This window comes from Hydrogenophaga palleronii (assembly GCF_031457455.1).
GTDB classification, from domain to species: domain Bacteria; phylum Pseudomonadota; class Gammaproteobacteria; order Burkholderiales; family Burkholderiaceae_C; genus Hydrogenophaga; species Hydrogenophaga palleronii_A.
The window spans coordinates 228,354-284,920 of sequence record NZ_JAVDWU010000008.1 but is presented as its reverse complement, the minus strand read 5'-3'; the positions used below and the strand labels follow the sequence as shown (position 1 = coordinate 284,920).

The following is a 56,567-nucleotide window of genomic DNA, read 5'->3' as shown; positions in this document are numbered from 1 at the left end:
GGCGGGGTGGGGGCAATCTTTGCCAGTCGGTCTGAGCCAATAGCCGGAAGTTCCAGGCCCTCCACCCCAACCCCTCAACCATACAAGCCGGTTCCGCGGTGCCCCTTGACTGGGCTCCTTCGCGCGTGAAGCCTCGCGGTAGCGGGGCGTGGGGCTTTTTACCCCTCCAATGGTGCAATCTTCTGATCGATCGCGCCAAAAATGCTCTGGCCGTCCTTGCCCTTCATCTCGATGCGGATGGTGTCGCCGTACTTCATGAAGGCGGTGGATGGCTTGCCGTCGAGGATGGTCTCGATCGCGCGCTTTTCGGCGATGCAGCTGTAGCCCTTGGGCCATTCCTTGCGGCCGTCCACTTCCACGGCCTTGTTGCTCACGGTGCCGCTGCCCACGATGGAGCCGGCGCGCACCCTGCGTGTCTTGCCGATGTGGGCAATGAGCTGGCCAAAGTGGAAGGTCATTTCCGGGCCGGCTTCGCACATGCCCACCTTGCGGCCGTTCCAGGTGCTTTGCAGCGTGAGGTGCACGCGACCGCCCTGCCAGGCATCACCCAACTCGTCGGGGGTGACCGCCACCGGGCTGAAGGCGCTGGCGGGCTTGCTCTGGAAGAAGCCGAAGCCCTTGGCCAGTTCGGCAGGAATCAGGTTGCGCAGCGACACATCATTGACCAGCATGAGCAGGCGGATGCCGTCGATGGCCTGCTCCGGCGAGACGCACATGGGCACATCGCCGGTGACCACCGCGATTTCGGCTTCGAAGTCGATGCCGTAGTCTTCGCTGGGCACCACCACCGGGTCGCAAGGCCCAATGAAATCATCGCTACCGCCCTGGTACATCAGCGGGTCTTCGTAGAAGCTCTGGGGCACTTCGCTGCTGCGCGCCGCACGCACCAGTTCCACGTGGTTGATGTAGGCCGAGCCGTCGGCCCACTGGTAGGCGCGTGGCAACGGTGCCATGCACATGGCCGGGTCAAAAGGAAAGGCGTGTCGGGCCTTGCCGCTGTTGAGCGTGCTGTACAGGTCTTCCAGTTGGGGCGCCAGGAAGTTCCAGTCGTCCAGCACCTGCTGCAGGCGGTCGGCGATGCCGGTCGCATAATGAGCGGTCGAGAGATCGCGCGAGACCACCACCAGTTGTCCGTCACGTGAGCCGTCTTTGTATGTGGCGAGTTTCATGCAAGTCTCCTGCTGCAGTTGGGTTAGAACGTCCTGATTTTGACCTTGTGCATCCGCAGGCCGCAGCCAGGGAGCGATGAATGGCCATAATTACGAATAGTGAAATTGATTAACCTATGCGTAAGGTCGGGATTCTAGCTGAAAGCCTGAGAATGCGTGCTTTGTGCGCCTGAAGTCCCGCGGAACCCGCTGGCACACCCCGTATCCAAGACCGTTCATCCCATCGCTTCATGCCTGCCTCACCCCTCACCGACACCCCCGCCACGCGCACCCATGCCCGCACGGCCTCCGCAGACCTGCCCGAAGACGCCGAGCAACTGCGCGCAGGCATCCAGTCGGTTGAAGTGGGCTTTGCCCTGCTGGACGCGCTGTCGCAAGCCACCGGTGCCCTCATGCTGCGCGACCTGGCCGCCGCCGCCGGCATGAGCGCGGCCAAGGCACACCGGTACCTGGTGAGCTTCCAGCGCATGGGCCTGGTGCTGCAGGACCCTGTGAGTACCCGCTACGACCTGGGGCCGGCCGCGTTGCGCCTGGGGCTGGCCAGCCTGAGCCGGATCGACGCCGTGAAACTCGCGCGCGACCGCATCGCGGCCTTGCTGGCCGAAACCGGCCACACCCTGGCCATCGCGGTGTGGGGCAACCAGGGCCCGACCATGGTGCACTGGACAGAAGCCCCCCAGACCGTGCCGGTCACGCTGCGACTGGGTGATGTCATGCCCTTGCTGACATCGGCCACGGGCCGCTGTTTCGCCGCCTTCATGGGCAGCGAAGGGCGCGATGCCCAGCGCATCGGCCCCATGATCCGCGATGAACTGGCTCGATTGAAAAAGCTGCCGCTCAATGGATTGCCCCTGGAGGACGTTCCGCATTCACTCCAGGAAGTGCAGGCCTTGCTGGAAGAAACCCGGCGTCGCGGTCTGGGCCGCGTGGTGCACAGCCTGCTGCCCGGTGTGGGGGGCTTTTGTGCGCCGGTGTTTGATGCCCAGGGCCGGCTCGCGCTGGGCCTGGTGGTGCTGGGCTCGGTGGCCACGCTGGACACCCATTGGGACGGCCCGCCGGCCCAGGCCGTGTTGCGCTGCGCGCGCCAGCTCAGCGCGGACCTGGGGCACAGCCCAGGGGCCTGATTCACGTGAGATCCCCCACGGGTACCTCCTCTGCACCGCGCTGGCGCACCCTGTCTGCACTGACGGTGGGTGTGCTGTTGGCGCACCTAACCCTGCTGACCGGTGGTTGGCCCGAAGGGCTGGGCACGGATCCTGTCGCTTCCTCGGGCGATCTGGCAGACGCAGCGACGCCTGCCTCGCCGGCCGACCAGGGCACCTCGCCGGCCCCGGCCCCCGCCACACCTGCCGTGATCACCTCCAGCCGGGTGCGTTGGATCGTGCCCAAGCCACCGGCCCCCCCGCCGCCGCCAGAAATCAAGCCTGCCCCCCCCAAACCCCAGCCTGCACCGCCGCCCCCACCGCCACCTGTCGAGCCTTCACCCGAGGTCGCTGAAGCGCCGCTGCCATCGACCGACGAGCCTGACGCACTGTCTTCGGACCCGGTTTCGGTCGAATCCGGGGAAGAATGGATGGCAGATCTGGCCCGTGAACCGGCACCGGTCACGCCGGAACCCGTGGCGCCCGGCGTCGCCCCTCCGGCTGGCGCCGACCGCGGCACCGGGCCGTTGCCAACGCCCTTGCCTCCACCCCGGGAACCCGACGTTCCTCTCGTCGCCGACCAGGCCCTCCCCCCCGCGCAGGTACCTCCCAGCATGCGCCTGATGTACGAGGTCAGCGGGCGCGTGAAGGGCATCAACTACAGCGCCAGCGGCTCCCTGGACTGGGAGAATCAGGGAGACCGCTATGACGCGCACATGGTGGTGCGGGCCCTCTTTGTCGGCAGCCGCGAACAGACCAGCGTGGGCGCCGTCACCTCAACCGGTCTGGTGCCCGAGCGTTTTGGCGACAAGAGCCGCAGCGAAAGAGCCGCCCATTTCGAGCATCCAAGCCAGCGCATCCGTTTCAGCAACAACGCGCCCGACGCCACCTGGCTCCCCGGCGGGCAAGACCGCCTGAGCGTTTTCATGCAACTGGCTTCACTGCTGCAGGCCCAGCCCCAGGCCTACCCCCCCGGCACCATCGTCAGCCTGCAGGTGGCGGGTCCGGGCGACGCCGAGATCTGGCGCTTTGAAATGGGCGCGGAAGAAACCCTGAGCCTGCCTGCAGGTCAGATGCAGGCCCGGCACATCAAACGCACGCCCCGCAAGCCGTTTGACACCCAGACAGAGCTGTGGCTGGCCCCTGCGCTGAACCACTTGCCGGCGCGCATCCGCATCACACAGCACAACGGCGACCACGTCGAACAGGCGCTTCGTTATCTCCCCTGAGGATGTTTTTGCATCGTTACCGCCGGGCGAGGTGGGGGCTGCATAACACCCCTCAGACCGGCACAAAGGGCAGAAATGTGCCTAAAAACACACGCATCTTGAAAATGCCGTGAACGTTGCCATGTAAACCTCACTCTCACCTGCAGTTCCGGCACCAATTGCCGATATAAGTTCATCAGGCACACTGGTTTCCCATTTCAAGGATTTTTCAGTCATGAACATGCTCTACGACTCGGACGCCTTCGCCGTCGTTCACATCCTTGCCAACGCCCCGTTGGAGGGCGACACCTCGCCCACGGACGGGCCCCAGATGCCGCGCCATGGTTTCGAGATCGTGGACAAGCGCTCCGGCAAAGAGGTGTACCTCGACGGCTCATGGGCAGAAATGTTCCAGAGCCAGATCACCGTCTGGCAACAAAGCATGCCTTCCCAGGAAGAAGTGGAAGACACGCTGGAAGGCTACGCCACCCTGGCGCAGATGCCGGTGGTGATGCACTGAGGGCTTGACGCCCACCCCCGCGCCGGCCCTTCGGGCCGTCACCCCCTCAAGGGGGCAACATCTGCGGCCCGGCAAAGCCGGTTCCGCGATGTTTCTGGATGACTCCCCTCTCACCTCACCAACCTCTTTCAACCAGTTGCACCACCGCGCAGCGCGGCGGAGGTGGACCCAAGCCCTTCCGGCGCGAAATGCCCCAGTCCAGAGATACCGTGGAACCGGCTTGCCGGACGGCCAGTGCCGCCCCCCGTTGGGGGTGACGCGAAGCGGCGCGGGGGTGCTTCACTCGTTGCGGTAGCGCCAGCGATACACCGGCTCGGCCAGCACCAGCACGGCCACCAGGCGGCACACCTGAAACGCGGTGACCATAGGCACGCCGAGTTGCAGCACCTTGGCGGTGATGGCCATTTCGGCGATGCCACCGGGTGATGTGCCCAGAATCAGGGTGGCCGGATGCAGCCCGGTGAGCAATGAGAGCAGCCAGCCAAAGCCGGCACACAGACCCATCATGGCCACGCTGGCAAAAGCCACCGAGGCCAGCCAGCGGGGCGCCGTGTGCAGAAACGCCCGGGTGAAACGCACCCCCAGACTCACGCCGATCACCAGCTGGGCGGCGTTGCTCAGGCCGGTCGGAATGGCCGAAAACGTCAGGCCCGAGAGCGTGATCCCCATGGTGACGACCAGCGCGCCCATGAACCAGGGGTTGGCTCTTCCAAGCCGCGCCATGGCCCAGGCACCCGCAAACGTCGCCAGCGCCAGCACACCCAGGCCCTGCCAATGCCAGTCGCGCACCGCTGGCGGCGAGGTGTCCAGTGCGCTGACACCCCAGATCTGCATGGCGAAGGGAATACAGAGGGTCACCAGCAAGACACGCAGACTGTGGGTCGCAGCCACCAGGTCCGTTCGGGCACCATGGCGTTCGGCAATCAGCGTCATTTCGGAAGCCCCGCCGATCGCACCCGCAAAGTAGGTGGTGCAGCGCAGCTCGGCAGGACTCAGCCCAGGCAGGTGGTGGGCGTGCATGCGCTGCAGCCACGCGCCAAAAGCAAGGCCCAGCGCCAGTGCCCAGGCAATGCCCAGCGCAATCGCCCACCAGAGCCCCGCCACCAGCTTGCCCACCTCGGGCGTGAAATACAGGCCCAACGCTGCCCCGATCACCCATTGCCCGGTGTTGCGAAGCGGCGTCCAGCTCTCGGTAGGCGCCCCCAGCATCGACACCAGGGAGGTGGCAAGCAAGGGGCCAATCATCCAGGGAATCGGCGTGCCCAGCCAGACACACACCTGGGCCGCCACCCACGCAAGCAACAGGGTCAGTGCGACACGAACGGGTGAAGCAGGTTGGAAAAAATGGGGTATGGTCACGGCGAGATGAAAAGCTGCCTGCAATGGACGTCAGGCGGGCGACGTAGTATCCACACATGAACTGTCGAAGCGCTGTCACTCATGGTCTGCTCGCGGCCACCCTCGCAGGGGGTGTGCAGCTGCTGGTGGGTTGCTCGCTGGCCGAGCCTTTGCAGACGCCGGCGATACCGAATCCGGCCCGCACGGCCAGCGACATGCTCGAACGCACCATGCCCACGTCGCTGCTGTTGCTGGGCGAGCAACACGACGCGCCGGATCACCAGCGCCTTCAACGTGAACTGGTGCGACAGCTCGCTTCCCGCGGCGAACTGGGTGCCGTCGTCCTCGAAATGGCGCCTCGCGGCCGATCCACCCAGGACCTCAAACCCGACGCCACGGAAGCCGAGGTACAGGCGGCGCTCAACTGGGCGCAGGCCAACGGGGGTTGGCCGTGGCCGGTGTACGGACCGGTGGTGATGACCGCGGTGAGGGCCGGGGTACCGGTCCTGGGAGGCAACCTGCCACGGTCCGAGATGGCTGCAGCCATGAACAACGCCGCTCTGGACGCACTGCTGGAACGCGATGCGTTCATGGAGCAGCAAGCCAACATTCGCAAAGGCCACTGCGACATGCTGCCCGAATCCCAGATCCTGCCCATGACCCGCATCCAGATCGCCCGCGACCAGGCCATGGCGCAGACGGCGATCCAGGCTCTCAGGCGGGAGCAGACCGTCCTGCTGGTGGCCGGCAACGAGCATGTGAGGCGCGACCTGGGCGTGCCGCGCTATTTGCCAGCCCGACTGGCCTTCAAAGTGGTGCAGTCTCGCGCACAGCCCAACACCCTTGAAGATCCGGTGGCCACCAGCTCGCACGCCGACCTGTTGTGGACCTCGCCTCCGCAGCCACCGCGTGACCATTGCGCGGAGATGAAACGGCAGATGCCTCGCTGAGGGCTGGGGCCTGGCCAGTTGGCGGATCGCGTCCGGGCTGAAATGCATGCCGGCGGCGGCCTTGCTGCGACAATCGGACCGCCATGACTCACACCTACGTTCTTACCCTTTCCTGCCCGGACCGTCCCGGCATCGTGCACGCGGTTTCCGGCTTCCTGCTGGAGCACGGCGGCAACATCGAAGAAGCCGCCCAGTACAACGACCACGACACCGGTCTGTTTTTCATGCGGGTGCAGTTCGCCTGTGCGCAGCTCACCCAGGACGATCTGCGCCTGCGCCTGAAACTGTTCGCCGAAGGCTTTGCCATGCGCTGGAGCCTGCACCCGCTGGCTGAACCGGTGCGCACGGTGATCTTCGTGAGCAAGGAAGGCCACTGCCTGAACGACCTGATGTTCCGCTGGAAAAGCGGCCTGCTGCCACTGGACATCCGCGCCATCATCAGCAACCACCGCGACTTCTACCAACTGGCAGCAGGCTACAACGTGCCCTTCCACCACATTCCCGTGAACGCCGCCACCAAACCGCAGGCCGAGGCCCGCCAGCTGGAGATCATTCAAGGCGAAGGTGCCGAACTGGTGGTGCTGGCGCGCTACATGCAGGTGCTGAGCAACGACCTGTGCCGCGAACTGGCGGGCAAGGCGATCAACATCCACCACAGTTTCCTGCCCAGCTTCAAGGGCGCCAAACCGTATTACCAGGCGCACGACCGCGGGGTGAAGCTCATTGGCGCCACCGCCCACTATGTGACGGCCGACCTCGACGAAGGCCCGATCATCGAGCAGGACGTGGCCCGGGTGGATCACACCGACACCGTGGAAGACCTCACGGCCCTGGGGCGGGACACCGAAAGCCAGGTGCTGGCGCGGGCGGTGAAATGGCACAGCGAACACCGGGTGCTGCTCAACGGGCACAAGACGGTCGTCTTTAAATGACCATTCGTATTCCCCCGATCCAGTGTCTGCTGACCTTCGAGGCACTGGCACGGTTGCGCAGCGTGACGCAGACGGGGGAAGAGCTCAATGTGACACCCAGTGCGGTGAGTCACCGGGTCAAGCAGCTCGAACAGATCCTGGGCACCAAGCTGTTCGGGCGGGCCGATTTTTCGCTCACCACCGAGGGCAGCGAGTACTTGGCCCATGTGCGCGAAGGCCTGGGCATCCTGCAACGTTTCCCGGGGGGCGCGGGTGTTCCCGGCAAGCGCAAGCTCAAGCTGGCCGTCACGCCCACGTTTGCGCGTTCGATCCTGATGCCGCGCCTGAGACAGTTCAGCGAGGCCTACCCGGAAATCGACCTGACCTTGCAGGTCAGCATCCCGCTGCTTGACGTGGTGGCCGAGGACGCAGACCTGATGATCCGCTTCGGCACCGGCCGCTACGCCGATGTGGAGCACATCTGCCTCATGAAAGACGAGGTCACGCCCCTGGCCTCACCCGCATTCGCCCGCGAGCACGGTCCATTCGAAACCGCCGAAGATCTGGAGGGCGTGCCCCTGCTGCGCAGCCCGCTGGAACCCTGGCGCACCTGGTTCGCTGCGCACGACCTGGACTGGCCCGAACCCGCGGACGGCTCGCAGTTCAACGACATCGGCCTCATGTGCGACGGCGCCGCCGCCGGCATGGGCGTGGCGCTGGTGCGGCTCAAGCTGGCCGCCCCCTGGCTGGAAGACGGCACCCTGGTACGGCTGTACGAACGCCACGTGCCCAGCCCGCACGCACACTACCTGTGCTGGCGCACCGGCACCATGGACCGCTGGGAGTGCGCAGCATTCGCCGATTGGCTCAAGAAAAGCCTCAGCTGAACCCAGGAGCAACCGGAGCGCGTGCCCCTGATCCAGGGCAGCCTTGGAACCGGTTTTGCCGGGTCAAAGGGCTGCGTCCCCCTCCCGCCGCAGGCGAGAGAGGGGGAAGACGCGTCAGCGGCGCAGGGGGTGCTCACTCTATATTCAGGCGCTGGCCGGCGAGTGTCACCTTCTTGGGGAGAGTCAGCGTCAACACCCCGTTTTCGTACTTGGCCTTGGCACGCTCGTTGTCGATGTCGGCCGCCAGCTGGAAACTGCGGGCCACGGCGCCGTAGTAGCGTTCTGTGCGCAGCACCTTCTCGTCCTGGGTCTGGCTGTCCTCCTGCTTGATCTCGGCGCGCAGTGTCACCACGCTGCCCTCGACCGTCACATGAATGTCTTCCTTGGACACGCCGGGCACCTCGGCCACCACGGTGTACACCGATGGCGTTTCCTTCACATCGATCTTGATCTGGGACGGCGAAGGCAGGGAATCACCGTGCAGGGGACGGACAAAAAACCCCGGGGCGACATCCTTGAAGAAGTCGTCGAGCAAACCGGAACGGGCGATCAGATGGTTCATGGCGAAACTCCTTGTCAGCGTTGGTGGATAAGGGGCACGCGGTGTGCGCCTCTCAGTCCGGAAGCTGATGTCGCCCCAGCGATTTTTCAAGTCCCACCCTGCGTCAAACCCGACGGGCGGAACGCAGCGCCAACTTCACAGAGAGCTGCAAGTTTCTTCAATCGCAAGGCGGTCGATTGCCCTAAACTGAATTCCTGCTTGTTGTTCCCCGCCCCACCATGAACGCACCCTCCGCCCCTGCCCAGCTCAGCCAGATCGAACGCATCGCTCGCCAGGCCGAGGTGGTGCGCGCGCTGCAGGCGGTGCTGCCCGCTCATGCGCTGCTCTGGCACAGCGAGGACACGACACCTTACGAATGTGACGGCCTGACCGCCTACCGCCAGCGGCCACTGGTGGTGGCCCTGCCCGAAACCGAGGACCAGGTCGCCGCCGTGCTCAAGGCCTGCCATGCGCTGGCGGTGCCCGTGGTGGCACGCGGCGCGGGCACCGGCCTGTCGGGCGGGGCCATGCCCCATGCGTTGGGCGTGACCTTGTCGCTGGCCAAGTTCAACCGCATCCTGCGCATCGACCCACGCTCGCGCACGGCGCTTGTGCAGGCGGGTGTTCGCAACCTTGCTATTTCGGAGGCCGCTGCACCCCACGGTCTGTACTACGCGCCCGACCCGAGCAGCCAGATCGCCTGCACCATCGGTGGCAACGTGGCCGAGAACTCCGGCGGCGTGCATTGCCTGAAATACGGTCTGACGCTGCACAACGTGCTGCAGGTGCGGGGGTTCACGGTAGAGGGTGCGCCCATCACCTTCGGCGCCGAGGCGCTCGACACGCCGGGGCTGGATCTGCTCTCACTGGTGATCGGCAGCGAGGGCATGCTGGCCGTGATCACCGATGTCACCGTCAAGCTGGTGCCCAAACCACTGCTGGCGCGCTGCATCATGGCCAGTTTCGACGACGTGCGCAAAGCCGGTGATGCGGTGGCCTCGGTCATCGCCGAAGGCATCATCCCGGCCGGACTGGAGATGATGGACAAACCCATGACCGCCGCCGTGGAAGACTTTGTGCATGCGGGCTACGACCTGAACGCCGCAGCGATCCTGCTGTGTGAGAGCGACGGCACGCCCGAGGAAGTGGAAGAGGAAATCGGGCGCATGAGTGCCGTGTTGCGCCGGTGCGGAGCCACCGCCATTGCGGTCAGTCGCGACGAGGCCGAGCGCCTGCGCTTCTGGAGCGGCCGCAAGAACGCCTTTCCCGCCAGCGGACGCATCAGTCCCGACTACATGTGCATGGACTCGACCATTCCGCGCAAGCGCCTGGCCGACATCCTGCTGGCCATCGCCGAGATGGAAAAGAAGTACGGGCTGCGCTGCGCCAACGTGTTTCACGCCGGCGACGGCAACCTGCACCCCCTGATCCTGTTTGATGCCAACGATGCCGACCAGCTGCACCGCTGCGAGCTGTTTGGCGCCGACATCCTGGAAACCAGTGTGGCCATGGGCGGCACGGTGACCGGGGAGCACGGCGTGGGTGTGGAAAAACTCAACAGCATGTGCGTGCAATTCTCGGCCGAAGAAAACGCACAGATGTTTGCTGTGAAGCGCGCTTTTGATACCAATGGTCTACTGAATCCAGGCAAGGTGATCCCCACTTTGCAACGTTGTGCTGAATATGGAAAGATGCTGGTGCGCGCAGGGCAGTTGACACACCCGGAACTGCCCCGTTTCTGATGGTCATATTTCACCGCTGCTGTCACACTCGGTGGGGTACAGTGATGTGAGATGAGCGCACTTCACCCTCCGTCAGACAACCGTTCTTCGTCTATATCCCCTGAGACGAAGCTGTCGGTGCGCGAGAGGGCGCTGCTGATCGAGGTGGAAGCACTCCGTGCCGAGAACGCCTATCTGCGCGGACATTACGCCCAGCACCTCACAGGCAGCCTGAAGGATCCTATCGACATGCAGGCCGGGTCGGAAGCGGTACCACTGCCGCTGTCGCTGGAAACCGCCTTGTCGCAGCGCAGCGACAACCCATCCGCCGACATCGCCCACCTGGAATACAAGGCGGTCTTCTCCGCCCTGTCCACGATCTTCCCGATCGGCATTTTCCGGATCGACCACACCGGTGTGTTGACCCACGTTGATGACCAGCTCAAGGCTATCTTTTCCCTGGACCAGACGGACTTTCCGCACTTCGGCTGGCTGGATCGCGTGCACCCGGAAGACCGGGACAGGGTGAGGCAGGCCTGGGAAGAAGGTCTCAGGCAGGTGGAAGAGCGCAGCATTGAGTTCCGGATCGTCAAGCCAGATGGGACCGTGGCGCACGTGCTGACGAACAACGTCCCCCAGAAAGACGACCAGCAACGCCTGACGGGACAACTCGGTTTCATGCTGGACATCAGCCGCTTGCGCGCCATTGAAGCCGATGCGCAAATCAAGGACGAACTCAACCACCAGATCATCGCCAGCACCATCGACTGCACCAAGGTGCTTGATCTGGACGGCCGGCTGCAGCAGATCACGGCCCAGGGTTGCCGGCTGATGGAACTGGACGATGCCGAGCAGGTGCGGCACACCGACTGGACGAGCTGGTGGTCCGGTGAAGGGCTCCAGCTCGCCCGAGCTGCCATTGAAAGTGCGCGCAAGGGCGAGAGCGCCAGATTCGTGGCCTTCGGCAACACATTCAAGGGCACACCCAAGTGGTGGGACACCATGATCTCGCCGATCCGTGATTCGCAAGGCACGCCGGTGATGCTGCTGGCGGTTTCCCGCGACATCACCGAATTGCACCAGCAACAGGAAGAAATCGGGCGGCTCAACGCGAGCCTGGAATCTCGCGTCCGCCAGCGCACGGAAGAGCTCGATCAGGCCAACCAGCGCATCCGCCAGACGCTGGCAGAAGCACAGGCACTGTACAACCAGGCACCGTGCGGGTACCACTCCGTGGATGCCGATGGCTTGTATGTGCTCATCAACCAGACCGAACTGGACTGGCTGGGCTACAGCCGCGACGAAATGGTCGGCAAGCGGCGTTTCCGCGACCATGTGGTCGTCGAACACCTGGCTCTGGTGAAAGACCGGTTGCAACGGCTGAAACGGCGCGAGAAGCTGGAAACGGTGGAGATCGACATGATCCGCCGCGATGGCAGGCGCTTCACGGTGCTGCTCAGCAGCACCGCTGTCTACGACCAGAGCGGCGTCTTCGTGCGAACGAACAACACGCTGGTGGACGTTTCCGAACGCAAAGCCGCCAGCAAGGCCCTGGCCGATCAGCGCATCTTGCTGCAGACCATCACGAACAGCGTTCCCGTACAGATCGCCTTCTTCGACCGCGAGCTGATCTGCCGTTTCGCCAACGCCAGCTATGCCCGGTGGCTGGGTGGTGACTCGCGGCAACCGGTGGGCCTGCATCTGAGCCAGATCGCCCGCCCGCAGAACTATGAAGGCTCGCGGGAATACCTGGCAGCGGCCTTGGCCGGTCACGCACAGCGCTTTGAGGGCGAAAGGGAGTTCCCCGACGGAACCCGCTTTTACGCGAGCATCGAATACACGCCGTACCTGAATCACGGCGAGGTGCAGGGCATCATCATCCAGATGCTCGACATCTCCGACCGCAAGGCCTCGGAAGACCAGGTCCGTGGGGTGAACGCCCGATTGCAGGATGCGTTGACGCAGGCGCAGATGCTCTACAACCAGGCGCCCTGTGGCTACCATTCGCTCGACATCAACGGCACCTTCGTGTCCATCAACGACACCGAGTTGGAGTGGCTGGGCTACACCCGCGAGGAGGTGGTGGGCAAGCTGGGCTTCAAGGACATCGTCGGACCGGAGAACAACTCGCTGCTCGGCAACCGGCTGCAGCGGCTGATCGATGAGGGCACGCTGGAGGCTGCCGAGTACGAGATGCGCAGACGCGACGGCAGTGTCTTCCCGGCACTGATCTCTTCGTCTGCCGTGCGCGATGAGTCGGGGCGCTTCCTGCGCAGCAACACCACGGTGGTGAACATCTCCCAGCGCAAGATGGCCGAAATGGCGCTGGAAAACAACCAACGTTTCCTGCAGGCGATCACGGATCATGTGCCCGGGTTGATTGCCTACGTCGACGCCTCGCTGCGGTTCCGCTTTGCGAATGCCGAGCATCTGCATGTGTACGGCATGGACCCGCAACGGATCATCGGCATGCACATGAGCGAGTGCGTGCCGCCCGATGCCTGGCGGGACATCGAGCCGCGCATTCAAGCCGCGGCAGCGGGCATACCGCAGAAGTTTGAAGCCTGGCGAACCACTGTGACCGGTGCGCCGATGTACATCAGCGCCAACTACCTGCCAGACGTTCATGCTGGTGTGGTGCAAGGCGTGTTCGTTCAGATCATCGACATCACTGAACGCAAACGGGTGGAAGAGCGCGTGAAGGGGTTGAACGACGAACTGGAGTCCCGTATCAGGGAACGCTCGGCAGAGCTGCTGGAGAGCGAGCAGCGGTTCCGGATGATGGTGGACAACCTGCGCGACTACTGCATCTTCTTCATGGACGCGCAGGGGCTGATCACGGACTGGACCGACAGCGCCCAGCGCCTGGAAGGCTATTCGCCCTCTGAAATGATGGGGCGCCATTATTCGGTGCTCTTCGACAGCGCCACGCCAGAGATGGCCCAGAACCACGCGAGCCAGATGCTGCGCCTTGCCGCCTCCAGGGGTCAGCACGAAATCAACAACTGGCATGTCCGCAAGGACGGTTCACGCTACTGGGCGCAGTCGCTGCTGATTGCCTTGCGCGAAGAAAACGGCGAGCTGCGGGGCTTTGCCAAAATCAACCGCGACATGTCGGACGCCAAGCGGCTGGACGACCTCATGCGCAACATCAACGACGAACTGGAGAACCGCGTGGCGGAGCGCACCGAGCAGCTGCTCGCCGCCAACCGGGACCTGGAATCTTTTTCGTATTCGGTTTCACACGACCTGCGATCGCCGCTGCGACACATTTCCAGCTTCGTGAGCCTGCTCGAAGAGCACATGGGCGACCAACGCGACGATGTGGCTTCCCGCTACCTCAGCACCATCGGCAATTCGGCACGGCACATGAGCCAGCTGATCGATGGCCTTCTGGCCTTCTCGCGCCTGGGTCGTGCGGCGGTCAATGTCACGCCGGTGGACCTCGCCATGCTGGTCGATACCGTGGTGAGCCAGATCGCCCATGACACCGAAGGCCGGGTCGTGGACTGGGTGATTGCCTCGGATCTGCCCGTGGTGCGTGGCGACGCCCTGTTGCTGCGGGAAGTGTGGGCCAACCTGCTGGGCAATGCGTTCAAATACTCTAGGCCGCGGGAGCGTGCGGTGATCGAAGTGGGCTGGAGCGTGGACCCCGCCGTCGGCTACACCTTCCATGTGCGAGACAACGGGGTGGGGTTTGATACAAAATACGCCCAGAAGCTGTTCGGCGTCTTTCAACGCCTTCACCGCGCGTCTGATTTTGAGGGAACCGGGATTGGTCTGGCCTTGGCGCGGCGCATCGTGGAACGCCACGGGGGCAGCATCTGGGCCGAGAGCCAGCTCGGGGTGGGCAGCGTTTTCTACTTTTCACTACCTTTTGAAAGTGCGCAGATCCTCGAGTCCACCCGTGATTCGGCGTTCGCAGCGTTATGACCATGAACAAGAATGCAGAAGCCATATTGCTGGTCGAAGACAATCCGGACGACGCCGAACTGACCCGTCTGGCGCTGGCCAGGCACGGGCTGGACGGCCGGGTGACACATGTCTCCGATGGCATGCAGGCGCTTGACTACCTCTACAGACGTGACGCCTTTGCCACGCGATCGGGAGGCAACCCCATCCTGGTCCTGCTCGATCTGAAAATGCCCTTGCTGGACGGGATCGGCGTGCTCAAGGAAATCAAGGGCTCCAGCCAGTTGCACAACATTCCCGTGGTGGTGCTCACCTCCTCCACCGAGCCCAGCGACCTGCAGCGCGCCTACGATGCCGGCACCAACGCCTACATTGCGAAACCCACCGAGTTCTCGCAGTTCCTGGGCGCCATGAAACACGTCTGCGAATTCTGGGTCAACATCAACCAGACAGCGCCCCAGATGCCCGGCGCAGGCATGCGCCCGTCCAGCTTTGGCGAACTGAACTGAGACACTGAGGGCCCGCGCAGCCCCAGACCCTCACCAGGTGTCGATGAAGCGGCTGGCCGGCCCCTCGGTCACCCGCGCGCCTGGCAGCCCCCTGGCGATCCACTGCCGGGTCTGCGCCGGGTCAATGACCGCGTCAATTTCCAGCGTGGTGGCCATCTGGACCGCCGCCCCATTGGCGACCTGCTGCGCCAGCAGGCGCTGAAAGAGCGCCTCGCGCTCCGGGCCTGGGGGCAGTGCTTCCAGCTCCTTGCGATAGCCCAGGCGCACGGCACCTTCCAGCCCCATCGCCCCAAACTCGCCGGTGGGCCAGGCCACGGTAAAAACCGGGGCGTGAAAGCCGCCCGCCGTCATCCCCATGGCGCCAAGACCGTAACCCTTTCGCAAGATCACTGCGCACACAGGGACGCGCAGATGCGCGGCCACCACAAACAGCCTGCTCACGTGCCGGACCTGGGCTTTGGCCTCAGCTTCCGGGCCAACCATGAAACCCGGGGTATCCACAAAACTCACCACCGGCAAACCATGGGCATTGCAGAGCTGCAGAAAGCGCGCAGCCTTGTCCGCCGCGTCGGCATCAATGGCGCCACCCAGTTGCATGGGGTTGTTGGCCAACACACCCACCGGGCGCCCCTCGATGCGCGCCAGCGCGGTGTGCACGCCGGCACCAAATCCGGCGCGCAGGACGAGCAGGCTGCCCGCATCCACCGTTCCCTCTACAGCCAACAGACTGTCGTACACCCGCAAACGGTTTTCCGGCACCACGCCTCTCAAACGACTGACGTCGGGGGCCTGCCAGCCGTTGACGGGTCCCTGAAAGAAGGAGAGGTAATGGCGCGCTGCGACCACAGCCTGCGCTTCGTCTTCGACCAGCAGATCAATCACGCCGTTGGCATGCTGGACCTGACTCGGACCGATCTCTTCCGGTTGAAACCGGCCCAAGCCACCGCCCTCCACCATCGCGGGCCCGCCCATGCCGATGTTGCTCGATCGCGTGGCGATGATCACATCGCTGCAGCCCAGCAGCGCCGCATTGCCGGCGAAGCAGCGCCCGGCGGCAATGCCCACCACGGGCACCTGCCCGGACAGGCGAGCCATGGCCGCGAACGTGCCCACATGCAGACCGGCGACGATGGGCATGTCGGTGTCACCGGGGCGGCCACCACCACCCTCGGCGAACAGCACCACAGGCAATCGTTGCGCCAGGGCGATGTTCAGCAAGCGGTCCGTCTTCTGATGGTTGCGCATGCCCTGCGTGCCGGCCAGCACGGTGGCGTCGTAGGCCATGACCACCGTGCGGGCCCGGGCCTCCCCAAAGAGCGACCCATTGACCGATCCGATGCCGGTGACCATGCCGTCGGCCGGTGTGTTCGCGATCAGGTCTTCTTCACTGCGCCGGCTGCGCTGCGCCGCCACCGCCAGCGCCCCGTATTCCAGAAAACTGCCTTCGTCGCACAATGCCGCGATGTTTTCCCGCGCGGTGCGCAGGCCCAGTGCCCGACGACGGGCAACCGCCTCTGGGCGGGCGGCGTCTTCGGTCAGGGCGAGGCGGTCGCGAAGGCGCTGAAGGTCGGCCCGCTGCTCGGGTCCTTGGAGTCCCTCCTGAACGCCCGCGTCCACCTGCCGGTCAGAAGCAATGGCGTGTGTCGGCAAGGGCAGACCACTCGCCAGCACTTCGCCCGTGGCGACGGACTCACCGACAGCGAAGTGCAGGCTCTGAACCTGCATCGCCATCTCCGCCCTCACCTCGTGTTCCATCTTCATGGACTCCAGCACCACGAGGAGTGTGCCGGCCTGCACCACATCGCCGGGTTTCACGGACCATTCAATGATTTGGGCAGACAGAGGAGCGCGCAGGTGGATCATGCGCTGGATTCTGCGACGGGCCTGCAGGGGCCGGGGTCAATCCCGCGACAGCAACCGCCTCAGGACAGCGTGAAAGCATGCGGCCCAAGCCGGGCGCCCCTTCAGTCGTACATGTTGGAGTCGGCCCACTGGGACGAAGGCCCGTCATCGTCGGCGGTCACGGCCACATTCAGGTTGAGCACGAACACCACTTCCCCACCAAACCGCCCCACACCCAGGGTCTTCATGAGCTGCTGTTCCTGCTCCGGGCGCTCCATGCGCAGAAAGCAGATCGCCTGCTTGGTCCCTTCGTGCATGGCGGTGAGAATATCCAACCGGGTGATGCGGCCGAACTCGCTGCACAGCTGGTGCAGCGACGACTTCAAGCTGGCCACATCGCTGTGGCGCCGGAGATCTGCAAGTGCGGTCATGTTCAATCTACCCCCGTGAATCCAGTGTGTGGTGGCGCCCGATGAAAGTTGATTACAACCGACAGCAAAGCGTTAAGGCGATATTAGTACATTCGCTACAAAAAAACACATCTTTGCAACAACTTTGCCTGTGACAAATTACCACCTCTGCGGCTGAACACTTGGTAGGCTGACAAACGTGACCCATCTGCCCCCTGCCCGTGTTACATCTGGGATGGCCCGCCGGCCGTCCCGGTGACATTGCCTGAGTCCCATTCGAGACCTCCATGCGTTCTGTACCCGACATTGCCGCCACCGCACTGAACAACGTGCCCGACGCGTCGAATGCACAAGCACCACTGCGCCGTGCGTTTGATCGCCTGACCGAAATGGCCCTCCGACTCACGAATGCCCGAGGCGCGGTGGTGGTGGTGCGTCTGGAACACTCGGTCGTTCTCAGAAGCGCTGCTGGACTCACCCCCGTCGAACAAAGCAGCTTCGTGGCCTGGGCCGGACCGGTCTGCCACTCGCTCGTCGGATCGCATCAACCGGTCCGCATAACACGGGCCGATTCACCGGCCCTGGCCATCGTCACTGCGGGCGCAGACCCGGTTCGACAAACGGACTGGCTGGCGCTTCCGATGACACCGGCCCATCCACGTGGCTGGCTGGTGTTGCTGGACGCACCACCGGTGCCTGAGACCCCGGCACACACAGCCGACACGCTGTCGTTGGTGCTGGATCAGGCGGCAGCGTTGCTGGACCTCGATCAGACCGACCCCTCTCCGAACGCCTTGCACGACAGCGAAAGCCGACTCAACCTGACCGAGCACACGGCGGGCGTGGGCAGCTGGTCTGTGGTGCTGGCCACCGGGCGGGTTCACATATCCAACGAATGCGCCTTGATCCTGGGGGTGGGCGACGCTTCGCAAATCAACTCCCTGGAAGCGATGGTGAACTGCTACACGCCTGAATGGCGCGATGGCATGCGAAAGCGGCTGTCGCGTTGCGAACATTCCGGCATGGCCTTCGACGAAGAAATCCAGGTGATGGTGGAAGGCGTCGGACCCAAATGGGTTCGCACGGTGGGCGCGGCACTGCGCGAAGCAGACGGCCAGATCACCCGGCTCCAGGGCGCCGTGCAGGACATATCGGCACAGAAGCAGGCGCAGCAGGAAACGCTGCGGCTTGCCATGCGCCTCACCACCACGCTGGCCAGCATCACCGAGGCCTTCGTGACGCTGGACCGGGAATGCCGCTTCACCTACCTGAACCAGGAAAGCGAGCGCCTGCTTCAAAAGTCGACCGCCGAACTGCTGGACAAGGAAATCTGGGACGGCTTTGGCTTAGGCCTGGCCGAACGCCTGCGCGACCAGATGCATCAGGCGCTCAGGAACAACCGTCGCATCGAGATGGAGGACCACTTCCCCAGCCTGGGCAAATGGCTGGAGGTGCGCGCCTACCCGTTTGCCGAAGGCCTGGCGGTCTATTTCCGCGACGTCACAGAGCGGCGCCGTTCACAGGAACAGCTGATGCTGCTGGAGACCAGCGTGGCCCGGCTGAACGACATCGTGGCGATCGCCGAAACCGGGGTCAACAACAACCAGGAGCCGCGCATCGTTTTTGTCAACGATGCGTTCGAGCGACACACCGGCTACTCCCGCGACGAGGTGCTGGGGCAGACGCCGCACATGCTGCTGGAGCTGGAGCCGGCGCTGCCCAAGCTCAGGGAGATGGCCATGGGCCTGCAGATGAACCGGCAGGCCCGCACGGAACTGATGGTGCATCGCAAGAACGGCGCCATGTTCTGGGTCGAACTGGAGGTGGTGTCGGTGCAGGCCACGGCCGAAGACGTCACCCACTGGGTGGCGGTGGGGCGTGACATCACGCAACGCAAGACCGCCGAAGACATGATCCGGCACATGGCGCTGTTCGACCCGCTGACCGACCTGCCGAACCGCCAGTTGCTGACCGAACGCCTTCAGCAGGCCCTGGCGCAGAGTGAACGAACCGGGCAACACGGTGCGCTGATGTTCATTGACCTCGACAACTTCAAGATCCTCAACGACACCCTCGGCCACCACGTGGGCGACCAGTTGCTCAAGAAGGTGGCCATCCGGCTGGCACAAAGCGTGCGCAAGACCGACACCGTGGCCCGCCTGGGGGGCGACGAGTTCGTGATCATGGTCGACGACCTCAGCACCGATCCCGCGGCCGCCGCGCTCAAATCGAGTGCCCTGGCCAACAAGGTGCTCACCATGCTGCGCGAGCCGTTTCACGTGGGCGGGCACCAGCACTTCGCCACGCCCAGCATCGGCGTGACCGCATTCACCGGCCTCAACGACAACGTGGGCGAACTGCTCAAGCAGGCCGATCTGGCGATGTACCAGGCCAAGACCCTGGGCCGCAACACCTTGTGCTTCTTTGACCCCGCCATGCAGGCCACGGTGAATGCCAACGCGGCGCTCGGTGCGGACATGCGGATCGCGCTGAAGGAAAAACAGTTTGTCGTGTACTACCAGCCACAGGTCGACCGCCAGGGCGTGATCACGGGCGTGGAGGCACTGGTGCGCTGGCAGCACCCGCAGCGCGGCCTGATCACCCCCATCCACTTCATCCCCGTGGCCGAAGACAACGGCATGATCCTGCCACTGGGGCAATGGGTGCTGGAAACCGCCTGCGAGCAGCTCGCCGCCTGGGCCGACTGGCCACAGACCACCAACCTCAGCATCGCAGTGAACGTCAGCGTGCACCAGTTCCGCCACCCCGATTTCGTCGACATGGTCATGGCCGCCATCGGTCGCACTGGCATCAAGCCACAGCGGCTCAAGCTCGAACTGACCGAAAGCCTGCTGGCCGACCGCATGGAGATCACCATCGAAAAGATGGGCATGCTCAAGGACCTGGGCGTGACCCTGTCGCTGGACGACTTCGGTGTGGGCTATTCGTCGCTTTCCGTGTTGAAGCGCCTGCCACTGGATCAGCTCAAGATCGACAAGGGCTTTGTGGCCGACGTGCTCACCGACCCCAACGACGCGGCCATCTCAAGAGCCATCATCACGCTGGCGCAGAGCCTGAGCCTGCAGGTGGTGGCCGAAGGCGTGGAAACCCACGAGCAGCGGGAGTTCCTGGCCTACCAGGGCTGCGACCAGTTCCAGGGACACCTGTTCTCGCCCCCCCTGCCCATCGCCACGCTGGACGCTTTTTTGCGCAACCCCTCTTCGGGGATGATGGTGGTCACGGAATAACCCCCCGCGCCGCCTTCGGCGTCACCCCCCTGAGGGGGGCGGCACCAGCCGCCCGGCAAAGCCGATTCTGCGGTGCCACTGGATGGTGTTTCTGCACCCGGTGTGCGTCGTGCTCCGGGTGCAAGTCTAGACGTGCAGCAACAGGAACCGCCGTTCCCAGGGGCTGATCACGTCGAAATATTCGCGGTACTCGGTTTCCTTGATGGCGCTGTAGGTCTGGATGAAGTGCTCACCAAACAGCTCCACCAGTGGTGCGCAGCCCATGAGCTTTTCCACCGCGTCATCCAGGTGTCGCGGCAGTTGGTGGGGTTGCTCGTAGGCGCTGCCGGTGAGGGGTTCGTTGGGTTTGAGGGCCTGCTTCATGCCTAGGTAGCCGCAGGCCAGGCTCGCCGCCATCGCCAGATAGGGGTTCACATCCACGCCAGCCAGCCGGTTCTCCACCCGCCGCGCTTCCGGGCCCGAATGCGGCACGCGCAGGCCGCAGGTTCGGTTGTCGTAGCCCCAGCTCAGGTTGATGGGGGCCGAGGTGAAACGTGAGAGTCGCCGGTACGAATTCACGTAGGGTGCGAAAAAGGCGGTGGCCGCCGGCAGGTAGGTCTGCAGGCCGCCGATGTAGTGGAAGAACGCGTCGGAGGGCGCTCCATCGGGGCCGCTGAAGATGTTCTGTCCATCGTCCAGCCCCACCACGCTCTGGTGAATGTGCATGGCGCTGCCAGGTTGGCCCTGCATGGGCTTGGCCATGAAGGTGGCGTACATCTGGTGGCGGATCGCCACCTCGCGAATGGTGCGCTTGAACAGGAACACCTGGTCGGCCAGCGGCAGCGGGTCGCCGTGGTCGAGGTTGATTTCCATCTGCGCCGTGCCCATTTCATGGATCAGCGTGTCGAGCTGAATGCCCTCGGCTTCACACCAGTCGTACATCACGTCGAAGATATCGTCGTATTCGTTGATCGCGTCCATCGAGAAGCTCTGCATGCCCGCCTCGGTGCGCTTGGTGCGACCCACCGGGGGTTTGAGCGGAATGTCCTCGTCGGGCTCGACCTGCACCAGGTAAAACTCCATCTCGGGCGCGACCACCGGCTTCCAGCCTTCGTCTGCATAGAGCTTGAGCACGCGGCGCAACACATTGCGCGGCGAGAGCTGCACGGCCTTGCCGTCGAAAGAGAAGCAGTCGTGAATGATCTGGGCGGTCGGCTCCTTGGCCCAGGGTACGGGTCGCAGGGTTTGGGGGTCGGGCTTGAGCAGCATGTCCGGGTCGGCCACCGAGGTGAAGTCTTTTTCCGGGTAGTCGCCGGTGACGGTCATGGCCAGCACGGCTTCTGGCAGACGCAGGCCCACTTCCGGGTTGTACTTGTGGCGCGGCACGATCTTGCCGCGCGCCTGGCCGGCCATGTCGGGGATGATGCATTCCACTTCGGTGATGCGGTGTTCGTCCAGCCATTGCTGGATGCGCTGGGCGTCGGAGACGTTCTGGGTGTCGGACATGGTGGGTTCCATGGAGGGGATGCGCCCAAGGGGGCTACCAGTTGGTGATGCGTGGGTTGTCGAAGCTGTACTGGTTGGGCACGGCGATGTTGGAGAACGAAAACGACAGGCTCACATCCAGTGCGCTGACCTGGTGCCACCAGCCCAGCGGCAGGAAGACGGTTTCGCCGGGTTCGACGACCACATCGAGCACCGTGGCCTGCGCGAAGCGGGGATGGCGCGACAGGTCAGGCCGATCCAGATCGACCGGGCTGTACACATCGAAGTGGTTGTAGAGCAGCGGAGTCTGCAGCGGGGAGATGAAGCGCCAGCGCTTGCGCCCCACGATCTGGGTGTGGCACAGCATCAGCGTGTCGTGATGCAGGGGCGTGACGGTGCCGGCCGGGCCAAACCAGAACGACGCGCGCTGGGCCAGTTGCGAAGGGTCGCAGAAAGCAGGCAGCGTGCCGATGTCGTCCAGCAAGGGTGCAAAACCGGGTTGGCTGAGCATCTCGTTGTTGGCGGTGAGGTAGTAGTCGTTGGTGGCGCCACCGGCCAGCACCCGGTCCACGAAGTCGGACAGTAGGATGTTGCGCTGGTGATCCAGCTTGTTGACCTCGAAGTTGGGGTCGGCGCTGCGTTCGGCCTGCACCACCACATCCAGATGACCAAAGCGTTCGCGCAGGTATTGCGGCGACCAGCGCTGCAGGGCGGGCCAGTCGCGCGCCACATCGGTCAGTACCACCGGGCGGCTGCCGATCACGTGGCGCTGCAGGAATTCATCCACCGACATCTGGCCGCGCTTCTCCACCTGGCCGTACGCAGGGTCCAGCTCCAGCAGTTTTTGCTGGTTGGCCATGACGGATTCGAGCTTGACCTGCAGCTGCTGGAATTTTCGCGCGGCCAGGAACACCGGATCGGTTTCCATCGCCTCCAGCACCTGCTGGCACTCGGCCGGGTCCATGCCGGCCTGCACCATGGTGGCCAGCATGGATTCGGGTGTGCAGTTGCGCAGCCGGTTCTCTGCGACCCATTGCAGCCACCCTTCATCCAGCGGGCGAAACGCCGCTTCAACCGGACGCGGGGCGGGTGGAATGGCAGGCAGGCTCATGCGAGTGCCAGTATCGCACCGGCAAGGCCCGCCATGGGGCCGCTTTTCAGGCGGTGAACAGCGCCACGTTGCCGCCGGCGGCGGTGGTGTTGATGGTCAGCGTCTGCTCGGCGCAGAAGCGCAGCAGGTAGTTCGGCCCGCCTGCCTTCGGGCCGGTGCCAGAGAGGCCCTCGCCGCCAAACGGCTGCACGCCCACCACCGCACCGATCATGTTGCGGTTCACATACACGTTGCCGACGCGGGCCGCACGCGCCAGCGCCTGGGCACGGTTGTCGATGCGGGTCTGGATGCCGAGCGTGAGGCCATAACCCAGGGCGTTGATCTGCTGCAGCACGGCCAGGGGATCGCCCTTCCAGCGCACCACCTGCAACACGGGCCCGAAGATTTCCTGTTTTGCGTCCGCAACGGCGCCGATCTCGAACATCTGCGGCGGCATGAGGGTGGGCAAGGCCGCGGTGGGGGCGGGCTCAGGCAACAGCGCCTTGACCTGCGCACGCAGGCGCTGGACCTCGCGCTGGATGCCCTCGAAGGCATCGGCATCGATCAACGGTCCCACATCGGTGGCCAGATCGGCGGTGTCGCCCACCACCAACTCCTTGGCGGCGCCCTGGATCATTTCGATCACATGATCGGCGATGCCCTCGTGCACACAGAGCAAGCGCAAGGCCGAGCAGCGCTGGCCGGCGCTGCGGAAGGCACTTTGCACCACCGCATCAGCCACCTGTTCGGGCAATGCGGTGCTGTCCACCAGCATGGCGTTGATGCCACCGGTCTCGGCGATCAGTGGCACGATGGGGCCGTCCTTGGCGGCCAGCGCGCGCTGGATGATCTTGGCCACTTGCGTGGACCCGGTGAACACCACGCCGGCCACGCCGGGTTGGGCCACCAATGCCGCGCCCACGGTCTCACCCGGGCCATGCAACAGTTGCAGCGCATTGGCCGGAATACCGGCTGCGTGCAGCAGCTTCACCGCTTCCAGTGCCACGGCCGGCGTCTGCTCAGCGGGCTTGGCCAGCACGGTGTTGCCTGTGGCCAGGGCCGCGGCCACCTGGCCCACGAAGATGGCCAGCGGAAAATTCCAGGGGCTGATGCAGACCCAGGCACCGCGACCTTCCAGGCGCAGGGTGTTGCTCTCACCCGTGGGGCCGGGCAGGGTCTGGGGAGCCTGGATGCGCTCGGCCTCATTGGCGTAAAAACGCAAGAAGTCCACCGCCTCGCGCACCTCTGACACGGCGTCGCTCCAGGTCTTGTGCGCCTCTTTCACCAGCAAGGCGCAGAAGCGCGGCAGTTGCGCCTCCAGGGCATCGCCAGCGAAACGCAGGGCGGCCGCGCGCTGGGCCACCGGCGCGTGGTTCCAGGCATCAAAGGCCTTGATCGCGCGGTCCACGGCCGCATCGACCTCATCTGACCGTGCTTCTGCCACGGTGGGCACCACGCACACGGCATGCGCCGCCAGCAGATCGTCACGCTGCGCGACCACGGCAAGATCGCGTCCCAGGCTGTTGGCCCGTCCGGCGCCATACAGATCGAGTGGCAAGGGGAAAGCGGCCTTGGTCTCCAGCCGCAGGGGCGAAACCAGCAGCTCTTCCATACCCACCGATTCATCGGCCAGTTGGTGAACAAAGGACGAGTTGGCACCGTTCTCCAGCAGCCGCCGCACCAGATAGGCCAGCAGGTCGCGGTGCGCGCCCACCGGGGCGTAGACGCGACAACCGATATTCGGGTTCTTCAGCACTTCCCGGTAGATGCCCTCGCCCATGCCGTGCAGGCGCTGCAATTCGAAGCGCCGTGGAGTGACCGACCCAGCTTCGGACGCCTCATGTTTCGACGCCATCTGCAGGATGGCGGCAATCGTGCCTGCGTTGTGTGTGGCGAACTGCGGAAAGATCGCATCAGGTGCTGCCAGCAAGGCCTTCGCGCAAGCCAGGTAGCTCACATCGGTATGGTGTTTGTGGGTATACACCGGGTAGGCGGGCAGGCCCAGTTCCTGCGCGCGCTTGATCTCGGCGTCCCAGTACGCACCCTTGACCAGTCGGCACATGAAGCGCAATTGGTAGCGACGCGCCAGCGAGGCCACGTGTTCGATCAGCTCGACCGCGCGCGTCTGGTAGGCCTGCAAGGCCAGGCCAAAACCCTGCCACTGCGGAAAGCGCTCGCTCACCAGCCGGGCCAGTGCCTCGAACACATCAAGAGAGAGTTCGAGCCGCTCGACTTCTTCGGCGTCGATGGTCAGGTTGAGGTTGGCCGCCGCGGCGGCCTCGCACAGTTGCCACACGCGAGGCACGAGTTCACTCATCACTCGAGCATGCTGCGCATCTTCAAAGCGCGGATGCAGGGCACTGAGCTTGATGGAAATGCCGTCGTTCTGCACCGGGCTGCGGGCGGGGTCCGCCGTGCGTGCAATGGCCGCGATGGCGTTCTGGTAGCTCGCCAGGTAGCGCAGGGCATCGGCGTCTGTGCGAGCACCCTCGCCCAGCATGTCGAAACTGAAACTCAGATTGCCCTGCTTCTTGCGCGCATTGGCGGCCTCCTTCATGCCTTCTTCGATGGTCTGGCCGAGCACGAATTGGCGGCCGAGCAACTGCACCGCCCGCAGCGTGGCTCCCACCACGGTCCGGGCACCCAGCTTGGCCATCAGGCCAGGCTGGCGCTCATCGCTGGGCAGGAAGTGCTTGGACATGGCAATGGCGCTGGACGACAGGCGCGCCAGCGTCGAGTCGGCGGCCCCATCAAAGTCGGCCCGTCCCAGTTGGTCGGCGGTGAGCGCGATCGCGGTCTCGGCATCTGGCACCCGCAACAGGGCTTCGGCCAGGCGCATCAGTGCCAGGCCTTCGGCGCTGGAGATGGGGTATTCCTTGAGCAGACTTTCCATGGCCCAGAACGGCGGCGGGTTGTCGCGCACGGCACGCACCCACGGTGTGGCGGCGCGGGCGGCGGCCGCCCAATCGAGCGCCCCTTGCAGCGACGCAAGGCGGTTCGCCAGCAAAGGATTCTCGGCGCGGTAGGGGAGAGGCAGGCGATCGGTGGAGCGCGGCATGGTCATGTCTCAGAGAGGTTGAGTGGTTGAATTTGTTGATATTGACCGCACTCAAAGTGAATTAATGAATGATTTTTTGAATTTTTCCGGATAATTCACTACCCATGAGCGAATCCACCCACGAACCGGACCGAATCGACCTGCGCATCCTGCGCGTGCTGCAGAGCGACGGTCGCATCCCCAACCTCAAGCTGGCCGAGGCCGTATCCCTGTCGCCCACGGCGGTGCTGGCACGCACACAACGGCTGCAGCGAGAGGGCTACATCCTGGGCTACGAGGCCCGGCTCAATCCGCTCAAGCTCGGGCTGGGCATGATGGTGTTCGTGGAGGTGCTGCTGGACCGGACCACGCCGAATGTGTTTGACCAGTTCAAGGCGGCGGTACAGGTGCGCGACGAAATCATGGAGTGCCACATGGTGGCCGGCGGCTTCGATTACCTGCTCAAGACCCGAATGGCCGACATGTCGGCCTACCGGGACTTCGCCGGCAAGGTACTGTGGCAACTGCCTGGCGTGCGCGAGACCCGCACCTATGCGGTGATGGAAGAAGTGAAGAACACCACCCAGCTGTGTGTTTGACATCTGCGCCCGCGCTGGGAGAATCCGGACAGTTCAACCCTTCAGGAGCCCTTCCATGCCCAAGTCCCTGCAAGTCCTCTGCGCCGCCAGTCTGACCCTGGTGGTGCTGGGGGCCAACGCCCAAAGCACCCGCCCCGGTCTGTGGGAGGTCAACAGCAAGATGGGCGGCAACCCGGAGATGGAGGCCGCCATGGCCCAGATGCAGCAGCAACTGGCTGCCATGCCGCCGGAGCAGCGCAAGATGATGCAGGACATGATGGCCAAGCAGGGTGTGAGCATGGCGCCAGGCGCTGGGGGTTCCATGGTCGTGAAGGTCTGCATCACGCCCGAAATGGCGGCCAAGCAGCAGATGCCCACACAAACCGAAGGCGAGTGCACCACCACCGTCACCTCGCGCAGCGCCAGCGCCATGAAGCTGAACTTCGTCTGCAAGAATCCGCCTTCCAGCGGTGAGGGCACCTACACCTTCTCCGGCGACACGGCCTACACCATGAAGATGGTGATGAAGTCCATGCAGGACGGCAAACCCCACAACATGACCATTGACGGTCAGGGCAAGTGGCTCTCCCAGGATTGCGGCAACATCAAGCCGATACAGGTCCCGGCCACCAAATAGCACTCACGCGGAACTGACCCGAGCGGGTCGACTGCCAAAGATCGCCCGCCCGACCCGCACCATGGTGGAGCCAGCCGCCACCGCCGCGTCGAGGTCGTCGCTCATGCCCAGGGAGAGCGTGTCCAGCGAAAATCCGCGCGCGTTGAGATCGTCGAACAGGGCCTTCACCTGCAGGAACACGTCCCGCTGTGCCTCGAACCCCACGACCGGCTCCGGCACGCTCATGAGTCCCCGCAGGCGCAACCTGGGCAACCCAACCACCCCCTGCGCCAGCGCCAGCAACTCGCCAGGCGCCACCCCTGATTTGTTGGCACCGCCGTCCACGTTGACCTGAATGCAGACCTGCAAAGGGGCCAGGCGCTCGGGGCGCTGTTCGCTCAAGCGCTGCGCGATTTTGAGCCGGTCGACCGACTGCACCCAGTCAAAGTGTTCGGCCACGAGCCGGGATTTGTTGCTTTGCAACGGTCCGATGCAATGCCACTCCAAAGGGTTCGATGGGTCGTCCGAACGGAGAAGCTGGATCTTTTCCACCCCCTCCTGCACGTAGTTTTCGCCAAAAACGCGCTGGCCGGCAGCCTGTGCCTGACGAACGGCGTCTGCATCGAAAGTCTTGGACACCGCCAGCAGTGTCACGTCCCTCGCATCGCGCCCCGCCCGTTGGCAAGACCGGGCAATCCGCTCCCGAACCTGTTGGAGATTGGCTTCAATCGTCGTCATAATCCATCGTCAATACCACCACAGCACGGGACCCCGGGATGGACATCACCCAACTGCTTGCCTTCAGCGTCAAGAACAAAGCATCCGATCTTCACCTCTCGGCCGGTCTGCCGCCCATGATACGGGTCAACGGCGACGTGCGTCGCATCAACGTCGAGCCGCTGGACCACAAGCAGGTCCATAGCATGGTGTACGACATCATGAACGACAGCCAGCGCAAGCAGTACGAGGAATTCCTCGAGTGCGACTTCTCGTTCGAGATCGAAGGGCTGGCGCGCTTTCGGGTGAATGCCTTCAACCACAACCGCGGCGCGGGTGCGGTGTTCCGGACCATCCCGAGCAAGATCCTGACACTGGAGCAGCTCAACGCGCCGAAGATTTTTGGCGACCTCGCCTTGCGCCCACGCGGTCTGGTGCTGGTCACCGGCCCCACCGGTTCTGGCAAGTCCACCACGCTGGCGGGCATGGTCAACCACCTGAACGAAACCGAGTACGGCCACATCCTCACCGTGGAAGACCCGGTGGAATTTGTGCACGACTCCAAGAAGTGCCTGATCAACCAGCGCGAAGTGGGACCGCACACGCTCAGCTTTGCCAACGCCCTGCGCTCGGCGCTGCGGGAAGACCCCGACGCGATTCTGGTGGGTGAGATGCGCGACCTGGAAACCATTCGCCTGGCCATGACGGCGGCCGAGACCGGTCACCTTGTGTTCGGCACGCTGCACACATCCAGTGCAGCCAAGACCATCGACCGGATCATTGACGTGTTTCCGGCGGAAGAAAAGGACATGGTTCGGGCCATGTTGTCTGAATCGCTGGTGGCGGTGATTTCACAAACCCTGTGCAAGACCAAAGATGGCTCCGGCCGGGTGGCGGCGCACGAGATCATGCTGGGCACCAGCGCCATCCGCAACCTGATCCGCGAGGCCAAGGTGGCGCAGATGTATTCGGCGATCCAGACCGGCAACAGTGTGGGCATGCAGACGCTGGACCAGAACCTCGCCGATCTGGTGCGGCGCAATGTGATCAGCGCGGCCGAAGCGCGAAGCAAGGCCAAGATTCCTGAAAATTTCCCGGGGTAGCCATGTCCCACCCCCCGTCGCTTGCCCACTGCGTGTGGCCGCATCCCCCCTCAAGGGGGCAGCGCGAGAGGCCCGGCAAAGCCGGTTCCTCCGCGCTCTGGTCATAGCGCATCGCCAGCGTGGCAAATCTGAACTGCTGCACACTCAAAGGTAAGACTTCATGGAACGCGATCAGGCATCAAAATTCATCAACGACTTGCTGCGTCTGATGGTCAGCCGCACGGGCAGCGACCTGTTCATCACCGCCGACTTTCCACCTGCGATCAAGATCGACGGCAAGGTGGTGAAGGTGTCGCCCCAGCCGCTGAATGCCACGCACACGCTCGCGCTTGCGCGCGCGATCATGAACGACAAGCAGGCGGCCGAGTTCGAGCGCACCAAGGAGTGCAATTTCGCGATCTCGCCGCCTTCGATTGGCCGCTTCCGTGTCAGCGCCTTTGTTCAGCAGGGCAAGATCGGCATGGTGCTGCGGACCATCCCCGCCGTGCTGCCCACGATCGACACACTGGGTCTGCCGCAGGTGCTCAAGGACGTGGCACTGTCCAAGCGCGGCTTGTGCATCCTGGTGGGTGCCACCGGCTCCGGCAAATCCACCTCCCTCGCAGCCATGGTGGACTGGCGCAATGAACATACCTTCGGGCACATCATCACCATTGAAGACCCGGTGGAATTTGTGCACCCTCACAAGAACTGCGTGATCACGCAGCGCGAGGTGGGGCTGGACACCGACAGCTGGGAAGCGGCGCTGAAGAACACGCTGCGCCAGGCCCCTGATGTGATCCTGATGGGCGAGATCCGCGACCGCGAGACCATGGAGCACGCGATCCAGTTCTCTGAAACCGGTCACCTGTGCCTGGCCACCCTGCACGCCAACAGCGCCAACCAGGCGCTGGACCGGATCATCAACTTCTTCCCTGAAGAGCGTCGCCCCCAGTTGCTGATGGACTTGTCGCTCAACCTGCGCGCCCTGATCTCGCAGCGCCTGGTGCCCCGCCAAGACAGCAAGGGGCGGCATGCGGCGGTCGAGATCATGTTGAACTCGCCGCTGATCTCCGACCTGATCTTCAAGGGCGAAGTCGCCGAGATCAAGGAGATCATGAAGAAGAGCACCCAGATGGGCATGCAGACCTTCGACCAGTCGCTGTTCAATGCCTTTGAAGCGCACCTCATCACCCTGGAAGATGCGCTTCGCAACGCCGACTCGCTCAACGACCTGCGCCTGCAGATCAAGCTCAACAGCCAACGCGCCAAGACCACGGATCTGGCGGCGGGGACTGAGCACATGACGATCATTTAGGAAACACCCCCGCCGCGCTCCGCGCGACCCCCTCAAGGGGGCACACCTTCGGACCGGCAAAGCCGGATCTTCGGTGTCACTGGACAGGGTCATTTCGCGCCGGAATCATCCTCTCCTGCGGGATTCGTGCGACATTTCTGGCCTCCTTTAAGACCTGTCGAAAGACAGATCCTTCGCCATCCCTGATTTGAAAGCACTGCACCATGACCAGCATCGCCGAACGCACCTACGAATCCACGCCTGCCCGCAAGGTCGCCTTCATTGGCCTGGGGGTCATGGGGTATCCGATGGCGGGGCATCTGGCGCGGGCTGGGCATTCGGTGACGGTCTACAACCGGTCGAGCGCCAAGGCGGCGACCTGGGTGGCCGAGTTTGGTGGGGCGCACAAACCCACCCCACGGGAAGCGGCGCAGGGTGCCGACATCGTGTTTGCCTGTGTGGGCAACGACGACGATTTGCGTGCGATCACGCTGGGCGCTGATGGTGCCTTTGCTGGCATGTCGTCAGGTGCGATCTTTGTGGATCACACCACGGCTTCGGCGGATGTGGCGCGGGAGCTGTACCGGGCTGCCAAGACGCTGGGGCTTTCGTTTGTCGATGCACCGGTGTCGGGCGGTCAGGCGGGTGCGGTCAATGGGCAGCTCACCGTGATGTGCGGGGGCGATTCCGCCGCCTTTGACGCGGTGAAGCCGGTGGCCTTCGCGTTTTCCCGTGCCTTCACGCTCATGGGGGAAAGCGGTGCTGGCCAGCTCACCAAGATGGTCAACCAGATCTGTATTGCCGGACTGGTCCAGGGCCTTTCAGAAGCGATTGCATTTGGCCAGAAAGCCGGTCTGGACATGAACCAGGTGCTCGACGTGATCGGCAAAGGCGCCGCACAGAGCTGGCAACTGGACAACCGGGGCAAGACCATGGTGGCCGACAAGTTCGACTTTGGTTTTGCCGTGGACTGGATGCGCAAGGACCTGGGGCTGGTGCTGGACGAAGCCAAACGCAACGGTGCTCGCCTGCCGGTGACGGCACTGGTGGACCAGTTCTACGCAGACGTTCAGGCCATGGGTGGCAACCGCTTTGACACTTCAAGCCTGATCAAGCGATTGAAGTAGGACCACCCCCGCGCCGCCTGCGGCGTGCCTTGCAGGCCGCGGCATCGCCAGAGTCGATGCTTCTTCGGTCTGTCCAAGCCTGCGCAGGCAGGCTCTGAGCCGCAGCCCTCAGCCCCCTCAAGGGGGCGATACCAGTGGCCCGGCGGAGCCGGTTCCACGGCATCTCTGGACCGGGGGCATCTCGCTCCGGAGACGCCAGGACGCACGGAGCGCGCCTTGTGCTTACTTCACACTCGAATCGGTGGGGCCACTGGCCGGGGCTCCCGGCTTCGCGGGTGGCGGAGTGATGCGGGCCAGTTCCTCGTCGCTGATGATTTCCAGCACGCGTACCACCTTGCGCACGCCCTGGGTGTTGCGGGCGACCTGGGTGGCGTAGTCGGATTCGCGCTGGGTGACGCGGCCCATGAGGTAGACCGTGCCACGTTCCGTCGTGACCTTGAAGGCAGATGCGGGAATCTGTTTGACATCCACAAAAGCGGCCTTCACGCGACCGGTCACCACCGTGTCGGCGGCGCGTTCACGCAAAGTCGGGCTGTTGGTGATTTCCAGCTCGTTCTGTACGCCGGTCACGTTTTCGACCCGGGAGGCGATTTCACCAATCAGGGCCTTGTCGCGTTCATTGGCCACTTCGCCGGTGAGCAACACGCGGCGGTTGTAGCTGGTGACCAGCGCCCTGGCGCGGGAACCCACCTCGTCCTTGATGCGGTTCGCTGCCTTGATCTCGATGGCCTGGTCTTCCAGTTGCGCCCCTGAGGTGCGGCGATCACTGGCCACCAGGGCACCGGTGACGGCGGCGCCACCCATGAGCAGGGGTGTGCACGCGGACAGCGCCGTCAAGGCCACCAGCGAGGTCAGGGCCGCGGCGATGAAACGGTTCCTGGCAAGGGAAAGGGGCATGTTCATGAAGGAATCTCCAGTTCGTTGATGACGGGTTCAGGAAGGCCCAGCAGCTGGGCATCCACACCGTCGCAAATGCAGTGCAGCACCAAGTGATGCACCTCGAGGATTCGGGCGGGCAGTTCGTGGGGCACGCACACGTGTACATCGGTATCGCGCAGCAACTGGGTCATGCGGCCACCACGGGCACCCGTGAGCGCCACCACCGTCATGTCCCGCTCATGGGCCGCTTCCACGGCCGCCAGCAGATTGGCGGAATTGCCTGTGGTGGAGAGCGCCAGCAGCACATCGCCGCCTTGGCCCAGCGCGCGCACCTGCCTGGCGTACACCGATCGCACGTCGAAATCGTTGGCGATGCCGGTCAGCACGGCGGCGTCTGCAGAGAGTGAAAGCGCGGCCAGTTCAGGCCTTTCACGGTCGTAGCGGCCCACGAAACTGGCGGCGAAGTGCTGAGCCCCGGCGGCCGATGCGCCGTTGCCGCAGGCCAGCACCTTGCCGCCACCGGTCACACTGGCCAGCACGGCGTTGGTGGCGGCCTCGACCAGCGGAGCCAGTGACTGGGCACATTGGTACTTCAGATCCGCACTGTCAATGAACTGTTGCTGGATGCGTTGGAGAAGCATGGCGCGATCATACCGTTGAGGTCGTTGTCAAAAGCTTGCGGAGGCATCAAACGCCGCACGCAGCCATTCGATGGACGGGCGCGCAGACACGTGGTTTTCGCCCAACCCGCCTCCAGCGGAGGGGCCTTGCAGCAGCACGACATCGAAACGGCATGGAGGCTCTGAGCCGATCCGGTGCAAAAAGTGCCGGGCCGCCAGCACAATGCGCTTCTGTTTGGTCGCCGTGATGCTGGCGCCTGCGCCGCCCTGCCCGCTGCTGCTGCGCTGGCGCACCTCGACAAACACCAGCGTGCCGTCGCGCTCGCGCATAATCAGATCGACTTCGCCGCCGCCCCGGCCAGGGGTCTTGAAATTGCGCTTCACCAGGCGCAGGCCGTGTTTCTGGAGGTGTTCCAGCGCCGTTTGCTCGGCCAGATCGCCACGCGCCTTGGTGGTGCTGGTGGCGGCATTGATACCGGTTGGCCGTAGCGCACCCTTTTTCCGGAACGTCCACATTGTCTGCAAGTTCTCCATCCCTGTTGCTCGCCGCGCGCGACGCCGCAGCCCACCAGCATTATCCGCAGGGCGCGCTCTACATGGTGGCCACGCCCATCGGCAACATGGCCGACGTCAGCCTGCGGGCCCTGCAAGTGCTCTCCCTGGTGGACACCGTGGCTTGCGAAGACACCCGCCACACCGCCTCCCTGCTGCAAGCCTACGGCCTGCACAAGCCCCTGCTGGCCTTGCACGAACACAACGAAGTGGAGGCGGCGCAGACCGTGGTGGCGCGCCTGCGGGAAGGCCAGCGCGTGGCCTATGTGAGCGACGCTGGCACGCCGGGCGTGAGCGATCCCGGCGCCCGCCTGGCCGCGGTGGTGACCGCCGCCGCCTTGCGCTGCGTGCCCATCCCTGGCGCCAGCAGCATCACCGCCCTGCTGAGCGTGGCGGGCGAGGCTGGTTGGGATGGTCGTTTTGTCTTTGCGGGCTTTCTCTCGCCCAAGGCGGTTGAGCGCAAGCAGCAAGTGCTGCAGATGGGCGCGGATGCCAGGGCCTGTGTGGTGCTGGAGGCTCCGCACCGCATTGAAGCGCTGGCCAATGAGCTGGCCACCCTCGGTGAGCGCCGTCTGACGGTCGGGCGCGAGCTGACCAAACAGTTCGAAGAGGTGGCCCAGATTGAGGCCGGCACCTTTCCTGAGTGGCTTGCCGGTGAAAGCCACCGCACCCGTGGCGAGTTCGTGCTGCTGGTCCACCCGAAAGCCGCAGATGCGACGCAGGTAGGCGCGATTGGAGCCTCTGCGCTTCGGACGCTGGCGCTGCTGATGGGCGAATTGCCGCTGAAAACGGCGGTGCGGCTGAGCGCGGAGATCACCGGGGAACCCCGCAACGCCCTGTATCAGGCGGCGCTGGCCCGGCGAGAACAGAATGGCGCCGAAGAAGTCGATTGACCCGGCCAGATACGATGCCGCAGCTGTCGGGCTCAGTGCTGCATGCGGGCCATCGGGTCACCACCCGAGCGTGGGCCGGGTTTGAGCGGGTCGTGGCGCTGATCGGGTGAATCGGGGACCTCGTGCGCCTGCACGTCCACCACATCACCACGGGAAGCGCCCGAACCTGAGGGCCGGACCCAGGCTCCCTGGGCATAGCGCTGCGAGGTCTGGCGGAAACGTTCAAACACCATCACGGGTGCCGGCTTGCGGCCAGTCAGCAAGGCCCACAGCGACATCCCCAACACAACCACCAGGCTGGCCAGGAGCAGGCTGAGCAGAAACACCAGACCCGCCAAGCCCAGCGCCAGCTTGAGCGCCACGCTCAGCACGCGACCGAGAAAATCAGTCAATGAATTCATCAAATCAAGAGCCCGATGGGCCAGGAGAGTTCCTGAAACAGCACGAAGGAACGGACGTGAACAAGGCAACTGGGGGCATTTTCCCCCGATGCAAGAGGTTTGGCCAGCGCAAGCGACCGGCACAGCCATGGGCCATACCCGTTGTTGGCGCGATCCGTGCATGTCTGACACCGGCGGCTGCTATGCTGCCCGCTGCAGGCGCCGGTGCGCGCCATTGAAATGCCTCCCATGCCGACGAAACGCCTCTACCAGTATTTTTTTCGCGGACTGCTCACCGTGCTGCCCCTGGGCCTCACGGTGTACCTGCTGTTCCTGTTCGTGAGCTTCCTCGAATCGATGGCCATGTTCGTGATCCGGCCCATCGTCGGGGACTTCTACCTGCCGGGGCTGGGCATTGCCCTGGCCATGCTGGCCATTCTGGCGCTGGGTTACCTGGTCTCGCAGAGCTACACCACCCGTATCGTGTCGTTGGTGGAGCTGCCGTTCACCAACCTGCCGGTGATCAAGAGCATTTATTCGTCCCTGAAAAACTTTGCCGACTACTTCGCACCGCACGAGAAAGACACCCAGCAGGTGGTGCGGCTGAGCGCACCGGGCAGCGAACTCGCCATCGTGGGTCTGGTCACCCGGCAGAACATGAGCGATCTGCCAGAGGGGCTGGCCAGCGACGACAACATCGCGGTCTACCTGCCCATGGGCTACATGATCGGCGGCTACACGGTGTTCGTGCCTCGCAGCTGGGTGCAGCCGATCGACATGTCGGTCGAGGAAGCCATGCGCTCCTCGCTGATTGCCTGGATGTCCGCGAACCGCACCAGCCCGGCCCCCAGCTACTTCGAGGTCGACCAGGCCGCTCGCGCACCCGTGCCACATTCGCCGCAGTCATCGCCTCCGTCTCCGCCACCGCCACCACGCCCGTTCTGAGCCACAACAGCATCGCTGAACCATGAGCATCCGCCACCTCGACGCCCTCTTCAACCCGGCTTCGGTGGCTGTCTTCGGTGCCTCCGGGCGACAGGGCAGTGTGGGTGCCACGGTGTGGCACAACATGCGGACAGGTGGGTTTGCAGGCCCCCTGTACCCAGTCAACCCCAAACATGCCTCGCTGGACGGCCTGAAGGTCTACCGGGATGTGGCCGCGCTGCCCGAGGCCCCTGAAATGGCGGTGATCTGCACCCCTGCCGACACCGTGGTGTCGCTGATCAAGGCGCTGGGCGCGCGCGGCACGCGGGCGGCGATTGTCGTCACGGCCGGGCTGAACGCCGCCCAGAAACAGGCCATGCTGGACGCTGCCCGCGTGCATACGCTACGCATTCTCGGACCCAACTGCATCGGCATGCTGGTGCCGCATCTGGGCCTCAACGCCAGCTTCGCACACATTGGCGCCAAGCCCGGTGATCTAGCCTTCGTTTCACAGTCAGGCGCGCTCGTGACCGCCATGCTGGACTGGGCCGGCTCACGCGGCATCGGTTTTTCACACTTCGTATCGCTGGGTGAACGCGCCGACGTTGACTTCGGCGACATGCTCGATTTTCTGGGCAGCGACCCGAAGACACGCTCGATCCTGCTCTACATCGAAAGCATCCAGACCTCGCGCAAGTTCATGTCCGCCGCGCGCGCGGCCGCGCGCAACAAGCCGGTGATCGTGGTAAAGGCCGGGCGCTCGACCGCCGGCCAGGCCGCAGCCGCTTCGCACACCGGCGCGCTGGCGGGCTCCGACGCGGTGTTCGCCGCTGCCATCGCCCGATCCGGCATGCTGCGCGTGGACAGCCTGCAAGATCTCTTTCTGGCCGCCGAAACACTGACCCGCTACCGGGATGGCCCCACCGGACAGCTCACCGTGCTCACCAACGGCGGCGGCGCGGGCGTGATGGCGGCCGACGCAGCAGCGGCCGCAGGCGTGCCCCTGGCCGAGCTGGACGATGCGCTCAAGACAAAGCTGGACGCGGTGCTGCCGGCCAACTGGTCGCACGCCAACCCCGTTGACATCATTGGCGACGCGCCCACGTCGCGCTATGTGGCCGCACTGGAGGCACTCGCGCACGACCCGCAGAGCGCGGTGCTGTTCATACACGCGCCCACGGCCATCGTGCCCAGTGCCGACATTGCACAGGCGCTGCTGCCGCAAATCAGCGCCATGCCCCAGCGGATGCTGGGTTGCTGGCTCGGAGACCAGGCGGTGGCCCAGGCCCGCCAGACCTTCCGTGACGCAGGCGTGCCCGACTTCAACACGCCCGAAGAAGCCATTCGGGCGTTCTCGTTCCTGCGCACCTACCGGCAGCATCAGGCCGAACTGCTGCAGACGCCGCCCGCGCACAGCGACAGTCAAACGGTCGACCTGCCCCGCCTTCGCGGCATTGTGGATTCGGTGCTCACCAGCGGGCGTGAATTGCTCACCGAACCCGAGGCCAAAGAATTTCTGGCGGCCGCCGGCCTGCCGGTGGTGCCCACGCGCACCGTGGGCACCGAGCCGCTGGAGGCACGGGCTGCGGCCGACGCCATGGGCTACCCGGTGGCGCTGAAGATCCTCTCGCACGACATCACACACAAGTCGGACGTGGGCGGTGTGCGACTGAACATTGGCAGCGCGGCCGAGCTGACGGAAGCCTGCCTCGCCATGCTGGCGCGCGTGCGCGAGGCGCAGCCTGACGCGGTCGTGCTCGGTTTCACCGTGCAGCCCATGGTGCGCAAGAAGCATGCGCATGAGCTCATCGTCGGGGTCAGCGTGGATCCGGTGTTTGGCCCGGTGGTGCTGTTCGGTGATGGGGGCGTCGCCGTGGAGGTGCTGGCCGACCACGCGCTCGGCCTGCCCCCGCTCAACACCCCCCTGGCGCTGGCCCAGATCGAACGCACCCGTGTGGCCCGTCTGCTGCATGGTTACCGGGACGAACCCGCCGCCGACCTGGAGGCGGTCGCCGGGGTGTTGGTGTCGGTGTCTCAACTGCTGGTGGATGTGCCCGAGCTGGCCGAGCTCGACATCAACCCCCTGCTGGTCAACCATGAAGGCGCGGTGGCACTCGACGCGCGGGTGCGGGTGTCGGCGCAGCGACCGGCCGGCGCGGCAAACTTTGCGATCCAGCCCTACCCCAGTGAGCTGATCGAGAGCTGGACCTGGCGGGACCAGCCGGTGGTGCTGCGCCCGATCCGACCGGAAGACGAGGCCCAGCACCGCCGTTTTCTGGAAAAGCTGGACCCCGAGGACATCCGGCTGCGTGTGTTCTACAGCCGGCGCAGCATTGAACACAGCGAACTCGCCCGCCTGACGCAGATCGACTACGCACGCGAAATGGCGTTTATTGCCACGCGCGCCCTGCCGGAGGGGGGCGAAGAAACCCTGGGCACGGTGCGCGCGACCGTGGACCCGGACAACCACACCGCCGAATTCGGCGTGATCGTGCGCTCCGACCTCAAGGGCAGCGGTCTGGGCCACCGGCTCATGAGCAAGATGATTGACCACCTTCGCGCGCGCGGCACCCGTCGCCTGGTGGGCACGGTGCTGAGCATCAACCACGGCATGCTGGAACTTGCACGCGCCCTGGGCTTCCAAGAGACGGACAACCCCAGCGACCCGGACGACCATGAGATGCGGTTCGTCTCGCTGGATCTGCAAGCACCGAAGCCTTCGGCGCCCGGGCCCTGAGCCGCCCCCGAGGTGATTCGGTGGCTCACACTGGAGCCCTCATGGACACCCTCTCCCCCGTACGCCGCCGCCTGGTGCTGGCCGCCGCCGCAACCCTTGCGGCACCGCCCTGGCTCACACCCGCACTCGCCCAGACCAGCCTGCGCCCCACTCCCAGCCAGACCGAAGGCCCGTTCTACCCGGTCGCGCTGCCCGCCGACAGCGACTTCGACCTGCTGCGCAATGGCCAGGTAGACTACCGCCAGGGTGAACCCGCCTGGGTGGAGGGTGTGGTGACCGACACGCGGGGCACGCCAGTTTCAGGCGCCGTGGTCGAAATCTGGCAGTGTGACCACACCGGGCGCTACCACCACCCCGGCGATGGCAACCGGGCCGACCCGGCGTTTCAGGGCTTCGGCCAGGTCAGCGTGGGCCGTGACGGCCGCTACCGCTTTCGCACCCTCAGACCGGTTCCGTACTCAGGCCGCACGCCGCACATCCATGTGAAGGTGAAGCTCGATCGGCAGACACTGCTCACGACCCAGTTGTATGTGGCGGGTGACCCGGGCAACGAGCGCGACTTCCTGTGGCGCCGGCTGGACGAACGGGGGCGGGCCGCACTCACCGTACCGTTTGTGAGCGGCAGCGATGGCCTTCGGGCCGAATTTCCGATCACCGTTCAGGCGTGACGCCCTGCCCACTTGCCCGCCCGCCAGCGCGGTGAATGGTGCTGGCCCTACAGTTCGCGCATGGATTCACTGACACAGATTGCCCTGGGCTCGGCCGTGACCGTGGCCGTGATGGGTCGACGCACGGCGGTCTGGAAGGTCGCCGCATGGGGCGCCGTGGCAGGCACGCTGCCGGACCTGGACGCTTTCATCGACCATGGCGACGCGATGCTGAACATGGTGTTGCACCGTGCCGAGAGCCATTCGCTGATCTTCACCACACTGTTTGCGCCGCTGCTGGCGTGGGCGGTGTCGCGCATCCATGGTGAAGCCTCGCTCTTCAAGCGCTGGTGGCTGGCGCTGTGGCTGGCCCTGTTCACGCATCCGCTGCTCGACGCCATGACGGTCTACGGCACCCAGTTGCTGCAGCCTTTCAGCGACCGGCCTTTCGGCATGGACAGCATGTTCATCATCGACCCTGCCTACACCCTGCCGCTGCTGGTGGGCGTGGTGGCTGCACTGGCGTTCAGCCGGGTGGAGCGCGGCCTGCGCTGGAACCTGGCAGGGCTGATGCTGAGCACCGCCTACCTGGGTTGGAGCCTGGTGGCGCAGCAAGTGGCCACCGGTGTGGCGCGCACCTCGCTGCAAGACCAGGGCATCAACGCCGAGCGACTGCTGGTGACGCCGGCTCCCTTCAACACCGTGCTGTGGCGCCTGGTGGCTGTCACGCCCACGCACTACCTCGAGGGCTACTATTCGCTGCTGGATGACAGGGCCACCGTGCGCTGGACCCAGCACGATCGCGGCGCGGCATTGATCGAACAACACCGTCAAGCCGAGCCGGTCGCCCGCATGGCCGCGTTCACCCACGGTTTCTACCGCCTGCGCACCACGCCCGAAGGTCGCCTGATGGTGACCGACTTGCGCATGGGGCAGGAACCCACCTATGTGTTCGACTTCGACGTGGGCACCCCGGAAACCGTGGGCAAGGTGCCCACCACCCAGGTGGTGGCACGCGCCGACTTTGCTCAGGCGCTGCCTTGGTTGTGGCGGCGCGTGCGCGGCGAAGACCTGTTGCCCATGGGCGCGGCCATCGCGGCGCCGAACTAGGGCCTGCTCACCAGCGGATTTCGCTGGTTGTCACGGCGCTCACGCGCGGGCCGAAACTGCTGATGTTGGTGAGCGTGGCGTTGTGGTGTGCGATCACCTGGGGAGCGGTCAACACGGCATTGCCAGCCGAGGTATGGGCGTCGGCCACCAGCGAGACGGGATAGCCCAACGCCAGTGCACGGCGGATGGTGGTGTCCACGCAGAACTCCGTGTGCATGCCGCACACCACCAGACGGGTCACGCCCAGCGCCACCAGCCGTTCCTGCAGATCGGTGCGCAGAAACGAATCGGGCGTGGTCTTGCGCACATAGCCGTCGGTGGGCAGCGCCCGCAACGCGACCGGCAACTGCCATTCGCGCGAACCATGGACCAGGTAGCCGCCCGCGCCCTCGTGCTGCACGAAGATCACGGGCACACCAGCAGCGCGCGCACCGGCGCTGAGAGTGTTGATGCGCGCGATCAGCGCGTCGGTCTCGTACGCCGCTTCGGGCCCTTCGCACAGGCCTTGCTGGACGTCGATCACGATAAGGGCTTGCCGTTCTGTCACACATCACTCCTTGTTGAGCAAACCCTTCCGGGGCGAAATGCCTCATTCCAGAAATACCGTGGAACCGGCTTCGCCGGGCCCCAGGTATCGCCCCCTTGAGGGGGTCGCGCGAAGCGCGGCGGGGGTGTTCCGCCATCTAGGCCATCATCACCGCAATGGCGATGACGACCACGCCGATCGCCAGATTGATGCCCACCCAGGTGCGAATCGACGCCAGAGCGGCACCACCTGCAGGCCAGTCGGTGGAAGCCACCGCCTTGCTCAGGCGCTTGAACAAGGCAAACCGGATGTGGCCAAAGATGGCCATCATCACCAGACCGAGCACGGTCATGAGGGTCCAGTTCAGCGGCATGTTGAAGCCGAGCCCTGCCTGCACGGTTTCCTTGGCCACGCGCCCCATCATCCACAGGCCTGAAACCAGCACCAGCACCACGACCCCCGACACGGCCGAGAAAAAGCGCTGCAGGGTGGCGTGCATGAGTCGCACGCGCTGCGGCGGCTCCAGTTGCATGGCGGCCGGGCGCAGGAAGAAGTGGGCGAACACCATGCCGCCGATCCACACGACGATGGACAGGATGTGCAGCAGTTTGAGGGTGGCGTAAATCATGGTGGGGATGGGTAGGGATGGGACAAGCGTTCAGCGAGCAACGTCCGTGACCATACCACCCGCATCGCGACGCTGCAGCCTGTAGGGCGGCAGGCCCTTGAGCATGCGCCGCCCGTAGGACTGGCGCAGCAGGCGGGCGTCGTAGCAGATCACCACGGCTTCGTCGGTCTCCGACCGCAAGGCCCTGCCGGTCCATTGCAGCAGGCGCGCGCCGGTGGCGGGCACCACCAGTTCGCTGAACGGGTCGCGACCCTGGGCCTTGAGCCAGTCTGCGCGGGCCTGGCCCACCGGGTCGCTGGGCGAGGCGAAGGGCAGCTTGGTGATGAACACCCATTCGCAGAGTTCACCCGGCAGGTCCAGTCCCTCGCCAAACGACTGCAGGCCGAACAGGATGGAGACTTCGCCCGCCTGCACCCGCTCGGCATGGCGCTTGAGGAGCTGGGTGCGCGAAGCCTCGCCCTGCACCAGCACCTTGTTGCGCAGGTCGCTGTGCAGGCCGCGTTCCAGCAGGTCTTGCGCGCGGCGCATCTGCGCCCTGGAGGTGAACAGCACCAGGGCGCCGCGTTGCACCCCGGCCAGGTCGGCCATCAGCGCGTCGAGCATTTCGCGGGTGTAGCCTTCCACGTCCTTCGGGTCGGCCTGGGTCTGCACCACCACCAGCCGGCCCTGGGTGGCGTGGTCGAAGGGGCTTTGCACTTCGCGGGCGATCACGGCGTCGTCATAGGCCAGGCCGGATTCGTGCAGGAAGTGCTCGAACCCGCCGCAGGTGACCAGCGATGCCGAAGTGACCACCGCCGCACGCACCTTGCTCCAGAGCTGGTGGCGCAACAGGCTGCCGGGCTGCAGCGGACATGCATGCGCAGTGAGCGTGACCAGGCCGTGCTGGATGCCGGCTTCCAGCCACTTGGCCAGCGGCGGGTGGCCGGCATCGGCTTCCTGCAGCCAGAGCTCGGCCGTGGCCTGGGCGTGCTGCAGGCGCGGCGCCAGCACGCCCAGCCGGCTATAGAGCTTGGCGCAGCGCGCGGCGTCGCCGGGGTTGTCGCGGGCGTTCGCCTTGAGCTGGGCGGCCAGGGTTTCCATGAGCTTGAGCAAGGCGCTGGCGCGGCTGTGCAGCTGGGAAACGGTTTCTGCCCAGCCGGGCGGCAGCGCGCCACCTTCGAAGCGATCCACCACCGGGCTGGCGGCGTTCCAGCGTTCGGGGGCCACCTGGCGAGGTGTCGGGCGGCTGCTGGTGCGTCCCGTGAGCGCGAGCCACTCCGGTGACTCGTTTATCCGCTCCATGGCCTTGCGAGCCAGCTCGCCCTGCGCGGCCTTGAGTTCGCGCGCCAGTTGTGCCACGTCCACCCCCGGCGTGTGCTTCATGGCCGTGGCCACTTCGTCCACCGCGCGCGGCAGGCGGTCCAGCCACTGGCTGCGCATGAGGTCCATGCTTTCGGTGAACTGGCCCTGTGCCACCGGCCCCAGGTGGTGGGCTTCGTCAAACACCACATAACAGTCGGAAGGGTCAGGCAGCGCATGCAGGCCCAGGGTGGAAAGCAGCAGATCGTGGTTGACCACGATCACCTGCGACTGTGCCAGCCGCGCGCGGGCCTGGTAGTAGCTGCAGCTGTTGTAGCTGGGGCAGTGGCGCGCGGTGCAGCTGTGGCGCTCGGCGGCCACGGGGGTCCACAGCTCGCCTTCTGGCGGTGTGTCCAGCCGGTCGCGATCGCCATCCCAGGTGCCGCCGTCGAGCGACTGCGCCCATTCGGTGTAGGTGCGGGCGCGCTCTGTCCAGCGTTCGGCAGCGCGCGCGCTGCCGGCGGCGCGGGCCACGGCACCTGCGGCCACCTGGTCGGGGGATTCGTTGGCCGGGTCGAGCGCATCGTCGCTTTCAAACAGATCGGCGCTGGCGGCGTCTCCGCCACTGAGCTGATCGAGCTTGAGGCGGCACACGTAGCGCCCCCGGCCCTTGGCGAGCGCGAAGGTGAAGGACTCGGGCAGGGCAGCGCTCAGGGCCGGCAGGTCTTTGGCAATCAGCTGTTCCTGCAGGGCGACGGTGGCGGTGGAGATGATCACGCGCTTTTGCTGCGCCAGCGCCAGCGGAATCACGGTGGACGCATAGGCCGCCGACTTGCCCACGCCGGTGCCGGCCTGCACCACGGCAATGCCACGGTCCGGCAGGGCGGCGTCGCCTGAGACCGCGCCGTCGCCCAGGCGCACGCCACTGAGGGTGTGGGCGATCAGAGCCGCCATTTCGCGCTGACCCGGGCGCGAGCGGAAACCGGGCGCGCGCGCCACCATGTGGTCAAAAGCGGCCAGGGCCAGTGCCTCGCGGGCCAACGGGCCGGCCACACCGGCATCAGCGTTCAGGGCAGGTGCTTCGGTGGTCGTGTCGGGTGAGGTCATGCGGGCGCTGTCGGTCAAATGGGCATTGTCCCAGACCAAAGGCGGCCGGCAGAAAGTCCACTGCCATCAACCGAAGCGCGCAGGTGCGTAGGGCTTGGGGTCGACCACGGGCGTCTGGCCTTCAATGAGTTCGGCCATCAGCCGTCCGCTCACCGGTCCCAGGGTGAAGCCCTGGTGCGCATGGCCCAGGTTGAACCAGAGGCCACGGTGGCGTGGCGCCGGGCCAATGACCGGCAGCATGTCGGCGGTGCAGGGGCGCGCGCCCAGCCAGGGCTCGGGCTCCACCGCTTCAGGCAGATCCACCAGCTCACCGGCCAGCGCCAGGGCGCGGTCCAGCTGCACCGGTGTGGGCAGCGCGTCCAGGCGGGCAAACTCGGCGCCTGTGGTGATGCGCACGCCCTGCTTCATGGGGGCCAGGACCAAGCCACCATCCACGTCGTACATCGCCAGCCGGGGTGGCTCCCCGCCCCGGTAGTGCCGGTGGTAGCCGCGCTTGATGAACAGGGGGTAGCGGTAGTCGAGTTGACGCAGCACCGTGTCGGACCACGGCCCCAGTGCCACCACCGCGTGTTCAGCGTCCAGCGCGCCCTCTGCGGTGCGCACCTGCCAGCCGCCAGCGGTGGGGCTCAGGCTGGCCGCGTCGCCTTGCACGAATCTGCCACCCAGTTTCAAGAACAGGTCTGCGTAGCGGCCCACCAGTGCCCCCGGGTCGCTGACGGACCAGGTGTCGTGCCAGTGGATTGCGCCGGCGAGCCGGGTTCGCAGGGCGGGCTCGGCGATGGCGAGTGCGTCCGGATCAAGTGCCGTGTGTCGCAGACCGTGCGACTGTTCCAACGCTCGGGCCTTGCTGGTGGCCTGACGCATGGAATCCGCGTGGCGAAACACAAAGCGGTAACCGTCGCGCTGCACCAGGTCGTCGGCACCAGCCTGCTTGATCAAGGGCGCATGTTCCAGCGTGCTGTGTTCGATAAGTCGCGCATAGGCCTGCGAAATCACCGCATGCCGGTGCGGTTGCGAGTAGGCCCAGTAGCGCGCCAGCGGCCGGGCCAGGCCGGCCAATGCGCCAAAGTGGTAGTTCACGTCGGCACCGCGCTTGAGCGCCACGCGCGCCAGGGTGCCCAGGTGGCGCGGGAAAGCGTAAGGCTCGACCGCCTCGCGCTGGATCAGGCCGGCGTTGCCGTACGAGGTTTCTCGCCCGGGTTCGCGCCGGTCCACCAGGGTCACGGCGTGACCACGCATGGCCAGATGAAGTGCGGTGCAGGTGCCGATCATGCCGGCGCCCAGCACGAGGACGCTGGAGGTCATGCCTGAGCCAGCGCCACAGCGGTGAGTTCCAGGCGCGGGCCGGGACGCATGAGGTCGGCGCGCACGGTGGTGCGAGCGGGATAGGGCTGCTGAAAACGCTGCGCATAGACCTGGTTGAACGCGGCAAAGTCGGCTGCGTCGATCAGGTAGGCGGTGACCGAGATGACGTCGCTCAACCCCAAGCCCTGGGCCTTCAGGGTGGCTTCAATGCGATCAATGGTGAGCGCCGTCTGGGCTTCAATGCCTTCGGGCACTCCGCCGTCTTCCTTGAACGGCAGCTCGCCGGAGAGGAACACGAGATTGCCGCCGGTGCGGAATTTGGACAAGGGGGGTGTGGCGGGTGTTGACATGCGGCAACCTCTGTACAAATTGGGATTATTGGCCGGAAGTGCCTTTACACCAAGGCTGTCGAGCGAAAAGCTGGATTGCATCGAACGCAACTCAAGCGGGTCTACATCTCTTTGGCCAGCACTTCGCGCAAATGATTGATGAAGGCCTGCACCGCATCGGGCAGATGGCGCCCCGCGAGGGTCTGGACCTCGAAGTGCCGCTCGTTCATTTCGCGGTCGCGCAGCGCGATGGCGCACACCTCGCCGTTGCGCAGGTGCTGGCGCAGCGCGGTTTCACCACAGAAGCTGACCGCCTGCGTGGCCGACACGTAGTTGATGAGCGGGTACAGGTGGCTGCTGGTGAACACCGGCTCGCAGTGCAGCCCCTGGCGGCTGCAACTGATGTCCAGCAACTGCCGCAAGGTGGACGCGGGGGCAGGCAAGGCCACCGGGTAGGCCAGCGCCTGCGCCAGCGACACCTGGCGCCGCGCGGCCAGGGGATGGCGCGGGGCCACCACCGCCAGCACCGGCGCAGGGTGGCGAAGCGCCACTTCCAAGCCTTTTTCTGAGGTGAGGCTGACGGTGACGCCAATGTCGGCCTCTCCTTCGCGCACCCGGCGTGTCACTTCCGCGTGCACGCACAGATCGAGCTGAAACACGATGCCCGGGCGCTGGGCCTGGAAGCCGGCTGTCAGCGTGGGCAGGAACTCGTGGGCAAAACCTTCTGTGGCCGCGATGCGCACCTGCCCCCTGCGCAGCCCCCGCAGGGCCAGGATGTCGTCGGTGACGCGCTCGATGTCCTGCCAGGCGCGCCGCGTGTGCGCCGCCAGCAGCTCGCCGGCCGAATTGAGCACCATGCCGCGCGCGCGCCGGTCAAAAAGCAGGGTGTCCAGCTCGCGCTCCAGGCGGGCAATCTGCCGGCTCACGGCCGAAGGCGCGACGTCCAGCCGGGCAGCAGCTTCGGTGACCGACCCGGCGTGCACCACTTCCATGAAATGCTGCAACGCCACCTCCTGCAGCACGCGCTGGTTGATGCTGCGGCGCGCGGTCTTCGGGGATGACTGGGCCAGGACAGGAATGCGGACGCGGGGTTTCATGTGCAGATGAGGCCAACGAAGGTTTGCGAATTTCGCAACTCTATATTGAGTTCATTGATCTTGCTGCTTGGGCAGCTCGTTCCTAGCATGAAGCTGTCACACATCACCGCACCCCGCTCAAATTCAAACGCCAGGATCCACCATGAACATAGCCAAGCTCTCGGCCTCGACACTGCCGCGCCGTCACTGGGTGGCCCTGGCCTGCAGCGTGGCCGCGTTGACCGTCTGGTCAGCGCCGGCGTTCGCCCAAACCACCTACCCCTCCAAGCCGATCACCATCGTGGTGCCTTTCCCACCCGGCGGCAGTGCCGACACCATCTCCCGTCTCGTGGGCCAGCGCCTCAGCGATCAGATGGGCCAGCCAGTGGTGATCGACAACCGGCCCGGCGCGGGCACGGTGGTGGGCGCCACTTATGTGGCCCGGGCGCCGGCAGACGGCTACACCTTGCTGATCAGTTCTGGTTCCACGTTCACGGCCAACCCCGCCATTCGGCCCAAGCTCGCCTACGACGCGGTCAAGAGCTTCGACCCGATCGCCATCGTCGGTCGCATTCCGCTCATCGTTCTGGCCAACACCAGCGTGCCGGTCAACAATGTGAAAGAGTTCGCGACGGCCATCAAGGCCACCCCGGACAAGTTTTCCTATGCATCATTCGGCAGCGGCACCACCTCGCACTTCACTGCAGAAATCGTTCTGCAGGCGGTGGGCGCCAAGCTCTTGCACATTCCCTACCGGGGCAGCGCGCCGGCCATGAGCGACCTGATCGGCGGGCGCGTGCCGTTTTCCGTGGACACGGTCACCGCCGCCCTTCCGCAGCTCAAGGCGGGCAAGGTCAAGGCCATTGCTGTGACCACATCCCAGCGCTCCTCGCAGTTGCCCAATGTGCCCACCTTCGCGGAATCGGGCTATCCAGAAGTGAACGCCGACACCTGGATCATGCTGGTGGCGCCCAAGGGCATACCCGCACCCGTGCGCAGCCAGCTGGAAAAGGCCATGGCGGACATCGTGGCCACGCCGAACATGCAGAAAGCCTTGCGCGAACAAGGGGCCGAGCCCGCGTTTTCTGGCGCCCAGGCCTCTGTCGAGCAGATTGAAAAGGAACTGCCGCTGATGCGGGCCATCGCGGTGCGCGCCAACATCCAGCCGGACTAGGGCCTGTTAACACTATTTTTTCAAGATGCGTTGCGGATCAAAAAGGCCATGCGCAAGGCGCAAAACGCAGCCGGGGTCGCCCCCGGCAAGGCTTTGCAACGCGGCGCATGACCTTTTTGGCCGCAACCCGAAGGGAATGGGTTGAAAACAGCGCCACTCGTTGTTGCACTCCTAGGCCAGACATCCAGTCTGGCCGTCGTCGCGCGCCTAGATTGGCGCTGTTTTCAACCCATTCGCACTTGCAAAAATAGTGTGAACAGGCCCTAATCCCATGAGCCTTGCATCCGCGACCACGCTGGCGGAAACCTCCGCCGTCGAACTGCGCCGCCTGATCGGCACGCGCGAACTCTCCCCCGTCGAGTTGCTTGAGGCTTGCATCGACCGCATTGAACGACTCAATCCGTTGGTGAACGCGATCACCGCCACCTGCTTCGAGCGCGCACGCGAAGAAGCCCGCGCTGCGGAAGCCGCCGTCATGCGGGGTGAACCACTGGGCCTGCTGCACGGCCTGCCGCTGGGCGTGAAAGACCTGGAGAACACGCAGGGCCTGCTCTCCACCCTGGGCACGCCCAGCCTGCGCAACCATGTGCCGTCGGCCGACAACGAACTGGTGGCCCGGCTGCGGCGCGCCGGTGCCATTGTGGTGGGCAAGACCAACGTGCCTGAGATGGGCGCCGGTGCCAACAGCCGCAACCCGGTCTGGGGCGCCACGGGCAATCCGTTCAACCCCAACCTGAATGCGGGCGGTTCCTCCGGTGGTTCAGCCGCCGCCCTGGCGCTGGACCTGCTGCCCCTCTGCACCGGATCGGACACCGGCGGTTCGCTGCGCATCCCGGCCGCCAAGTGCGGCGTGGTGGGCTTTCGCCCATCGCCCGGCATGGTGCCCAGCGTGCGCAAAAGCCTGGGCTGGTCGCCCATTTCGGTGGTCGGCCCCATGGGCCGCAACGTGGCCGACACCTGCCTGCAACTGGCCGCCACCGCCGGACCACATCCCGGTGACCCGCTGAGCTACCCGCTCGACACCATGGCCTTCCTGCGCCCTGCGCCGGCCGACCTATCGCGCCTGCGCGTGGCCTGGACCGAAGACTTTGGCCTGTGCGACGTGGACCCACTGGTGCGCCGCGCCATGCGCCAGAAGATCGCCGCCATGCGGCACCTGTTTGCCGCCTGCGACGAAGTCCCTTTCGACCTGGGCGACGCACACCGCTGTTTCGACATCCTGCGCGCCGAAGCTTTTGTGGCCGGCATGCGCAGCACCTACGAGGCCGACCCTGCCAGCCTGGGGCCGAATCCGCGCGCCAACTACGAGATGGGCGCAGGCATGAGCCTCCTGGACACGGCCTGGGCGCAGACCGAGCAGACCCGCATCGTGCATCGGTTCCAGCGCGTGTTCGCCGATTACGACCTCGTCCTCTCACCCACCACGCCGGTGTCGCCTTTCCCCTGGACCCAGCCCTGCGCCGCCACCATCGACGGCCGTGCGCAAGACAACTACTACCGCTGGCTCGCACTGACCTACGTGGTCACACTGACCACCCACCCCGCCATCAGCCTGCCCTGCGGACGCGACGAAAAAGACATGCCGTTCGGCCTGCAGGTGACCGGCCCGTTCCGGGGCGACCTGGCGCTGCTGGGCGCAGCGCAGGCGATGGAGCAGGCCTTTGAGCGGCATGCCACCCTGCGCCGGCCACGGCCCGATCTGACGCGCCTGGTCCCCGCAGACCCGCCCCTTCAGGCCATCGTCACCGCCGCGCCGGACGATCTGCACGCCCATGAGCCCACCGACGGGTTGGAGGCGTCGGTGGTGTGAGCTAGCGCATTGCTTCCTGGCAGGCCCTGGCTCGCAGGATCTGACAGGGGCACGCAAGCAGCCGATCCGGCTTGTGCGAACATCGCGGCCTTGTGGCTGAGAGCACCCCTACGTTCACCATATCTCGATCCAGGTTGCGGAGAAGCCGCTCCGAATATGGATTTGCACCGTCCTGATGTCTGAATTCGAATCAAGTACAAATTATTTCCCGAAAATTCCCGCAGTTATCAAACCATGCGAGCCAGCGAAACACCCTACTCGGATAAGTATATTTGGAAGTTGTTTGCCATAGCCGCCTTGCTTCTCATATTGCACTTCACCGTCTACGAAATCACGATTTCCGAAAATTCCTCTGCAAAGAGTCTGGCTGGAGAAGTCCTGACTGCCATAAGCCCCATCATCGCCGGCAGCGGGAACTACAGACCCTCTAATTTGCCTTACGAGGTTCCCTATTTGCAGCTTACGCTATCCCTTGTGGTGACGTTGCCTCTGGCCCTGATTCTTTTGAAATCAACGGCGAAAGAGGATCTCCAGAGAGCCCTGAATCACATGAAAGAGAGGAAAAATCTGACCATTGAGCACGCGGTCTTTGACATCCAATTATTTACCGCGATTGGCATATTAATGATGCTATTGATGCTACTTATTCCACCTTCATCAACTTATATTGGCCCTGCAAAAAGCAGCTTTTTTGGCATCATAGCACCCATCAAATATGCTTCATGCTCATTCGTAATTGCCAATTTGACTCTAATTTTCTTTATGTCATTTCGAGTCCGGTGGCGCTGAATTTAGCTTTAGAACTGTCGCACGAAGCAGGTGGATTGCTCTCACACTTCGGATTCAAAGATGTTGGCTCCGACGAACCATTCAGGGGCTCGTCAACCGAAATGTCCCCACACGCGATCAACTGAAGACGCGAGCTCAAAGCGAAAGAAGATGTCCGTCCGCAGCATGTGGAGCGAAGCCAACAATTCTGGCGATCTGGCTCTTTTTGACCATGCGGTAGCCTCTACCAGATGGTCACAGGCACACCACCGCAACTCGGCGTGGAATTCGATGTGATCCGGTACACCTGATTCCGGACGGCGTGCAAGCCCACTTGCAGACCAATGGACTGGAGGCGTCGGCGGTGTAGGTCCTACGCCAGCGTGGATGCAAGCCCGTGCGGCGGTCAAACCACGTGGCCAGCGCCTCCGGGGCCATGGGTTCGCTGGCCCGGCTGAGGTAGATGATTTCGTGAAGTGCCATGCTGCTTGAATGCACTAAGAGGCGATTCGGCACAATGCCGCTCAAGGCACGCCGCGCCAGCGCATTCAAGGACCCGATCACACTGCTGCTTGCCAAGCCTTGGAGCATGGGCAAGAAACGGCTTGCCGCAGGCTGCGAGCGGGCGCACCACGGAAATACCCCTGGGGAAGTCTGACATTTTGCACAAGGTGCATATGCGCAATACAACGCTGCCGATGCGCGGCCAGCGCCTTGGGTACGGGAACACCTTCTCCAGGAAATTGCTGCGATGCACAATAGCCCGTTGACAAGGAATCCGCATGCGCCAATCCCTGCCTCCCCGAGCCAGTGCCGCCAACCGCACAGTCCCCCGCCATCAAATCGACCTGGCCTTGCAAGGCGGTGGCTCGCACGGAGCCTTCACCTGGGGCGTGCTCGACCGGCTGCTGGAGGAAGACCGGCTGGAGATTGCCGCCATCAGCGGCACCAGTGCTGGCGCCATGAACGCGGTGGCAGTGGCGGCCGGCCTGATGGACGGTGGGCGCGAAGGGGCGCGCCGTGTGTTGCGTGACTTCTGGCTTCGGGTGTCGCAGGCTTCACCGTTTCACCATTTTCAGAACACCTCCATGGGCGCCCTGATGGGGCCCGCCGCCGACTGGCTCTCGCCCTGGATCGAACCCTGGAAACGCGTCGCCAGCCTGTGGGGGCATCAACTCTCGCCCTACCAGCTCAATCCCTTGAACCTCAACCCGCTGCGGGACATCCTGGTGGAAACGGTGGACTTCGATCGCGTGCGCCATTGCCACAAGACGCAGCTCTTCATCGCTGCCACGCAGGTCCGCACCGGTGCGCTGCGCGTGTTCGACCAGCGCACGCTCAATGCCGACATGGTGATGGCTTCGGCCTGCCTGCCGTTGATGTTCCAGGCGGTGGAGATCGAAGGCGAGGCTTACTGGGACGGTGGCTATGCGGGCAACCCTTCGCTGATGCCGCTGATCACCGAGAGCCAGGCCGACGACCTGTTGCTGGTACAGATCAATCCCATTGAGCGCCCAGCGCTGCCCACCAGCGCCGGCGACATTCTCGACCGCATCAACGAAGTCACCTTCAATGCCAGCCTGGTCAAGGAGATGCGCTCCATCGCCTTGCTCAAGCAGTTGATTGCCGACGAGGGCCGACCGGGCCACACCTACCGCAACCCCCTGTTCCAACGCGTTGACGCGCTGCGCGTGCACCTGATCGACGGCGGGGCGTCACTGACGCCGCTGGGCGCAGGCAGCAAGACCGCCACTCACTGGGCCTTTTTGTCGCAGTTGCACGACCTGGGCGTCAAAGCCGCAGACAGCTGGCTGAACCAGCACGGTGATGCGATCGGCGTGCGTAGCAGCCTGGACCTCTCTGGATTGCAGGCGTCATGAGCAGCATCCTTGGCATCGTGCTGGCGCTGGTGCTGCTGATGGCCCTGGCCTACCGGGGTGTGAGCGTGCTCATCCTGGCACCGCTCATGGCCTTGTTGGCCGCCCTGTTCACGCCCGGCGCGCCACTGCTGGCCAGCTACACCCAGGTGTTCATGCCGGCGCTGGGCAGCTTCGTGATCGCGTTTTTTCCACTGTTCCTGCTGGGCGCGGTGTTCGGCAAGCTGATGGAAGCCTCCGGCGCGGCAAGGATCATTGCGCAAGGCATCGTCACCGGCCTAGGCGAGCAGCGCGCCGTCCTGGCCATCGTGCTCGCCTGCGCCGTGCTCACCTACGGCGGGGTGTCGCTGTTCGTGGTGGCCTTCGCGGTCTACCCCATTGCGGCGGCACTCTTCCGCCACGCCGATGTGCCCAAACGCCTCATTCCTGGCACCATCGCGCTGGGTGCTTTCACCTTCACCATGACGGCACTGCCTGGCACGCCGGCCATCCAGAACGCCATTCCCATGCCCTACTTCGGCACCACGCCGTTTGCCGCGCCGGGGCTGGGGCTGATCGGCGGCGTGGTGATGCTGGTGCTGGGCACGCTGTGGCTCACGCGCCGCGCGGCGCGTGCCAGGGATCAGGGCGAAGGCTACGGCGACGATGCCGATGCACCTGCGCTGGACGATCCCGCCAATGCGTCGAAAGCCAGTGCGACGGGTCGTCCAGCGAATGTGCCGTCGGCGCCCCCTCTCGCGTTCAGCGGCCACGCCTTCGCCCTGGCGATGGCGCCAGTGGTGCTGGTGATCGCGCTCAACTACGCTCTGGCCACCTGGGTGTTTCCTTCTTTGAACACCGCCTACCTGGCCGAGGCCCGCTTTGGCGCCACCCACATCAACAACCTGCGCGGCATCTGGGCCGTGATCGGCGCACTCAGCGCCGCCATCGTGTTGTTACTGGTGCTGCAACGCCGGCATTTGACGACCCTGGTTCCCACACTGGAAGCCGGTGCCACCAGTTCGGTGCTGCCGCTGCTCAACACCGCATCTCAAGTAGGCTTCGGCGCGGTGATCGCCTCGCTCGCGGGCTTCACCTTGATTCGCGACGCGGTACTGGGCATTGCACCGGGCAACCCGCTGGTAAGCATGTCGATCGCGGTCAACATCCTGGCTGGCATCACCGGCTCAGCGTCGGGTGGCATGAGCATTGCGCTTCAGACGCTGGGCGACACCTGGCTGGCCATGGGCCAGGCGGCAGGCATTGCTCCCGACCTGCTGCACCGCGTGACCGCGATCGCCACCGGCGGACTCGACGCCCTGCCCCACAACGGCGCCGTGATCACCCTGCTGGGCATCTGCGGGCTGTCACACCGCAAGAGCTATTTCGACATCTTTATGGTGGCGGTGGCCTTCCCGCTGCTGGCGCTGGTGGCGGTGGTGACGCTGGGCACGGTGTTCGGGAGTTTTTGATCTTGAAACGCAGAGGGGTTTGGCGCTGCGGAGGTGTTTCATCTCACCGCGCGGCGCGGGGCGTTCCAAGCCCTTTCCGGCGCGAAATGCCCCGTCCAGAGATACCGAGGAACCGGCTTTGCCGGGCCTCTGGTATGCCTTGCAGGCCGCAGCCTCGCCAGAGTCGAGGCTTCTTCGGGCTGTCCAAGCCTGCGCAGGCAGGCTTGAAGCCGCGGCCCTCAGCCCCCTTGAGGGGGTGACGCGAAGCGGCGCGGGGGGGTGTTTCATCTCACCCCGGCAAAGTGAAGCAGAACACTGCGCCTTCTCTCACCTTCCCTTCGCCACGCACCTTGCCACCATGGCGCTCGATCACGCGGTGCACCGTGGCCAGCCCCACACCCGTGCCTTCGAATTCGTGGTGGGCATGGAGGCGCTTGAAGGGCTGGAACAACTGCTCGGCGTAGGTCATGTCAAAGCCCGCGCCGTTGTCACGCACACAGAATTCCTGACGGCCATCGGCATGCCGCTGTCGGGTGAAGCTGATGCGGGCCTGCGTGGTCTGGCTGGTGTATTTCCACGCGTTGCCCAGCAGGTTCTGCAACACCACCCGCATGAGTCCCGCGTCTGCCTGCACGATCAGGCCATCTTCAATGTGCCATTCAACCGACCGCCCCGTTTCGCCCCCTGCGATCTCGGCCATGATGGATCGCGCCAGTTCGCTGAGATCGACGCGCTCGCACTGAAGGTCGGCGCGGCTGAGGTGGGCCATGCTCAGCATGTCGGTGATCAGATTGCCCATGCGGCGCGCCGAACGCTGGATACGTTCCAGGTAAGACCGTCCCTCTCCGCGGATCTGATCGCCGAACTCCGCGTCAAGCAGGCTCGCGTAGCCGTCGATGCTGCGCAGGGGCGTGCGCAGATCGTGCGAGACGCTGTAGGCAAAGGCTTCCAGGTCGCGGTTGAGCACCGTCATCTCGCGCGTGCGTTCGGCCACTCGCTGTTCAAGTTCTTCGTTCAGGCGCATCAGCGCTTCTTCTGCCTGGTGCATCTGCGTGATGTCCTGCACAGTGCCAAAACTGCGCACCAGCCGCTCGCCCTGGAACTCTCTCTGGCCGGTTTCGCGCACATGCTTCACTCGGCCGTCTGGCATAAGCAGCCGGAACACCAGGTCAAAAGGCTGGCGGGTCAGCTCGGATCGCTGATAAGCCTCGTGCATCCAATCCCGGTCATGCGGATGCACGATGGAATAAAAGCTCTCCATCGTGACCGTGAAGGTCGCAGGATCGACCTCGAATATGCGGTAGATTTCATCGGACCAGAGGATGACGCCGGTGGTCGGGTTGTGCTCCCAACTGCCCACATGGGCCAGCCTCTGGGCCTCCTTCAGGCGTGTCTCGCTGTCTCTTAATGCACGCTCTGCCCGGCGGCTTTCGGTGATGTCCTGCACCGTGAACTGCAACAGCTTCCAGCCTTCGGATTCAAAGCACATGAGGTTCACTTCGCCGTCCCATTGGGTGCCATCGGGACGCTGGTGCAGCCAGTCGAACTTGACCGACCCCTTCTTGACGGCCTGTGCGACAAAAAAGCGAGCCTTTTCGTCGAAGGGCGTGCCGTCATATTGCTTCGGTGCAGAAAACACCTCGGGTGACCTGCCCAGCACGTCGGACCGCTGCTCATAGCCATAGATGCGGCACGCGGCCTGGTTGCAGTCGATGATCCGGCCGGTCCTGGCGTCCATCACCACGATGGGCACATGCGAGCTCTCGAACAGCCTCACTCGGACGGCTTCGTTGGCCTCTGCCACGGCCTGGTTGCGCGCCACCCGCATCAGGAGCACGCTGATGAGACCGCCACACATGAACAGCAGGGCGGCGAGTGTCGCTGTCACCGCGCGGCCGCGCTTGAGGGCGGGTGAAAGGGGCAGCATCACGGAGGCATCGGCCAGACCCACTGCCACCACCAGCGGATGGGGCGTGATGCGCCGCCAGCCGTAAGTGCGTGCCACATCGTCCAGTTGGCCCTTGACGTGGTAAATGCCGTGCGGGAGGTCCGGGGCCTGCACATAAGGTCTGGAAGACGTGAGTTGCACGCCCATGGCCTCGCTGTTGGCCCGGCTGCGCGCCATGAAGGTGCCATCGGCATGGATGAGGGACACCACGTCCTGGTCGGACAACTGCAGAGTGGCCAGCTTTTGCGCCACCGCGTCACTTGACACCATCAACTGGATCACCCCAGCGAACTGGCCGTCTCGCATGATGGGGCGACCGACGATGAAGATCCATCGTCCGGTCAGGCGCGAAGCGACCGGCTTGCCAATGTGGATTCTGTCGCCACCCGCTCTCTGGGCCTGAAAATGCGCCCGGTCGCCCACGTAGGTGCCAGCTTCCTGACCGAGGCTGTTGTAGACCACATAGCCGTCGGCATCCACCACGCTGGCGTGGCTCACAAACCCCGCAGGCAAGATCTCCAGCACGTTGCGAACCGCTGGATCGAAGCCCGCCGGATCGCGCAACCAGTCACGACGCAGGTCCATCAGCTTCAGATCGAGCATGCTCATCAGAATGCCCACCTGCCCGGCCATGGCGTCGGCCAGGTGCAGGCTGCGCTGCCCGGCTTGCTGCATGAGCTGCTCGCGCAACTGGTCCCGGGAGCGCTCCGCCTGCCACCACAGCACACTGACCGCCAGCAGGGTGAACAGCATCACCGCCGACACCAGCGCACGCGAGCGGGTATTCACCGCGGTCCCGCGTGCCACGGCTGTGCTCCCTTCAGACCATGCCGGCATCCGGGCAAGCTCAGAACGCTTGGAGGGGTGAAGGGATGGCATCAACGACACATTGTGTAACGTCTCGGCATTCTCGCAATGAAATGGCCCCCGTGGTGTGAGAGGTTTGGCATCTGCTCGGGAATTCTCCCGTGAACAACTGAATTCGGCCTGACGGCTGAGCCCGTCTGCCATGCATGGCCTGCTATGGTCGGAGCGAAGAATCGGAACGGATGCGCAGCCCGGCCCGCGCGACTCTTGCGCACAGCTTCAGACGAGCCAGAGACTGGCCAACCCCAGGAAGGCAAAAAAGCCGATCACGTCGGTGACGGTGGTGAGCACCACGCTGCCTGCCAGCGCTGGGTCGATGCCCATGCGCTGCAGCAGCAGCGGAATGGCCAGGCCGGCCAACGCCGCGCACAAGAGGTTGATGAGGA

At 64.7% G+C, this 56,567-nt stretch carries 45 protein-coding genes and 1 pseudogene (1 of these 46 only partly in view); 25 read left to right on the top strand and 21 right to left on the bottom strand.

Going from position 1 to position 56,567, the window contains the following annotated elements:
- Positions 1 to 158: 158 nt before the first annotated feature.
- Positions 159 to 1,169: a fumarylacetoacetate hydrolase family protein gene (locus tag J2W49_RS18830; protein ID WP_310319908.1), complete on the bottom strand. Its 1,011-nt coding sequence runs from the start codon at positions 1,167 to 1,169 to the stop codon at positions 159 to 161.
- A gap of 230 nt (positions 1,170 to 1,399) precedes the next feature.
- Here J2W49_RS18830 and J2W49_RS18825 point away from each other — a divergent pair, with 230 nt between their 5' ends.
- The 3 genes from J2W49_RS18825 (at position 1,400) to J2W49_RS18815 (ending at position 4,039) form a co-directional block, all read left to right on the top strand.
- Entirely contained in the window at positions 1,400 to 2,293 is an 894-nt protein-coding gene (locus J2W49_RS18825) for an IclR family transcriptional regulator (protein WP_310319905.1), read from the top strand.
- A gap of 5 nt (positions 2,294 to 2,298) precedes the next feature.
- Positions 2,299 to 3,540, top strand: coding sequence for a DUF3108 domain-containing protein (locus J2W49_RS18820; RefSeq protein WP_310319902.1), 1,242 nt, complete (start codon positions 2,299 to 2,301; stop codon positions 3,538 to 3,540).
- 214 nt (positions 3,541 to 3,754) lie between these two features.
- Positions 3,755 to 4,039 (top strand): BTH_I0359 family protein, encoded by a 285-nt coding sequence (locus J2W49_RS18815; protein WP_310319899.1) that lies wholly within the window; start codon positions 3,755 to 3,757, stop codon positions 4,037 to 4,039.
- Positions 4,040 to 4,318: 279 nt separating this feature from the next.
- On the opposite strand, the gene J2W49_RS18810 is transcribed toward J2W49_RS18815, so the two are convergent.
- Positions 4,319 to 5,392: an AbrB family transcriptional regulator gene (locus tag J2W49_RS18810; RefSeq protein WP_405001051.1), complete on the bottom strand. Its 1,074-nt coding sequence runs from the start codon at positions 5,390 to 5,392 to the stop codon at positions 4,319 to 4,321.
- Positions 5,393 to 5,454: 62 nt separating this feature from the next.
- Between J2W49_RS18810 and J2W49_RS18805 the strand changes: the two genes are divergently transcribed.
- The 3 genes from J2W49_RS18805 (at position 5,455) to J2W49_RS18795 (ending at position 8,125) form a co-directional block, all read left to right on the top strand.
- Positions 5,455 to 6,327 (top strand): ChaN family lipoprotein, encoded by an 873-nt coding sequence (locus J2W49_RS18805; RefSeq protein ID WP_310319895.1) that lies wholly within the window; start codon positions 5,455 to 5,457, stop codon positions 6,325 to 6,327.
- An 83-nt stretch (positions 6,328 to 6,410) separates the two neighbouring features.
- Positions 6,411 to 7,259 carry a formyltetrahydrofolate deformylase gene (gene purU / locus J2W49_RS18800; RefSeq protein ID WP_310319891.1) on the top strand — a complete coding sequence of 283 codons (849 nt, stop codon included), beginning with the start codon at positions 6,411 to 6,413 and terminating at the stop codon, positions 7,257 to 7,259.
- Positions 7,256 to 8,125, top strand: a complete 870-nt coding sequence (locus tag J2W49_RS18795) for a LysR substrate-binding domain-containing protein (protein WP_310319888.1) — start codon at positions 7,256 to 7,258, stop codon at positions 8,123 to 8,125. The genes purU and J2W49_RS18795 overlap by 4 nt, the downstream gene beginning before the upstream one ends.
- 133 nt (positions 8,126 to 8,258) lie before the next feature.
- Here J2W49_RS18795 and J2W49_RS18790 read toward each other — a convergent pair whose 3' ends face one another.
- On the bottom strand, positions 8,259 to 8,687 hold the full coding sequence (locus tag J2W49_RS18790) for an Hsp20/alpha crystallin family protein (protein ID WP_310319885.1): 429 nt from the start codon (positions 8,685 to 8,687) through the stop codon (positions 8,259 to 8,261).
- A gap of 218 nt (positions 8,688 to 8,905) precedes the next feature.
- Between J2W49_RS18790 and J2W49_RS18785 the strand changes: the two genes are divergently transcribed.
- From J2W49_RS18785 to J2W49_RS18775, 3 genes are read left to right on the top strand one after another with little or no spacing between them, the layout of a single operon-like run.
- On the top strand, positions 8,906 to 10,408 hold the full coding sequence (locus tag J2W49_RS18785) for an FAD-linked oxidase C-terminal domain-containing protein (protein WP_310319882.1): 1,503 nt from the start codon (positions 8,906 to 8,908) through the stop codon (positions 10,406 to 10,408).
- A gap of 51 nt (positions 10,409 to 10,459) precedes the next feature.
- The gene (locus tag J2W49_RS18780) at positions 10,460 to 14,320 is read left to right on the top strand and encodes a PAS domain-containing sensor histidine kinase (protein ID WP_310319879.1); all 3,861 of its coding nucleotides are present in this window, start codon (positions 10,460 to 10,462) and stop codon (positions 14,318 to 14,320) included.
- A gap of 2 nt (positions 14,321 to 14,322) precedes the next feature.
- On the top strand, positions 14,323 to 14,808 hold the full coding sequence (locus J2W49_RS18775; protein WP_310319877.1) for a response regulator: 486 nt from the start codon (positions 14,323 to 14,325) through the stop codon (positions 14,806 to 14,808).
- Between the two features lie 30 nt (positions 14,809 to 14,838).
- On the opposite strand, the pseudogene J2W49_RS18770 reads toward J2W49_RS18775, so the two are convergent.
- Both J2W49_RS18770 and J2W49_RS18765 read right to left on the bottom strand, forming a co-directional pair.
- A pseudogene (locus tag J2W49_RS18770) lies at positions 14,839 to 16,662 on the bottom strand (carboxyl transferase domain-containing protein); the annotation flags it as partial.
- Between the two features lie 110 nt (positions 16,663 to 16,772).
- Positions 16,773 to 17,081 carry an RNA recognition motif domain-containing protein gene (locus tag J2W49_RS18765; RefSeq protein ID WP_310319873.1) on the bottom strand — a complete coding sequence of 103 codons (309 nt, stop codon included), beginning with the start codon at positions 17,079 to 17,081 and terminating at the stop codon, positions 16,773 to 16,775.
- 266 nt (positions 17,082 to 17,347) lie between these two features.
- Between J2W49_RS18765 and J2W49_RS18760 the strand changes: the two genes are divergently transcribed.
- Positions 17,348 to 20,308, top strand: a complete 2,961-nt coding sequence (locus tag J2W49_RS18760; RefSeq protein WP_310319869.1) for a sensor domain-containing protein — start codon at positions 17,348 to 17,350, stop codon at positions 20,306 to 20,308.
- Positions 20,309 to 20,434: 126 nt separating this feature from the next.
- Here the strand turns inward: J2W49_RS18760 and J2W49_RS18755 are convergent, their stop codons facing one another.
- The 3 genes from J2W49_RS18755 to J2W49_RS18745 are packed head-to-tail and all read right to left on the bottom strand — an operon-like array spanning position 20,435 to position 25,926.
- The gene (locus J2W49_RS18755; protein WP_310319867.1) at positions 20,435 to 21,793 is read right to left on the bottom strand and encodes a glutamine synthetase family protein; all 1,359 of its coding nucleotides are present in this window, start codon (positions 21,791 to 21,793) and stop codon (positions 20,435 to 20,437) included.
- A gap of 34 nt (positions 21,794 to 21,827) precedes the next feature.
- Positions 21,828 to 22,883, bottom strand: coding sequence for a cupin-like domain-containing protein (locus J2W49_RS18750; RefSeq protein ID WP_310319864.1), 1,056 nt, complete (start codon positions 22,881 to 22,883; stop codon positions 21,828 to 21,830).
- 46 nt (positions 22,884 to 22,929) lie between these two features.
- Positions 22,930 to 25,926 carry an L-glutamate gamma-semialdehyde dehydrogenase gene (locus tag J2W49_RS18745; protein ID WP_310319861.1) on the bottom strand — a complete coding sequence of 999 codons (2,997 nt, stop codon included), beginning with the start codon at positions 25,924 to 25,926 and terminating at the stop codon, positions 22,930 to 22,932.
- A gap of 98 nt (positions 25,927 to 26,024) precedes the next feature.
- Between J2W49_RS18745 and J2W49_RS18740 the strand changes: the two genes are divergently transcribed.
- Positions 26,025 to 26,498: an Lrp/AsnC ligand binding domain-containing protein gene (locus tag J2W49_RS18740; protein WP_310319858.1), complete on the top strand. Its 474-nt coding sequence runs from the start codon at positions 26,025 to 26,027 to the stop codon at positions 26,496 to 26,498.
- A gap of 55 nt (positions 26,499 to 26,553) precedes the next feature.
- Positions 26,554 to 27,114, top strand: coding sequence for a DUF3617 domain-containing protein (locus J2W49_RS18735; RefSeq protein WP_310319855.1), 561 nt, complete (start codon positions 26,554 to 26,556; stop codon positions 27,112 to 27,114).
- 3 nt (positions 27,115 to 27,117) lie between these two features.
- Here the strand turns inward: J2W49_RS18735 and J2W49_RS18730 are convergent, their stop codons facing one another.
- The gene (locus J2W49_RS18730; RefSeq protein ID WP_310319853.1) at positions 27,118 to 27,831 is read right to left on the bottom strand and encodes a YggS family pyridoxal phosphate-dependent enzyme; all 714 of its coding nucleotides are present in this window, start codon (positions 27,829 to 27,831) and stop codon (positions 27,118 to 27,120) included.
- A gap of 38 nt (positions 27,832 to 27,869) precedes the next feature.
- Between J2W49_RS18730 and J2W49_RS18725 the strand changes: the two genes are divergently transcribed.
- The 3 genes from J2W49_RS18725 (at position 27,870) to J2W49_RS18715 (ending at position 31,316) form a co-directional block, all read left to right on the top strand.
- A complete protein-coding gene (locus tag J2W49_RS18725; protein ID WP_310319850.1) occupies positions 27,870 to 28,913 on the top strand; it encodes a type IV pilus twitching motility protein PilT in 1,044 nt (347 codons plus the stop codon).
- Between the two features lie 160 nt (positions 28,914 to 29,073).
- Positions 29,074 to 30,210 (top strand): PilT/PilU family type 4a pilus ATPase, encoded by a 1,137-nt coding sequence (locus tag J2W49_RS18720; RefSeq protein ID WP_310319845.1) that lies wholly within the window; start codon positions 29,074 to 29,076, stop codon positions 30,208 to 30,210.
- A gap of 203 nt (positions 30,211 to 30,413) precedes the next feature.
- Entirely contained in the window at positions 30,414 to 31,316 is a 903-nt protein-coding gene (locus J2W49_RS18715; RefSeq protein WP_310319841.1) for an NAD(P)-dependent oxidoreductase, read from the top strand.
- 222 nt (positions 31,317 to 31,538) lie between these two features.
- Here J2W49_RS18715 and J2W49_RS18710 read toward each other — a convergent pair whose 3' ends face one another.
- Genes J2W49_RS18710 through J2W49_RS18700 form a run of 3 tightly spaced genes read right to left on the bottom strand, consistent with a single transcriptional unit; the run spans position 31,539 to position 33,331 of the window.
- Positions 31,539 to 32,219: a BON domain-containing protein gene (locus J2W49_RS18710; RefSeq protein ID WP_310319839.1), complete on the bottom strand. Its 681-nt coding sequence runs from the start codon at positions 32,217 to 32,219 to the stop codon at positions 31,539 to 31,541.
- Positions 32,216 to 32,836 (bottom strand): SIS domain-containing protein, encoded by a 621-nt coding sequence (locus J2W49_RS18705; RefSeq protein WP_310319837.1) that lies wholly within the window; start codon positions 32,834 to 32,836, stop codon positions 32,216 to 32,218. Before J2W49_RS18705 ends, J2W49_RS18710 begins: the two co-directional genes overlap by 4 nt.
- Before the next feature lie 27 nt (positions 32,837 to 32,863).
- Entirely contained in the window at positions 32,864 to 33,331 is a 468-nt protein-coding gene (locus J2W49_RS18700) for a YraN family protein (protein WP_310319835.1), read from the bottom strand.
- Between J2W49_RS18700 and rsmI the strand changes: the two genes are divergently transcribed.
- Positions 33,331 to 34,260: a 16S rRNA (cytidine(1402)-2'-O)-methyltransferase gene (gene rsmI, locus J2W49_RS18695; RefSeq protein WP_310319833.1), complete on the top strand. Its 930-nt coding sequence runs from the start codon at positions 33,331 to 33,333 to the stop codon at positions 34,258 to 34,260. The two genes, J2W49_RS18700 and rsmI, sit on opposite strands and share 1 nt — an antisense overlap.
- A gap of 32 nt (positions 34,261 to 34,292) precedes the next feature.
- On the opposite strand, the gene J2W49_RS18690 is transcribed toward rsmI, so the two are convergent.
- Positions 34,293 to 34,661, bottom strand: coding sequence for a hypothetical protein (locus J2W49_RS18690; protein WP_310319830.1), 369 nt, complete (start codon positions 34,659 to 34,661; stop codon positions 34,293 to 34,295).
- A 228-nt stretch (positions 34,662 to 34,889) separates the two neighbouring features.
- On the opposite strand from J2W49_RS18690, the gene J2W49_RS18685 reads away from it, so the two are divergent.
- From J2W49_RS18685 to J2W49_RS18670, 4 genes are read left to right on the top strand one after another with little or no spacing between them, the layout of a single operon-like run.
- Positions 34,890 to 35,585: a DUF502 domain-containing protein gene (locus J2W49_RS18685; RefSeq protein ID WP_310319827.1), complete on the top strand. Its 696-nt coding sequence runs from the start codon at positions 34,890 to 34,892 to the stop codon at positions 35,583 to 35,585.
- Between the two features lie 22 nt (positions 35,586 to 35,607).
- A complete protein-coding gene (locus J2W49_RS18680) occupies positions 35,608 to 38,301 on the top strand; it encodes a bifunctional acetate--CoA ligase family protein/GNAT family N-acetyltransferase (RefSeq protein ID WP_310319824.1) in 2,694 nt (897 codons plus the stop codon).
- A gap of 41 nt (positions 38,302 to 38,342) precedes the next feature.
- Positions 38,343 to 38,969 (top strand): dioxygenase family protein, encoded by a 627-nt coding sequence (locus J2W49_RS18675; RefSeq protein WP_310319821.1) that lies wholly within the window; start codon positions 38,343 to 38,345, stop codon positions 38,967 to 38,969.
- 60 nt (positions 38,970 to 39,029) lie between these two features.
- Complete coding sequence (locus J2W49_RS18670; protein ID WP_310319817.1) at positions 39,030 to 40,058, top strand: metal-dependent hydrolase; 1,029 nt, start codon at positions 39,030 to 39,032, stop codon at positions 40,056 to 40,058.
- A gap of 7 nt (positions 40,059 to 40,065) precedes the next feature.
- Here J2W49_RS18670 and J2W49_RS18665 read toward each other — a convergent pair whose 3' ends face one another.
- The 6 genes from J2W49_RS18665 to J2W49_RS18640 all read right to left on the bottom strand — a co-directional run bounded on the left by J2W49_RS18665 (position 40,066) and on the right by J2W49_RS18640 (position 46,328).
- Positions 40,066 to 40,605 (bottom strand): cysteine hydrolase family protein, encoded by a 540-nt coding sequence (locus tag J2W49_RS18665; RefSeq protein ID WP_310319814.1) that lies wholly within the window; start codon positions 40,603 to 40,605, stop codon positions 40,066 to 40,068.
- Positions 40,606 to 40,741: 136 nt separating this feature from the next.
- Positions 40,742 to 41,212 carry a CopD family protein gene (locus tag J2W49_RS18660; RefSeq protein WP_310319810.1) on the bottom strand — a complete coding sequence of 157 codons (471 nt, stop codon included), beginning with the start codon at positions 41,210 to 41,212 and terminating at the stop codon, positions 40,742 to 40,744.
- A 30-nt stretch (positions 41,213 to 41,242) separates the two neighbouring features.
- A complete protein-coding gene (dinG, locus tag J2W49_RS18655; protein ID WP_310319807.1) occupies positions 41,243 to 43,597 on the bottom strand; it encodes an ATP-dependent DNA helicase DinG in 2,355 nt (784 codons plus the stop codon).
- Positions 43,598 to 43,663: 66 nt separating this feature from the next.
- The gene (locus tag J2W49_RS18650) at positions 43,664 to 44,902 is read right to left on the bottom strand and encodes an FAD-dependent oxidoreductase (protein WP_310319804.1); all 1,239 of its coding nucleotides are present in this window, start codon (positions 44,900 to 44,902) and stop codon (positions 43,664 to 43,666) included.
- A complete protein-coding gene (locus tag J2W49_RS18645; protein ID WP_310319801.1) occupies positions 44,899 to 45,252 on the bottom strand; it encodes a RidA family protein in 354 nt (117 codons plus the stop codon). Before J2W49_RS18645 ends, J2W49_RS18650 begins: the two co-directional genes overlap by 4 nt.
- A gap of 101 nt (positions 45,253 to 45,353) precedes the next feature.
- The gene (locus J2W49_RS18640; RefSeq protein WP_310319798.1) at positions 45,354 to 46,328 is read right to left on the bottom strand and encodes a LysR family transcriptional regulator; all 975 of its coding nucleotides are present in this window, start codon (positions 46,326 to 46,328) and stop codon (positions 45,354 to 45,356) included.
- Positions 46,329 to 46,470: 142 nt separating this feature from the next.
- Between J2W49_RS18640 and J2W49_RS18635 the strand changes: the two genes are divergently transcribed.
- The 5 genes from J2W49_RS18635 to J2W49_RS18615 all read left to right on the top strand — a co-directional run bounded on the left by J2W49_RS18635 (position 46,471) and on the right by J2W49_RS18615 (position 53,387).
- Entirely contained in the window at positions 46,471 to 47,481 is a 1,011-nt protein-coding gene (locus J2W49_RS18635; RefSeq protein ID WP_310319795.1) for a Bug family tripartite tricarboxylate transporter substrate binding protein, read from the top strand.
- A gap of 271 nt (positions 47,482 to 47,752) precedes the next feature.
- Positions 47,753 to 49,291 carry an amidase gene (locus tag J2W49_RS18630; RefSeq protein WP_310319792.1) on the top strand — a complete coding sequence of 513 codons (1,539 nt, stop codon included), beginning with the start codon at positions 47,753 to 47,755 and terminating at the stop codon, positions 49,289 to 49,291.
- 234 nt (positions 49,292 to 49,525) lie between these two features.
- A complete protein-coding gene (locus tag J2W49_RS18625) occupies positions 49,526 to 50,080 on the top strand; it encodes a hypothetical protein (protein ID WP_310319789.1) in 555 nt (184 codons plus the stop codon).
- 761 nt (positions 50,081 to 50,841) lie between these two features.
- The gene (locus J2W49_RS18620; protein ID WP_310319785.1) at positions 50,842 to 51,939 is read left to right on the top strand and encodes a patatin-like phospholipase family protein; all 1,098 of its coding nucleotides are present in this window, start codon (positions 50,842 to 50,844) and stop codon (positions 51,937 to 51,939) included.
- Entirely contained in the window at positions 51,936 to 53,387 is a 1,452-nt protein-coding gene (locus J2W49_RS18615) for a GntP family permease (RefSeq protein WP_310319782.1), read from the top strand. Before J2W49_RS18620 ends, J2W49_RS18615 begins: the two co-directional genes overlap by 4 nt.
- A gap of 268 nt (positions 53,388 to 53,655) precedes the next feature.
- Here the strand turns inward: J2W49_RS18615 and J2W49_RS18610 are convergent, their stop codons facing one another.
- Together J2W49_RS18610 and mgtE are read right to left on the bottom strand one after the other, a co-directional pair.
- A complete protein-coding gene (locus J2W49_RS18610) occupies positions 53,656 to 56,121 on the bottom strand; it encodes a PAS domain S-box protein (protein ID WP_310319779.1) in 2,466 nt (821 codons plus the stop codon).
- A gap of 279 nt (positions 56,122 to 56,400) precedes the next feature.
- Positions 56,401 to 56,567, bottom strand: partial view of a magnesium transporter gene (mgtE, locus tag J2W49_RS18605; protein ID WP_310319776.1) — the 3' portion only. Its footprint extends 1,495 nt past the window's final position; the window shows 167 of its 1,662 coding nt (coding positions 1,496–1,662); its start codon lies off the right edge, out of view; it ends in the stop codon at positions 56,401 to 56,403.

Bases quoted from the DNA above. Each gene is read 5' to 3' on its own strand.
- J2W49_RS18620 (WP_310319785.1), top strand. From the start codon at position 50,842: ATGCGCCAATCCCTGCCTCCCCGAGCCAGTGCCGCCAACCGCACAGTC.
- J2W49_RS18675 (WP_310319821.1), top strand. From the start codon at position 38,343: ATGGACACCCTCTCCCCCGTACGCCGCCGCCTGGTGCTGGCCGCCGCC.
- dinG (WP_310319807.1), bottom strand. From the start codon at position 43,597: ATGACCTCACCCGACACGACCACCGAAGCACCTGCCCTGAACGCTGAT.
- J2W49_RS18755 (WP_310319867.1), bottom strand. From the start codon at position 21,793: ATGTCCGACACCCAGAACGTCTCCGACGCCCAGCGCATCCAGCAATGG.
- J2W49_RS18715 (WP_310319841.1), top strand. From the start codon at position 30,414: ATGACCAGCATCGCCGAACGCACCTACGAATCCACGCCTGCCCGCAAG.
- J2W49_RS18670 (WP_310319817.1), top strand. From the start codon at position 39,030: ATGGATTCACTGACACAGATTGCCCTGGGCTCGGCCGTGACCGTGGCC.
- J2W49_RS18780 (WP_310319879.1), top strand. From the start codon at position 10,460: ATGAGCGCACTTCACCCTCCGTCAGACAACCGTTCTTCGTCTATATCC.
- J2W49_RS18815 (WP_310319899.1), top strand. From the start codon at position 3,755: ATGAACATGCTCTACGACTCGGACGCCTTCGCCGTCGTTCACATCCTT.
- J2W49_RS18725 (WP_310319850.1), top strand. From the start codon at position 27,870: ATGGACATCACCCAACTGCTTGCCTTCAGCGTCAAGAACAAAGCATCC.
- J2W49_RS18705 (WP_310319837.1), bottom strand. From the start codon at position 32,836: ATGCTTCTCCAACGCATCCAGCAACAGTTCATTGACAGTGCGGATCTG.
- J2W49_RS18645 (WP_310319801.1), bottom strand. From the start codon at position 45,252: ATGTCAACACCCGCCACACCCCCCTTGTCCAAATTCCGCACCGGCGGC.
- purU (WP_310319891.1), top strand. From the start codon at position 6,411: ATGACTCACACCTACGTTCTTACCCTTTCCTGCCCGGACCGTCCCGGC.
- J2W49_RS18630 (WP_310319792.1), top strand. From the start codon at position 47,753: ATGAGCCTTGCATCCGCGACCACGCTGGCGGAAACCTCCGCCGTCGAA.
- J2W49_RS18825 (WP_310319905.1), top strand. From the start codon at position 1,400: ATGCCTGCCTCACCCCTCACCGACACCCCCGCCACGCGCACCCATGCC.
- J2W49_RS18685 (WP_310319827.1), top strand. From the start codon at position 34,890: ATGCCGACGAAACGCCTCTACCAGTATTTTTTTCGCGGACTGCTCACC.
- J2W49_RS18700 (WP_310319835.1), bottom strand. From the start codon at position 33,331: ATGTGGACGTTCCGGAAAAAGGGTGCGCTACGGCCAACCGGTATCAAT.
- J2W49_RS18740 (WP_310319858.1), top strand. From the start codon at position 26,025: ATGAGCGAATCCACCCACGAACCGGACCGAATCGACCTGCGCATCCTG.
- J2W49_RS18730 (WP_310319853.1), bottom strand. From the start codon at position 27,831: ATGACGACGATTGAAGCCAATCTCCAACAGGTTCGGGAGCGGATTGCC.
- J2W49_RS18775 (WP_310319877.1), top strand. From the start codon at position 14,323: ATGAACAAGAATGCAGAAGCCATATTGCTGGTCGAAGACAATCCGGAC.
- J2W49_RS18790 (WP_310319885.1), bottom strand. From the start codon at position 8,687: ATGAACCATCTGATCGCCCGTTCCGGTTTGCTCGACGACTTCTTCAAG.
- J2W49_RS18635 (WP_310319795.1), top strand. From the start codon at position 46,471: ATGAACATAGCCAAGCTCTCGGCCTCGACACTGCCGCGCCGTCACTGG.
- J2W49_RS18720 (WP_310319845.1), top strand. From the start codon at position 29,074: ATGGAACGCGATCAGGCATCAAAATTCATCAACGACTTGCTGCGTCTG.
- J2W49_RS18615 (WP_310319782.1), top strand. From the start codon at position 51,936: ATGAGCAGCATCCTTGGCATCGTGCTGGCGCTGGTGCTGCTGATGGCC.
- J2W49_RS18735 (WP_310319855.1), top strand. From the start codon at position 26,554: ATGCCCAAGTCCCTGCAAGTCCTCTGCGCCGCCAGTCTGACCCTGGTG.
- J2W49_RS18660 (WP_310319810.1), bottom strand. From the start codon at position 41,212: ATGATTTACGCCACCCTCAAACTGCTGCACATCCTGTCCATCGTCGTG.
- J2W49_RS18745 (WP_310319861.1), bottom strand. From the start codon at position 25,926: ATGACCATGCCGCGCTCCACCGATCGCCTGCCTCTCCCCTACCGCGCC.
- J2W49_RS18710 (WP_310319839.1), bottom strand. From the start codon at position 32,219: ATGAACATGCCCCTTTCCCTTGCCAGGAACCGTTTCATCGCCGCGGCC.
- J2W49_RS18650 (WP_310319804.1), bottom strand. From the start codon at position 44,902: ATGACCTCCAGCGTCCTCGTGCTGGGCGCCGGCATGATCGGCACCTGC.
- J2W49_RS18640 (WP_310319798.1), bottom strand. From the start codon at position 46,328: ATGAAACCCCGCGTCCGCATTCCTGTCCTGGCCCAGTCATCCCCGAAG.
- J2W49_RS18690 (WP_310319830.1), bottom strand. From the start codon at position 34,661: ATGAATTCATTGACTGATTTTCTCGGTCGCGTGCTGAGCGTGGCGCTC.
- J2W49_RS18625 (WP_310319789.1), top strand. From the start codon at position 49,526: ATGCGAGCCAGCGAAACACCCTACTCGGATAAGTATATTTGGAAGTTG.
- J2W49_RS18795 (WP_310319888.1), top strand. From the start codon at position 7,256: ATGACCATTCGTATTCCCCCGATCCAGTGTCTGCTGACCTTCGAGGCA.
- J2W49_RS18805 (WP_310319895.1), top strand. From the start codon at position 5,455: ATGAACTGTCGAAGCGCTGTCACTCATGGTCTGCTCGCGGCCACCCTC.
- J2W49_RS18680 (WP_310319824.1), top strand. From the start codon at position 35,608: ATGAGCATCCGCCACCTCGACGCCCTCTTCAACCCGGCTTCGGTGGCT.
- J2W49_RS18750 (WP_310319864.1), bottom strand. From the start codon at position 22,883: ATGAGCCTGCCTGCCATTCCACCCGCCCCGCGTCCGGTTGAAGCGGCG.
- J2W49_RS18785 (WP_310319882.1), top strand. From the start codon at position 8,906: ATGAACGCACCCTCCGCCCCTGCCCAGCTCAGCCAGATCGAACGCATC.
- J2W49_RS18760 (WP_310319869.1), top strand. From the start codon at position 17,348: ATGCGTTCTGTACCCGACATTGCCGCCACCGCACTGAACAACGTGCCC.
- J2W49_RS18765 (WP_310319873.1), bottom strand. From the start codon at position 17,081: ATGACCGCACTTGCAGATCTCCGGCGCCACAGCGATGTGGCCAGCTTG.
- J2W49_RS18830 (WP_310319908.1), bottom strand. From the start codon at position 1,169: ATGAAACTCGCCACATACAAAGACGGCTCACGTGACGGACAACTGGTG.